The following is a 54,675-nucleotide window of genomic DNA, read 5'->3' on the forward strand; positions in this document are numbered from 1 at the left end:
AAGAATTGGTTTCTGACTTTGACGCTGTCGTGATTGAGGACTTGAACATGAAAGGAATGTCTCAAGCCTTTCACTTTGGAAAAAGCGTTCACGACAATAGTTGGGGCATGTTCACGCTCTTTTTAGCGTACAAGCTGAAAGAACAAGGAAAACAACTTGTGAAAATTGATAAGTGGTTCCCTTCCACAAAGAAATGTTCTTGTTGTGGTGCAGAAAAACCTATAAAACTATCTGAACGCACCTACCATTGTTCATGCGGTTATTCAGCAGATCGTGACTATAATTCCGCAATCAATATCAAAAATGAAGGCATTCGCCTATTGGCTTTAGCATAGAAACAAAACTCTTGGAACAAGAGGGTTAGCTCGGTCAATTTTCGTTAGCTAGTAAAAGTAACGATAAGTCGAGAAGCCCCCACTTCAATTAGACCGTAAGGTCAATAAGTGGTGGGAGTAGTTCACATTCAGATATACTGGGAATATATTGGTTGAGGTAGTGATAATCATAAAGCAGTTGAACAAATTCAGGAGGACAGCAGATGGAAATTCAAGATGTAATAGAGGAAATAAAATATATAGATAAGAAGAGAAATATGACAAAAAATCCAAACGATAATGGCAGCAATTTTTCCGAGAAGGATAAGTCATATGCCAAAGTTTAGTGTAGAACGTTTATTAATAAGGCTAGTGCGTCAGTTTCACTCCAAACAGTTTGAATATTCAAATATCATGTACTTATTTGGTTATTTATTCTGCGTTGTATCCGCCTCCACAATTGGTCGAACAGCAGCAGACACTTTGTTTCTCAGTACATATGACGCATCTATGCTCTCTTATATGTATCTTCCGCAAGCAGGAACACTACTGTTAGTAGGGATAATATACCAGCGTCTATGTGGGCGATTTCGTACAGACCAATTGGTCATAGGTGTTATTGTAATGGCGGCATTTTTAGCAATCTGCTCACGAATCATGATTGGTATGGGAACTAGTGGGATATTACCCGTTATTTATATTGGATATGATGTATTAAATTTTTTAATGATTGTGAGCTTCTGGCAATTTGCTACTATTACAATGGATCAACGAAAGGCAAAACGTACGATTGGCTTGGTGGGGAGTGGTGGAATTGTAGGAGGAATACTTAGTGGGTTCGGTCTAAAACTTATCGTGCAGCCGCTAGGTACGGAAAATTTAATTTATGTTTATGCGGGATTCCAATTGTTAAGCCTTCTATTCGTAATATTAGTTATAAAGGGTATCGAAAACCGCAACAAAGTTTTTAGTGAAAAGACTAATTCAAAGAAGCTTTCAAAGAGGATGGAACAGGGCATTGAAAAGCACCAGGGATTATTCCAGTCGGTTCCTCACTTAAGATATGTAGCAGTAGTAGTAGGAACAATTGTTATTTCACTAACTTTTATCGATTATCAGTTTAAGATTATTTTACGAGAAAGCTTACAAAATGAGGCGTTAGCAGGTTTTATGGGAAGCTTCTACGGTTTTGCTGGATTGTTGGCACTCCTTGTACAATTTTTTTTGTCAGGAAAATTAATTGCGAGATTTGGAGTGACGACGGCCATTCTTGTGTTCCCTTTTGTGTTATTAACGGGGAGCCTTATGTTGTTAATGATGCCTATTCTCGCTTTTGCCACATTGGTGAAAGGCAGTGACAAGGTGTTGGGAGACACGGTATATAGCTCTGTGACGCAGTTGATTATGTTTCCTATTCCCCCTGAATGGCGGGGACGAGCGAAAGGATTTCTTGATGGAATTGTTCGGAATGGTGCTAAGGCTGTAGCAGCTATCAGTTTGATTGTCTTATCAGGGAGAGTAGCTGTAGAACAATTTAGTTATATCATCGTCGGTTTGCTTCTCTTTTGTATTTTTGCGGCTATCAAAATCAAGAAAGCATATCTTTCGCTGTTGCTATCAACACTCCAATCAAAGCCTATTCAAGATGAGCATATAGATTTGATGGACCCCGCTAGTACTCAAGTAATGGTTGAAGCTCTACTTGGCAATGACAGGCAGCAAGCGCTGTACGCTTTTCAATTCTTGAATAGCATTCAAGGATTCGATATGGGGCCTTATTTAGAAGAACTGTTGCAACATCCCTCTGAAGAAATTCGAATCGCTGTATTGCAGTATATTCAATCGGAAATTCCCGAAAAGGCTGAGTTTATGCTTGAACCTTTTTTGGAATCACCGAACATTCGCATTCGCTCCAATGCTATATTGGCAATGGCAGCCTACGCAAAGGAAGTAAATTTCGAACGTATGATTTCTTTATTGAAGGAAGAAAATGTTGAAATTCGTTCAATCGCTATTGCGGGATTAATTAAATATTATGGTATTGATGGTATGTTCCATGCCGTTGGAGCATTAAAGGAAATGCTTAGCAGTAGTTGTGAGGAAGAAAGAATGGCGATGGCTAGTTTGTTCGGCCTAATGGGGATTCAAAGTTTTTATAAACCATTAATCCCAATGTTGACTGATTCTTCAGAGCGAGTGCGAATAGGTGCATTGAAATCGGCAGGTATGCTATGTATTCCTGAACTCATCCCTTATATTGTTCCACTTGTGAAGGCGAGCACGACTAGAAAGCAAGCAATCGAGGCAATGGCTTCTTATGAAGATAAGGTCATCCTTCCGTTGCTTAAGCCTTATTTATGCGCTGATCAAGAGCATTTTCATTTACCTCATGTATTTGAGGCTTTAGGGACACAAGCCGCATTCAATGCATTGCTAGAAAACTATGAGCAATTGACTGTTGATATGCGAGAGAAGGTTCTGGAATCCGCCGTTCGAATGAAGAGCGATTCTTGTATAATTGATTTTTCTTACGGTGAACGATTAATCATGCAGGAGCTTGAATTATATTGGATGTGGACGGAGCGCGGTGAACTTCTCCCTACTACTGAAAAATTCGCATTGATTTTAGAGGCAATAAAGGAAATGAGAATTCGTCAAGTGAGGAGAATATTTCAGTTGCTTTCTTTAATCCATGATACAAAAACAATAAATGCTGTTTATGTAAATTGGTCAACTGGCGATGCCCAGCAGCAATCGAATGCCGCTGAAGTTATTGATCAATTGTTAGGTGGAAAGCTGCGAACAGAGATTACAAAAATCATCGCACAGAATAGTTCATTTCAAGGAGGAACACAAAACCCAGCACTTTTAGAGGAAAATCTCGCCTGGCTGTATCAACAAGGAGATTCGTGGATGAGAAGATTGATAGAGCATGTAAGATTGCATGATTCAGTGCAAAGTTCAAAGGACGAATATATAGAACGTGTTCGTTTGTTGAAGAATGTTTCGTTATTTGCTGAATTATCAGGCAGGGATTTATTCAAAATTGCCCAGCATTTAAAGCTTGTACATATAAAGAAAAAAACGATTATTATTAAAGAAATGGATAGCGGCGACTCACTTTATCTGATAAAACAAGGAACAACTGGAATTTACAAAAATTCAACGAAAGTCGCTGAATTAAGCGAGAATGAATGTTTTGGTGAAATGGCTGTTCTTACAGATGGTCCGAGGTCGGCAACGATTATTGCCGAGGAGGATACCGAATTGTATCAACTAACGTCGCATGCATTCTATGATATGTTATTTGAAAGAACTGAGATTGCATTAGAATTGATGAGGCTATTATCTCGTCGTCTTCGTTCTGTGAATGCAAGAATAGCTATAGCTGACAAGGCTGTCATTACAGAACAAGAAGTTGCAATTGCGGCTGTCTTAGAAGATAACGTTATGAAAGAGCTTGAAACCCTATCTGAGCAAGGAAAAAATGAAAAAATGATCCGGCGGATTCTAATGCTCCAGAGAATTAGTTTATTTGCTCATTGTTCACAGAAGGACTTTCTACATTTGGCACATATGGTGAAGGAGAATGTATATGAAGCAGGTGAGCAAGTTTGTCGAATAGGAGAAGACGGCGATGCTATGTTTTGTATTATTGAGGGTCAGATTTTAGTCCATAAGGGGGGAGAAACACTGACGTCCCTTGGGATGGGGGAGAGCTTTGGAGAGATGGCTATTATTGATGGAGAACCAAGATCGGCCGACTGTACTGCAACTAGTCGAACGATAGTAATGGAACTTACGAGAGAACAAGTATTTACCTTTTGTTTTCAAAGAATCGAAGTTCTCAAAGGGATTATTCGAGTTCTCGCTGAACGGTTCCAAGGAACGCAAGATCGCATGTGAATGTTTATTAATTATGTATTGTTCAAAATTCTTATTATCGAGATAGACATGATAAACTAAACTATTATAATAGTAATATACAGTAATCTACATATTTTCCACGATTTTTAGTCAACGTCTACTAAACGATGGGACAAGATACGTGTCGGGCGCGTCCCAGAAAGAGAGGGAAGGATATGAGACTATTAAAAGGTTTAGGAATCGCAACAGTTTTGTTTGTTGGTGCACAGCATGTGGGTGCGGAAGAAATCCGCCTTCAAACGAATACAGTTTTAAATGAAAATGGCTTAAGTTATGTTCCTACGAAAATAGTAACAAACCAATTAAATGCGCCAGTTTCTTGGAATAATCAGGACAAAACTTTGGATATAACGAAAGATTATACGAAAATCTCTTTTAAATTAGGGGAGTCAAGTGCAAAGGTTAATGAAGAAATTGTAAACAGTGCTCCTATCGTTGTAAAAGACGGTGTTTCCTATCTTCCGCTTCGCTTTATTGCCGAAACTTTAAATATGAAGGTAGATTGGAATGCGGACGTAATTACTTTAACGAGTTACTATCAATATATCGTTAAACAAGGGGATTATCTTTATAAAATATCGCAAAAATATGGTTTATCAGTAGAAGAAATTCAAAAGATTAATAATTTGAAAGATGACAAAATTCAAGTTGGACAAGTTTTATATTTAAGACCTAGTTTGGCTACTTCAGCGTCATCTAACCAAGTGTATCCACAGAATGATGCCAATGTTATTTTTAAAGAAACGCTTGATGCCGTTTCAAGTGAAAACATAGTCTTGAATGATAGTAATAATGATTCGAACGCTAAAGTTAATCAAGATTTCATAACTAAAACAAATTTTGAATATACATCCTATATCGTCCAAAAAGGTGATTACCTCTCAAAAATAAGTTCTGAAAATAAAATCTCTTTAAAGGATTTACTGGCCATAAATAATTTAACAGAATCAACAATTATACGAATTGGGGATGAACTGCTTTTGCCAAAAAGAATAGTACCTCTTTCATCTAAAGTAAGCAATCAAAATGGAGAGTATTTAGATTGGTGGACAGAAGCGCAATATTTATTCCCGATTGGTGAGATTGCAACTGTAACAGACTTTGAAACCGGTATTTCCTTCCTAATCCGCCGTAGCTATGGCACAAATCATGCGGATTGTGAGCCGTTGACAGCAGAAGATACGGCAGCTGCGAAAGAGTTGTGGGGTGATTTTAGCTGGAACACTAGAGCTGTTCTAGTTGAAGTTGAAGGCCGAACAATAGCAGCCTCAATGAGTTTTATGCCACACGATATCCAATCGATTTTAGATAATGATTTTGAAGGTCATTTTGATCTACATTTTCGAAATAGTACGCGCCATAAAGATGGAAAAATTGATAACTACCATCAGGAGAAAATAAAAGTGGCAGCTGGGGTTCAATAGATTATCGCCAAGTGCAACATGCACTTGGCGATTAATTTTGTCTAATATTAATTCACCTGTCTTTGCCATATCAAAAACAATGCCAGCCCCTAGGACTTAATAATGATTTCCCTTCCTTCTTTGCGCATTTTCATATATTCAGCTGTTGCGGTAAAAAGTACGTCAGAGGAGGAATTCAATGCAGTTTCACAGGAATCCTGTAAAACACCGATGATAAATCCTACAGCAACGACTTGCATGGCAATATCATTTGGAATGCCGAATAAGCTACACGCTAGTGGAATGAGTAAGAGCGACCCACCGGCAACTCCTGAAGCGCCTGCAGCGGATATGGCGGATAGGACGCTAAGAATAAGCGCAGTTGCAATATCCACTTTAATACCGAGAGTGTGAACGGCTGCAAGGGTTAAGACAGAGATTGTCACAGCAGCACCAGCCATATTGATGGTCGCGCCTAATGGGATTGATACTGAATACGTATCCTTGTCCAATTTGAGTCTTTCACATAAGCTCATATTGACTGGAATGTTTGCAGCAGAGCTGCGCGTAAAGAATGCTGTAATACCACTTTCCCGTAAGCATTTTAAGACAAGTGGATATGGATTTTTACGAATATTAATAAATACGATGATTGGATTCATAACGAGTGCAACAAAAAGCATGCAGCCGATTAGTACCATCAGTAATTTTCCATAAGCAAGCAAGGCTGAAAGCCCACTAGTTACAATAGCATCAAAGACAAGTCCCATAATTCCAATCGGTGCTAAATTAATAACCCATTTCACTACTTGAGAGATTGCATCGGAAAAATTAGCAAGCATATTTTTTGTAGAATCAGATGCATTTTTCAAGGCAATACCAAGAACGACGGCCCAAGTTAATATGCCGATATAATTGGCATGTAATAATGCATCAATTGGATTGGCAACAATGTTAAATAGCAATGTTTTTAGTACTTCTATAATACCTTCAGGAGGAGTAAGGTCTTCGGCACTTGTTCCAAGCGATAAACTAACCGGAAAAAGAAAGCTTGCCACGACAGCTACAAATCCTGCTAGGAATGTACCTATACCATATAGGGTGATAATAGATTTCATATTTGTTGGATGCCCACTTTTATGTTGGGAGATAGCGGACATTACCAAGAACAACACTAATATCGGCGCAACCGCTTTCAAAGCACCTACAAATAAAGAACCGAAAATCGCAATCCACTTTCCAGCATTAGGAATTGTTAAAGCTAAAATAATACCAAGTATAATACCAATAAGTATTCGCTTTACTAAACTAATTTTGTTCCATTTTAGAATTAAATTTTTCACACATTTCCCCCCTGCACAGTTGCTGTGTATTATAGATGTAGCTATATACATATAATATATTGCAATAATTAGTCTACCATGAATTTCGTCGATTGTGAATTATTTTAAAATAGGAATTAAGAGCAGGGAAATAAAAAAAATCGACAAATGCTAAGACTTGTCGATTTAAACTACACTATTCTTAATAGCGTTACTATCACTTGCATCCGGATCAAAAACAGCTGCGGTTGGGAAAGCAATAGGGGACAGGTCTCCGTTTTGTTCTCCGAACGCCTGATTTCGTTTGTAAGTTACTAATTGGTCAATCAATTGAAAAGGGCCCATATTAGCGTTAGCACCATTATCCATTGAATTAATTTTAAACCCTAGGACATTTACGACCATCGGTGAGAGAAAAACCATGTAATCACTCCCGTTTTTATATTATGTGTTAAAAGAAACTTGACTTAATTGTTGGTTTGTCAAGCAAATCTGCATCCGATACCCAGGAGAGGGATAGTGAATAAGTGCATAAATCCCCATTCATTTCGCCAATTCCTTGGTTTCGCTTATATGAAACAAATTGATCCAAATGTTGACTTGGCCCAAGATTTGTGACTGCGCCATGGTCAATTGAGTTGATTTTAATTCCAAGAATATTGAGGGCAACCGGTGCAAACATTGATTTCACTCCTTAAAGGGGAGGTAAATTAGTTGTTTCAAAAGCAGCATTAGAATCAAGCTGATCTCTGTCATCGACAAAGCTTCTCGTCCCAAAGAAATTGCTACCGTCACCCATATTTTGCCCAAGTCCCATGTTTTTCTTATCCGAATTATGCCATTCAGCTAACAGGTTTTGGCCAACGTTAATAGCTGATGCATTTTCAAATGAATTCACTTTAATAATATTAATATTTATGTTGATGTATGGCACTGGTCCAACCAATATTGCACCCCTCCTAAGATACATTAATTGCTTTTAATTGTAATGAAATCCACAGCTTCATCATCTATTGTAAAAGAGATTGATTCAACTCTAACTGCCCCATCTGCATGCTGCTGCCCAAAACCTTGATTTTTCTTGGCATTCGCATTTCGATTCTGTTTAATCGTGGAACTAAAGGACACTGCTCCTAAGTGGTCAACGTTATTGAGTTTAATATCTTTGATGTTTATATTGGTTGGTAAAAAGAACATAGATTTTCTCCTTCCTTCCCCATTTCGTAACCCAATGTTAATAGATATGCTTCTAAAGGAAAAATTATGTGTCTACCCATCACTCATATCGTTTAAGCCCCATTTTTGGATTTTCAATGCTTTTTTTAAAAGTGAATGAATAAATATAAAATAGGATGGCAATACATCACCTTGAAATTTCGTTTGTCATGGGGTACATAGCCGGGAGGTTCAACTATGGACATGAATAAGATCTTACAGTGGCTAGAACTAGCGAAGAAGTATCAAACAAGCAATTTTTGGAGTGACATTTTCGACCAGTCCCCTTTTGACGAATTCATGAAAAATAATAACTTTGGGGAGGCTGGTGAGTCTCCGCCCAATTTTAAACAAAATGAAAAATTTCCACCTACAGATATCTACGTAACCGATGAGGAAGTTCTATTGGTAGCTGACTTGGCTGGATATTTGAAGGAAGAAATTCAAATTTCTGTATCAGGGACAAAATTATTAATAAAAGGCTGCAACAATCGGATGATTCCAGGAGAACTAGTACAGCAGGAAAGATACCACGGGGCTTTTGAACGGATTATCCAACTTCCAGAACCAACGTATCCAAATCAAATTAGGGCAAAATTTACGAATGGGTTACTTTTGGTGTCATATAAACGGCAATTTAAAAATGAAGAGCATGTACCGATTGAGTAAGAGGCCAATTGACGATTTAATGACGAGGAATAAGGGGATTTGCTATGCTTTTTAAAAATAGCTCAAAGGAAAAAACGGTAGTCAACACGGATGATTTAGAAAAACAAATTTTGCGAATAAATGCCCTTGAGGTTCATATAAAAAAATTATTGGAATTTGAAAAACAGTTTCGGCTTTCAATGTATAAAAGTGGCAGTAATGAAGGGGAAACGGTGGGAAAGGAAGAGTTACGAACAATTATAGACCGCCTTCTTTCTGAGAAATTAGCCGCTTTTGTCGAAAAAGAAGAAAAGATGTATGAAAGAATAAGAACATTGGAAAATCAAATTTCGGCCATGATGGAGTGTAGTGAGGGTAAACACGTCAAGTTTTGCACGGAGGTTAATGCGAGGATTAGTGCTTTGGAGAATCATTTCGTATTGGTTAATGAAGTACAAGCAGTGCTTGTCAAACGAGTAGATGAGCTTATGGAAAAATGTAATGAATTAATGAATGAAAAGGAAACTGATTTTAAGTGCCTATATATAGATAAGCTTTATTTGGACAAATATGAGCAGAACAATAATTTTGCTCAACTTGGCATCAAAACATTGAGTGGAGCACTTAACATTGGCGCTACATATGGAAAGGTTGACATTCCAAGGGAAGTAAGTGAGGAGGAAAAAGATGAAATGACCGAATTGAAAGCGGAAAAGGAAAAAATGAAAAACGATACAGCCAATACGAATCCGGATTCAATGGGTGAAGACGATGAGTTTCCATACACAGATATCATTATCGAGGAAGACTAGTAGTCTGGAGATTGATAGCCGTAATTGCATAAAACGTGGCACATCAAATTTCATAAAAAAGTTGGCAAGGGTTATTATTAAATAAATAGCATACTCTTTAAAAACTGGAGGATGAGTTTCTATGAAATATAACTTTGATGAAATTGTCAATCGTCGCAATACATATTCGATGAAATGGGATGGCGGCGAATTTATTAAAAAAATGGGAATCACCGAAAGATATGATGGGGAAACGCTGCCGTTATTTACAGCAGACATGGATTTACCTATTCCCCAACCTGTAATCGATGCATTGCATAAAACGGTCGACCATCGTGTTTTTGGGTATTCTGTTTTTCCAGATGAGTATTATAAAGCCATTCAATCTTGGTTTAAAAAAAGACATGATTGGGATATCAAAATAGAGGAAATCGTCTATAGTCCAGGGACTGTTCATGCTTTAAATATGGCTGTAAGGGCTTTTACCAAACCAGGTGACGGGGTAATCATCCAACGCCCAGTTTATCCACCGTTTACAAGTGTTATTAAAAGCAATGGCAGAATAGTAAGGAATAATGCCTTAATCTGTGATGAAAATGGCTATTATTCCATTGATTTTGCTGATTTTGAAGCGAAAGCGAAAGAGGAAAATACGAAATTGTTTATTTTGTGCAACCCACATAATCCGACGGGCAGGATTTTTAATCAGGAGGAGCTTCAGAAATTAGCTGATATTTGTGCGCAAAACGATGTACTAATTATTGCTGACGAAATTCATGGGGATTTAATAAGATGTAATCAAACCTTTATTCCAATTACAAAAGTTACTGAGAAGACTGACCATATCATTACTTGCACAGCTATTAATAAAACCTTTAATGTTGCAGGATTACATTGTACAAATGTGATCATTCCTAACGCAAACTTGAGAAAGTTATTTATTAAAGAAATTGGCATGCAATTACCATCGCCTTTTACTATCGCTGCGTTGATTGCTGCCTATAATGAGGGAGAAGAGTGGTTGGAGCATTTGAAAGAATATATTGATGGCACAATCGAATGGGTGATGGAATTTTTAGCAGAAAGAATGCCTAAGGTCAAAGTGAGAGTCCCTGAAGGCACTTATTTGCTGTGGATGGATTTCAGCGGCTACGGAATTTCGCCGCAAGAAGTACATGACCGAATTTATAATAGGGCGAATGTTATTTTAGAAGATGGCAGTATGTTTGGTGAAGAAGGATTGCCTTATCAAAGAATTTGCCTCCCTTCTCCAAGGCCAATCATAAAAGAGGCTTTCGAAAGAATTGCTAAAGAATTTGAGGATTTAAGGTAAGATAGCATCAAAGTTGAGATACGGCTAGTGCCTGTATGTTGAGAAAATGGAGGGTACCGGTAACTAGAACAGGTTTCTAGTGCCCGAAAAAGTAAAAAAAGCAGAGCGACGGTAACTAGAACAAGCTACTAGTGCCTATATAGGAAGAAAATCCAAGGTCACGGTCACTAGCTCCCCATAAGCTTGGTTTGAAGTGCCCGGACCTTTCATCATATCCAACTTCCTTGTACCAAAAAATTAGTATAGACAAAACGTTGCCTCAAGTGTTAAAATATTCTCAAAATTACTAAACCGTTGAGCAAGAGTAGTAGGAGTAATGATTTGTACTCAGAGAGCCGCTAATTGGTGAGAAGCGGTTGCAATAATTATTCTGAATGGACTTGCGAGGGAAGCCTGAACTCTATTTGATAGTAGGCGCTTACGGAAACCTGTCCGTTATCAGTAGGATGTATATGATTGTATACAGTTTTGAGTGGACGTTTATCGTCAATTTGGGTGGTACCGCAGAAGTTAAAAGCTTTTGTCCCTTTCTTTTTGGAAGGGATAAAGGCTTTTTTTATTCAATAAAAAAGGAGATTGAAAAAACATGTCAAAAGGAAGATTTGGAATTCATGGTGGTCAGTACATTCCAGAAACACTGATGAATGCCGTGATTGAGCTTGAGGAAGCGTATAATCATTTTAAAAATGATCCAGAATTTGTTGAGGAATTCAATAGCTTACTAAATAAATATGCAGGGAGACCGTCACTGCTTTATTTTGCAGAAAAAATGACAAGGGACCTTGGCGGCGCAAAAATTTACTTAAAGCGCGAGGATTTGAATCATACAGGCTCCCATAAAATCAATAATGTACTAGGCCAAGTGCTTTTAGCAAAACGTATGGGGAAAACGCGGGTCATTGCTGAAACCGGTGCAGGCCAGCATGGTGTGGCAACGGCTACCGCGGCTGCGCTTTTAGGATTAGAATGCGAGATTTTCATGGGGAAGGAGGATACGGACCGGCAAGCACTAAATGTCTACCGGATGAAGCTTCTTGGTGCAAAAGTGCATGCTGTAACAAGCGGCACCCAGACATTGAAAGACGCTGTAAATGATACGATGCGTGAATGGACACAGCGTGTCCATGATACCCACTATGTCCTTGGGTCTGTCATGGGTCCACATCCATTTCCAACGATTGTCCGTGATTTTCAAAGTGTAATTGGTCGTGAAATTAAGGGTCAAATCCAGGAAATGGAAGGTAGACTACCTGATGCAGTCTTAGCCTGTGTTGGTGGCGGCAGCAATGCGATTGGTACTTTTTATGAATTTATTGAAGATGAAGGTGTTCGCTTAATAGGCTGTGAAGCTGCAGGTCATGGTATTGAATCAGAAAAAACAGCAGCAACGATTGCAACTGGCTCTCTTGGTATTTTTCACGGGATGAAGTCTTATTTCTGTCAAGATGAATATGGGCAAATTGCTCCTGTTCATTCTATTTCAGCGGGACTTGATTATCCGGGAATTGGACCTGAACATGCTAATCTTCATGATATCGGCAGGGCACAATATGTCCCTGTTACTGACGATGAAGCGGTCGAGGCATTTGAATACCTTTCACGAATGGAAGGAATTATACCGGCGATTGAAAGTGCCCATGCAGTTGCCTATGCGAAAAAACTAGCCCCTACGATGGGTCAGGATGAAATCATGGTTATCTGTCTATCAGGAAGAGGAGATAAGGATGTTGCTGCAATAGCACGTTACAAAGGAGAGCAAATTTATGAGTAAAATACAAATACGACAAGCATTTGCAAATGGCAAAGCATTTATACCATTTATAACTGCGGGGGATCCATCGCTGGAAATAACTGAGCAATTAGTACTGCAAATGGCGGAAGCGGGCGCTGATTTAATTGAACTTGGCATTCCATTTTCCGACCCGGTTGCTGAAGGGCCTATCATTCAAGATGCTGATGTTCGTGCTCTTGAAGCGGGTACAACAACGGACAAAATTTTTGCGATGGTGAGGCGCATCCGCGAAACATGTACGGTGCCAATCGCGTTTATGACGTATATTAATCCAATTTTCACTTATGGTACAGAGCGTTTTATGAAAAACTGCCAAGATGCTGGCGTGTGTGCTGTGATTGTGCCTGACCTCCCATTTGAGGAAAAGGAAGAAATCGAACCTTCTTGCTTGAAATATGATGTGACATTAATTTCGATGATTGCACCAACATCAAATGACCGCATTCGCATGATTGCGAAAGAAGCAGAAGGCTTCGTATATTTTGTTTCATCAATGGGCGTTACTGGTGTACGCCAAGAGATTAGCAATGATGTTGAGAAAATGATTCAACTTGTAAAAGAGATCAAAGACATTCCATGTGCAATTGGTTTTGGTATTTCGACACCAGAACAGGCTAAAAAAATGGCTGCCTTTTCTGACGGGGTTATTGTCGGAAGTGCAATCGTTAGGATTATTGCCGAATACGGTTTTGGCTGTGTACCGCATGTTGTTGAATATGTAAAGGAAATGAAGAAGGCGATTAGTTGAGATTAGAAAGCCAATAATGAGAGGAGCAGAGATTGAGATGATTAAAAACATTTTGCAAAAATTAACGGAAAGAAAAGATCTTACTGCAGAGGAAGCGTATAGCTTAATTGTCGCGATAAAAAATGATGAACTGAGCGAGGTACAAATTGCTGGTTTTCAGGTAGCCCTATTAATGAAAGGGCCAACGTTAACAGAAATTGCAGCGATTGCGAGGGCCATGCGCGATAATTGTATTCAAATTAATCCAAAAGTAAATGACGAAATGATGGATACATGTGGAACGGGCGGTGGACTTAGCACGTTTAATATTTCTACATCGGTTGCGTTTGTGGCGGCAGCTGCAGGGATTCCAGTAGCAAAGCACGGCAGTCGCTCTATTTCTAGCCTTTCAGGAAGTGCTGACGTTTTAGAAGCGTTGAATGTTGAAATTAATTTAAGTACAAGGGCAGTTGAGAAACTAATTGAAGATGTCGGAATTTCTTTCCTTTATGCACCCCTATATCATCCGGTCATGGGGAAAGTATTGCCACCTGAAAAAGATCTCGGCATTAAGACCATTTTTTATACGATTATTGGACCGCTTATCAACCCAGCCAAAGCTACAAAGCATGTGTTAGGTGTTTATCGTCCTGAACTGTTAGATACAGTATCGCAGGTTGCACTTTCATTAGGCTACAAGCGTGCCTTATTTGTTCATGGTTTGGACGGTTTAGATGAAATTTCACTACTAGGTAAAACAAGAATTAATGAACTTAATAACGGCAAGATTACGACTTACGAAATTGCTCCTGAAGACTTTGGCATGTCGCGTTGTACACTAGATGAAATTGTCACTGGTACTCCTGAAGAAAATGCAAATATGATTAGAAATGTATTCTCTGGAAAAGATAAAGGTCCACGTCGCCAAGCGGTTGTTTTAAATGCTGCGGGCGCTTTAATGATTGGTGAAAAGGTGGATTCTTTTGCAGAGGGAATTAAACTTGCTAATGAAATTATTGATAGCGGAGCTGCACAACGGAAACTAAATGACCTTATTACTGCTTCAAATGATTATAAAGTGGTGAATTGAAATGAAAATGGATAAAACAGGGGATTTAAACGATCGAAGGACTATATGTACGACCCCCCTTTGGGAAAAATACCGAACAGGCATTACACCTGTCATCCCTGATATTAAGTGTAAATCGCCTGGTGAAGGTGACTTGATGCTTGGGAGAGACCCTGTTGAATTGGCAGTACGCTTGGCAGAAGCAGGAGCACCTGTTATTTCAGTTGTAACGGAATCAGAGCATTATGGAGGCTCGTTGGATTTGTTGCGACAGATTGCCGTGGCTGTCCCTGTTCCTATTTTACGAAAGGATTTCATTAAAACACGGGAACAATTGCAGGAGAGTGCAGACTATGGAGCAAGCGGAGTTTTGCTAATTTCCTCTATTATAGAAAAAGACCAGCTTTATCGACTTATTGATGATGCGTATTTTTTAGGCTTAGAGCCTTTAGTAGAAACTCATAACGAAGAAGAAATAAAAGCGATTAAAGATGTCCCGCAGCTTACATTTTTAGGGATAAATAATCGCAATATTCTTGAGTGGGAAATGGACGATGGAACTGTGAATACAACTGAAAAGTTGGCGCAAATTATGCCACCCAACACTTTCGTTTTAAGTGAAAGTTCTATTTCTTCTTCAATGGACGTGATGCGAGCTACGTCGGCAGGGGCACATGGGGTGCTAGTTGGAACAGCAATATTGCGAGCAAAGGACCCTGTGGAAATGTACCAGCAGTTAAGCGTTCCAAGGGGGTAAAGCGTTTTTATGAAGACACGCGTGAAAATTTGCGGCCTAATGAATAATAAGGATGTCCAGTTGTGTATAAAAGCAGGCGTGGATATGCTTGGCTTTGTAGTTGATTATCCGACACCTGTTCCATGGGATTTATCAATAGATGAAGCTAGAGAACTTATTCAACATGTGCCACCATTTGTTAGCACTTGTGTTGTTACAGGGGGAACAGTCGAAAAAGTCATTGATATTGCACTTGAAACAAGACCAAATGTCGTTCAACTTCACTATAAGGAAACATTGTCTGAGGTAAAAGAAATTGCTAGTGAGCTACGCATATATGGAATAAAAACAATGAAGGCTTTACGTATTGACAGCAAAGGAAACTGTAATTTTGAAATTAATGACCCAGCTATGGCTGTGTATGAACTTTCTAAAACAGGTCTTTCCGCTATATTAGTAGATTCTTATACTGAGTCTATGCCGGGTGGGACGGGTGTAATGGTAAATCTATCGGCCTTTCGTACGATACAAAAAGAAAGTACATTACCGGTTATTTTGGCAGGTGGTCTAAATCCAACAAACATTCAATCACTCATAAATGAAGTGCACCCATTTGCTGTTGATGTTATGACAGGTGTTGAAGAAAAGCCAGGTAAGAAAGATGCTGAGAGGATTTTAGAGTTTATGAAAAGCTGCTAATTAGTTTAATAGCTAGTTAAGCTTTCGTAAAAAACGGGAATCATGCGGAGTGCATGATTCCCAAAATTTGAAGAACATATTGTTAGGTTAAACCTTAATATTAAATAATACCCCAAATCATACATAATAGCGTACCGAAAACAGTTGCAAGGGCTAGTAAGATGGATAAGCCCCAGAACAAACCAAACGTAACATGTGCCCCGTGTGTTCCTAATGTAGTTAATTTTAAAGTATATTAATATACTATCTTGTGTGTTGGAAATATCCCATCTATCATATAAAGGTCGAATATTTTACATTTATATATAAATTTTTGTATAATTTGAAGTAGTTTGTAAATAAATCTTGGAGGAGGAATTACATGATGAGTGATTTAATAAAAAAGCAATTCGAATTAACGAGAACAAGTATATTTAAGACAATTGAGCAAACAGCATCGGAAAAATTCAATGTCAAGCCGCAAGGATATAATAATACAATCCATTGGCAGCTCGGACATATTTTAGTAGCTGCAGAGCAGTTTTTATTTGGCGGCCTAAACAAACTTCCTGAAGAGTATGGCGCTCTATTTAGCTATGGCTCAAGTCCGTCTGATTGGCAAGGTGATGTTCCAACTGTGGCAAATTTAGTTGAACAATTAAAGGGCCAGCTCCAGCGGATAAAAGAAATTCCTAATGAACGTTTTCAAGAAAAGCTGCCAAAGCGAATTTTAGGAAATCATACATTTGACGAGTTAGCGAGTTTCGCTGCTTATCATGAAAGCAACCATACTGGGCAAATCCATGCAATGAGCAGATTTCTAGCTTAGAGTTCGTTCAATTCGATGACTACAATTTTAGTTGATGCAGATGCTTGTCCTGTAATAGACTTGACAATCAAAGTGGCAAAGCAATTTGAGATGCAAGTTATTCTTATATGTGATACATCACATTACATGGAGAGAGAAGGGGCAGAAACAATTACAGTTTCGAAAGGTTCGGACGCTGTTGATTTTGTTTTAGTTAATCGTGTCCAAGAAGGGGACATCGTTGTCACGCAAGATTATGGTTTAGCGGCGATGGTTTTAGCTAAGCAAGGTTTTCCTATTGATCAAAATGGGCGCTTATATACTGCGGAAAATATTGACCAGTTGTTATTTTCACGCCATCTTGCAAAAAAAATCCGCCAAGCTGGCGGTCGTACAAAAGGGCCAAAAAAGCGTTCAAAGGAAGCGGATCTTTACTTTGAAGAAAACCTAAAGCAATTATGTGAAAAAGTAAAAGGAGTCTGACTCCCTAACAATAATAAAAGTTATTTAAATAAATGTAAGTAGGTCTATATCTCTATTAGATATAGGCTTTTTTTATTTAATATAAATTCATATAATTTCGACTAAAAAAACACAGATACTTTCTATATATTTCATAATTGTTATTTAGTATTGTTTGTGGGAGCTCCTCAATAAGCAAATATATATTTCTATTAATTTTGTTTTGGTCTTAAAACTGAATGGAGGGAATAGAATGAATTTTCCAGTCGTTGAATTTCCGTGGCTTGGAAATGGGATGGTTATTGCAATAATTGCAACTATTCATGTTCTTATTAGTCATGGTGTGGCTGTCGGTGCAACTGCTTTAACTGTATCGCTTGAGCATAAAGCGTACAAAACCAATAATAAAAAGCTTGATGATGTTGCAAGAATGTTAACAAAATGGATTTTAATTGTAACGACAACGGCAGGAGCGATGACAGGTGTTGGTATTTGGTTTACAACAACTGTTATTGAACCAGCTTCGATTGGGTCAATGCTACGGATTTTTTTCTGGGCATGGTTTGTTGAGTGGATTGTCTTTTGTACGGAGGTTATTTTAATCATTATTTATTATTATACTTGGGATAAATGGAAGGATGCGAAAAAGCAGCTTCATTTACGAATCGGTTATGCTCTAGCGGTTGCTTCATGGCTTACAATGGCCATTATTGTCGGTATTTTAGCTGCCAAGCTAACGCCTGGTTTATGGGTTGAAACGTTGTCATTCTGGAATGCGTTTTTTAATCCAACGTATTTACCGTCATTACTCTTTAGAACATTTGTGGCAATTGTGTTAGCGACATCGTTTATTACGTTGATTGTTAAATTTAAGATTAAAAATCAAGAACTGCAAGGCGATATTTTTTCTGTATTTAGTAAAATAATGCTCATTTCTTTACCTGCGTTATTAATATTTGGGTCGTGGTATTTAAGTCGAATTCCAAAACAAGCCTATGATCAAATTGTTTGGTCAACAGGTATGTCAAATAATATGTTTACAACGATTAATATAGTAGGTCTTGCTATTTTAATCATTTATACGATTTGGGCTTTTATGAAGCCAAAGAAGGTTTCAACTATTTTGGGAATCGCAGTTTGGATAGCTTGTATTGGGTATATTGGCGAGTTTGAGATGGTTCGTGAATCCGTACGGAAGCCCTTTATCATTTATGACTATATGTATGCGAATGGTGTTTTAGCTAAAAATGTTGAAATGTATAAAACAGAAGGTTATTTACCACAAATGAGCTTTCTAGGTGTGGATGAAGTAACAGAAGAAAATAAATACGAAGCTGGCGAGGCGCTTTATAAAGGGCAATGTATGGCATGTCATACAATTGATGGTTGGAGAACGAAACGGGCGTTTAGTCAAAGGGTTGCCGGTTGGCCTGAGGATACGCTAGCCTCTTATATATCGACATTACATGAAACAAGACCATTTATGCCGCCGTTCGTTGGAACGGATAAGGAGCTAGAGGCGTTAGCTCATTATATTGCAACATCAGCAAATAACAAAGAAGTACAGCGAGTGGCGAAAGGAGAATAGGGATGGAACATTTATTATTGCTTCAAGTCCAATCGTTGATTCCGAATGATTTCGAACTTCCGATTCCTGGTAATGTTAGTTTTTTTCAATTTTTAATCGTATTTAGCTTTGCCTGTCATATCATTTTTGTAAATATTACTATTGCAGGTGCAGTGTTTTCGGTAATAAATGAAATAAAGGGAATACGGTTGCAAAATAAAGTGTATGATAAGCTAGCGCTTCAATTGGCAACACAAACATCGATTTACAAAAGTATTGCCGTTGTCTTAGGTGTCGCACCGATGCTGTTAATTAGTGTTATTTATTCTCAATTTTTCTATCCTTCCACGATTTTAATAGGGAAGGCATGGTTGAGTCTCATTATTATCATTATCGTTGCTTTTCTCTTATTGTACGTTTACAAATTTTCATGGAATCGTTATCAGGAAAAGAAGGGGCTTCATTTAGTTTATGGAGTATCTGGAACACTATTACTTTTATTCGTACCGTTAATTTTTATCGTGAATGTAGTGTCAATGCTTTATCCTGAAATGTGGGCAGGATCAAAAGGATTCTTCCACGGCTTATTTTATTACCCGCAAGTGTGGCAACGCTATGCACACTTTGTATTATCAAGCTTTGCTGTCATGGGTATTTTTATGTATATGTATAACAACAGACAGTTCAAGAAAATGCAACAAAATAATGGATGCAATAATAGTGCACACGCTGAAGTAGCGGTTGCCGAAGAAAACTCGAACATCGAAGCAGATGTATATAAAGAAGGAAAGCGGTTTGGTGTAAAAACGGCTTTTTGGACAACGATTCTGCAAATTTTGGTCGGTAGCCTTGTGTTAATCAGTCTAGAAAAAGACAAGATGATGCTTTATATGGGCGAGAATATGCTTTTAACGAGCTTTTTAATTGTTTCAATAATTGGAACGGTAGCATTGATATTTTTCTTGTATATGGTGATGAAGACAGATGCAAAGCGTTGGCTTAATTTAGCGGCAACAGCTTTTATCGTTGTGATTGCCATTATGGGTTGGATGAGATATGAAGTAAGAGAATCTTATGTACAACCACATCAACAATTAAATCCACCAACGGTTCAAGCGGAAACTTTAACTATTCAAGCCTTTGTAGAAAAATAAATTTATCGACTAAGGTGTCTAGCATAGTGATTAAGGTTTTAGCCTACAGCTAAGTAGGCTTCCTTAAGTCGTGCCAGACACCTTTTTATACTGCATTAACAACAACGATTAACCTTCCCGCTTTCATAGCGCTCTTTCAAAGCGAAGACATAGTATTCTTTTTCTGACATTAATGGTTCGTTATGGTGCTTACGGTTATGATATTCAACGTATTTTTCATAATTTGGTAGCCCGAAAATGGTTTTGACATTGCATTTTACTTGTTTTAGCCAATCATTCATAGTGTACAATTCCACCTTCACCCCCTGTAAAATCACCTTTCTATTTTTTAATCGGAATATATTTCGATTGGATAAATGGTGTTTCATGCAATCTCATTTTTTTCTTGTTAATAATAATGTTATACCAAATTCTGAACGATTCAATTGCGATTAAGATTACGATGGCGGCAAAGATAAATGTTAACACTGCATCCAAGCGGTCATTAAAGACAATTTGCTTCATGACATCCATGCTTGTTGCAGGTGCTAATACTTCTCCTTTATCAAGGCCTGCTTGGTATACTTTCGCATGCGCTAAAAATCCAATCGACGGAACTTTGGAAAATAGCTTCATAACAGCAGCTGTCAGAGTCGTAATCGTTAAAAATAAAAATGGAATGATTGTCACCCATGCATACCGTGCTTTTCCCATTTTAATAATAATCGTTGTACCAACGGCCAAAGCCATTGCCGCTAACATTTGATTAGAAATTCCAAATAGAGCCCATAACGAGTTGATGCCGCCAAACGGATCAATCGCACCTTGATAAGTGATATAGCACCATGCTAACGTGATTAATGCAGAAGCGAGGACATTTGCCCCAAAATGATTTGTCCGTCCAAACGGTTTATAAAAATTTCCTAATAAATCTTGCAGCATAAAGCGTCCAATTCTAGTGCCCGCATCAATTGTAGTTAAAATAAACACGGCCTCAAAGAGAATCGCAAAATGATACCAAAAAGCTTTCGCTCCACTTAGAAAACTTGTAAATATTTCTGCCATACCAACGGCTAAGGTAGGAGCCCCGCCTGTTCGTGACATAATCGTTGTTTCGCCAATATCCTTTGCAGCATTTGTAATTTCCGTTGCGGTTACTTCGAACCCCCATGACGAAATTGTTGCGGCTGCTACTTGTGCTTCTGTGCCAATCACTGCTGCCGATGAGTTCATGGCAAAATAAAGACCTGGGTTTAGAGATGCTGCAGCAATTAGGGCCATGATAGCAACGCCTGACTCCATCAGCATCGCTCCATAACCAATCGAACGAGCATGTGTTTCCCTTTCAATCATTTTTGGCGTTGTCCCTGAGGCAACAAGGGAATGGAAGCCTGAGACAGCCCCACAAGCAATTGTAATGAATAGAAACGGGAAGAGGGGGCCGGAAAAAACAGGACCAGTGCCGTCTATGAATCTAGATATTTTCGGCATTTGTAAGTCAGGCAGCACAACTAAAATTCCGATAGCTAATAAGAAAATAACGCCGATTTTTAAAAAGGAACTTAAATAATCGCGCGGAGCTAACAAGAGCCAAACAGGTAAAATGGATGCGATAAACCCGTAAATCCCAATCATGATGGCTATTTCCGCACCTGAATACGTAAACCACTTTGCTAAAGTAGGGTCTGCTGCAACGTATTGCCCACACCAAAGGGCAATCATTAATAATACAAACCCAAGTAAAGAGCCTTCAAGTACACGCCCAGGGCGAATATAACGCATATAAATTCCCATTATGATGGCAATTGGAATTGTTGCGGCTATTGTAAATAATCCCCAAGGCGAATTTGCGAGCGCTTTCACAACAACAAGCGCAAGTACAGCAATGAGGATAATCATAATTCCCAATATTCCAATTGAGGCAATAATCCCTCCAAATGGGCCGACCTCTTCTTTCGCAATTTGACCAAGTGATTTTCCATTTCTCCGCATCGAAGCAATTAGAATTACCAAATCCTGAACAGCCCCCGCTAACACAACACCGATGATAATCCAAAGCGTTCCTGGCAAATACCCCATTTGCGCGGCTAAAACTGGACCGACTAAAGGACCTGCCCCTGCAATGGCTGCAAAGTGATGTCCGAATAATACCCAGCGATTCGTTGGAACAAAATCTTTTCCATCATCATTAACTTCCGCTGGTGTCGCACGGTTATCATCCAATTTAAAAAGTTTATAAGCAATGAATCTACTATAAAAACGATAAGCAACAGCATACGTACAAACAGCAGCAATCAAAAGCCAAGCAGCGGAAATTGTTTCGCCGTTTGCAAGCGCCAATAAAGCAAAGGCTCCAGCACCTAAAATGGCAATAACAGCCCAAATAATGATAGACAATAATTTTTTGCCCATGCTACATAGCTCCTTTCCCATCTTACATAAAATTTCTTCCTTAATAAAATTCTATAAATATTTTTAATAAAAATGATGGAATTTTGCAAATTATTGAAAATTAAAAGAGTTCTACGCATAAATAACATGGAACTTTTAGGGCATAATTATTTCAGTGAGGAAATTCCAATTTTCTGGATTGTTAAGATTTTGTAAATTTCAAATTAAAAATGTTTTCATAAATGATTTATTCATATACAATAGTTAACGGTTTTAGGAAAATTAAATTGTGTATATTAAATAGTGGAGGGTAATATGGTTTTTAAAAAGAATGATAAATTTATGGATTTATTAATGAAAATCTCTACAAATATAAAAGAAAGTGCTAATTATTTCGCTGACTATAAGCTAAAAAATACAAGTGATTTGAAAATTTTCTTTGATACGATGAAAAAATATGAAAATAAAGGTGATGATTTTGTTCACGAAGTAATCGTTGAACTTAATAAAGCGTTTATTACCCCGATCGAGCGTGAAGATATTCTTGCTTTAGCAATAACTTTAGATGATGTGTTAGATGGATTTGAGCACTGTGCTGCATTATTTGAGATGTACACAATTATAAATGCAGATGAGTACATGTTGAAATTCGTTGATAATTTACGGAATGCGGCAATTGAAATTGAAAAGGCTGTGGCTTTGCTTTCGAGCAAAAAGTTACTTGATATAAGACAGCATGCAATCAAGATTAAAGATTATGAATCAAAATGTGATGGAATTTTACGTCAATCCATTAAAAATCTTTTTACAGTAGAGAAGGATCCAATTCGCATTATTCAATATAAAGAAATCTATGAATCGCTTGAAAATATCGCTGATGACTGTCAAGGAGTTGCCAATACGTTAGAGACGATCATTATGAAAAATGCGTAAGGAGCCATAAATCATGGATGGAGTTTTGATATTAACAATATTAATTGTGATTGGTGCCTTAACATTTGACTTTATTAATGGATTTCATGATACGGCTAATGCGATTGCAACAGCTGTATCAACAAAAGCATTAAAACCAAGGCACGCGATTATTTTAGCAGCGACAATGAATTTTGTTGGTGCACTGACATTTACAGGAGTTGCGAAAACAATTACGAAGGATATTGTGGACCCATTTACATTACAAAATGGGACCGTCGTTATTCTTTCTGCTCTTATAGCAGCAATCTCTTGGAACTTAATTACATGGTATTATGGAATTCCATCAAGTTCTTCCCATGCGATTATAGGATCGATTGCGGGTGCTGCGATTGCAGCGTCGGGATTTGGTGCCTTGAATTATGAGGGATTTCTTAAAATTGTACAGGCATTAATATTTTCACCAATTATTGCCTTTGCCGTTGGATTTATTATTTTTACTATTTTTAAAATTATATTCAAAAACAATAGTTTAACAAAAACAAATCGTAACTTTCGCTTTATTCAAATTTTAACGGCTGCTTTGCAATCTTATACACATGGTACGAACGATGCCCAAAAGGCGATGGGGATCATTACAATGGCCCTAATTGCCAATAATTATGTATCTACAAACGATATTCCTTTTTGGGTGCAATTTTCTTGTGCGCTAGCAATGGGTCTTGGTACGTCTGTAGGCGGCTGGAGGATTATTAAAACAGTCGGCGGTAAAATTATGAAAATTCGCCCTGTTAACGGTGTCGCAGCAGACCTAACAGGTGCAGCTGTTATTTTTGGAGCAACATTTCTTCATATGCCAGTCAGTACAACCCATGTTATTTCATCATCTATTTTAGGTGTTGGTTCTGCTCATCGTATAAGAGGAGTAAAATGGGGAACTGCCCAGCGGATGATACTAACTTGGGTTATTACTTTGCCGATATCTGCTTTAATTGCGGGAATAAGCTATTTAATTTTAAACATATTTTTTTAAGGAAAAGAAACACCCTTCACTTTAAAGGGTGTTTCTTTATTTCCTCATATTCTTCATCTGTAAAAACGCGAGAACGTGTAATGAAGTGTTTGTCTTCTACACTATCAAGCGAGAATGTTGCGCCTCGTCCATCTATAGCATCAATAATCAACTGGGTATGTTTCCAATAACTATATTGGCTTTTATGCATATAAAATGGGGTGTTGCCAATTGAGCCAAGGTAGATGTCTGAATCCCCTAAATAAAAGTCATCCTTCCTATAGCACATCGGTACAGAGCCATCACAGCATCCACCAGATTGATAAAACATGATCTGTCCACGCTTCTTTCTAATTGATTCTATTAATTTAAGCGCTTCGTCCGTTGCCACAACAAGTTCAACCATAATAGCCTCATCCATCCTCTCAAATTAAAAGAATCCGAGTGCGTTTTTATTGTAATTTACTAATAGACATTTTGTTTGTTGATAATGTCCTAACATCATAGCATGTGTTTCACGGCCAATACCTGACATTTTATAGCCACCGAATGCAGCACCTGCTGGGTATTGGTGATAAGTATTTGTCCAAACACGGCCAGCTTGAATAGCACGACCTGCGCGGTAAGCTAGATCACCATTACGTGACCATACACCAGCTCCTAAGCCATACAATGTATCATTGGCAATTTCTATTGCTTCATCAAAGTCTTTAAATGTAGTAACACTAAGTACTGGCCCGAAGATTTCTTCTTGGAAGATGCGCATTTTATTATTACCTTTGAATACAGTCGGTTTGATATAGTATCCATTTTCAAGGCTGTCACCTAATTGGTTCTCTTCACCACCTATTAAAAGTTCGGCACCTTCTTCTTTCCCTAGTTTGATGTAAGACAGGATTTTTTCTCTTTGTTCAGTGGAAGCTTGAGCACCCATCATCACTTCTGTATCAAGTGGATTGCCAACTTTAATAGCTTTTACGCGCTCTAACGCACGTTCAATAAATTGATCGTAAATAGATTCTTGAATTAATGCACGTGAAGGACAAGTACAAACCTCACCTTGATTTAGCGCAAATAGTACTAAACCTTCGATTGCTTTATCTAAGTATTCATCATCTTGGTCCATTACATCTTCAAAGAATATGTTAGGTGATTTTCCACCAAGTTCGAGTGTTACAGGAATGATATTTTCGCTTGCATACTGCATAATTTGACGACCAACTGCCGTTGAGCCAGTAAATGCCACCTTTGCAATACGCGGGTTTGTAGCAAGCGGTTTACCAACTTCAATCCCATAACCATTGACAACATTAAGAACACCTGGAGGAAGTAAGTTCTGGATTAATTCTACGACAACCATAATCGAAACTGGTGTTTGTTCGGCTGGTTTTAAAACGATACAGTTGCCAGCAGCTAATGCTGGAGCCAATTTCCATGCAGCCATTAGAATTGGGAAATTCCATGGAATGATTTGTGCAACAACACCAAGTGGTTCTTGGAAGTGGTATGCTACAGTATCATTATCAAATTGACTAGTTCGGCCTTCTTGTGAACGAATGGCACTAGCGAAATACCGGAAATGATCAATTGCTAAAGGAATGTCAGCGTTTAATGTTTCACGCACTGCTTTACCATTTTCCCAAGTTTCGGCTACAGCTAACATTTCCAAGTTTTCTTCAAGCCGGTCCGCTATTTTATTTAAAATAAGAGCGCGTTCCGCTGTTGAAGTTTTGCCCCAAGCATCTTTTGCTGCATGTGCGGCATCTAAAGCTAATTCAATATCTTCGATTGAGGAACGAGCAGCCAGCGTAAATACTTCACCAGTTACTGGCGTTTTATTTTCAAAATATTGATCTTTTACAGGTTGGACCCATTTGCCACCGATAAAGTTATCATATTTTTCTTTGAAATGAACAAGAGCCCCCTCTGTATTTGGATTCGCATAAATCATAGATTAATCTCCCCTTCGCATGGTAATGAAATTCTAAAACAAACTTTATTAAGTTATATTACATTGCTACGCGAATCATTCCTTGTACATCATCTAAAGTTGCTTTCCAAGGTTTGTAAACGAATATGCACTTGTCTTTTTAATAAAAATTCCGAAATATTCACAAAATATATGATTTTTAAGGTAAGATTAAATAGACGGTTTAAAAATACATTTCGTAAGGGAGGGATTTTTAATGAAAGCAGCCTATGTAACAAGGCTTGATCAAATTGAACAGCTTTCTTTAAAGGAAAAGGAAATACGTAAACCCATAACTGAAAATTTTGTATTTCGCGCAAATGAGTACTATTTAAACTTAATTGACTGGAACGACCCAAATGACCCAATTCGCAAAATCATTATTCCAAATGAAGGGGAATTAGTAGAGTATGGTCGTTGGGATGCAAGTGATGAGGAAACGAATTATGTTGTCCCAGGTTGCCAGCATAAGTACACAACAACAGCACTACTTGTAGTTTCTGAAGTATGTGGCGGCTATTGTAGGTTCTGCTTTAGGAAAAGGCTATTTGTAAATGATGAAAAAGAGGCTCAAATCAACCCCGAGCCTGGTTTAGAGTACATTCGCAAATCTCCAGAAATTAATAATGTACTGTTAACTGGTGGGGATTCGCTAATGCTTTCGACAAAAAAACTAAAATCTATTATTGAGCAGCTTCGTGAAATTGAGCATGTAAAAATTATCCGTTTAGGATCAAAGCTCCCCGTATATAATCCAATGAGAATTTATGAGGATGAAGAGCTGTTAGAACTCATTAGAACTCATTCCACGCCTGATAAACGTATATATGTTATGGCCCATGTCAATCATCCAAAAGAAATTACGGTTGAAGCGAAAAAAGGCTTTGATGCTTTAAACAAAGCTGGAGCCATTGTTGTCAACCAAACGCCAATTTTAAAAGGGGTTAATGACAATCCCGATGTATTGGCGGAATTGCTGAATAAACTATCATGGACAGGTGTAAATCCTTATTACTTTTTCATTAATAGACCTGTGGCTGGTAACTATGATTTTGTCCTCCCGTTGGAAGAGGTATATAAAATCGTTGAAGAAGCAAAAGCTAAAACATCAGGTCTTGGAAAAAGAGTTCGCTTAGTTATGAGTCATAGCTCAGGGAAAATTGAAATTTTGGTGATAGAGAATGGAAAGGCGATTCTAAAATACCATCAAGCAAGAAACGGAAATTATGGACAAGTTATCGTGCTTGACTGCCCTAAAGAAGCGGCGTGGTTTGATGATTTACCAGGGAACGAAAAGTATTGGAAGGAAGAACAATACGTTTAATATATAGACTATAAAGTAATAGTTTATTTTGAAAGATCATCTCTTCCGCCTTTGTGGCGGAAGGTCGTGTCTTTCCAACAAAATCCACAACTTTACCCACAAAGAAGATCTCGGTATTAACATAATCCACATAGTTATCCACAAAACCCACAAGTTTCACTTTGGTTATCCACAGAAAGTTATTAACTTTATATATGTATATAAATCAGGTAATCAATAGGTTTATACACATTATACACAGAACGCTTTTTAAACTGTGAAATTCCTGTGGAGAAGATGTGAATAGAAGGTGAATAAAAAATGTCAGGTATGTGAAGTAGATTGTTTCTATCTTTGAATTGATATATATTTAAGCCATAGAAAGATAGTAAATAAGTGAATTCACAAGTAAACTTTCTACAGAAAGGGGTTAGTCCAATGGACCATTCAGTTCAGAAAGTTGAGAGGTATTCTAAAAAAATTTTTAAAGATTTTGTGAAAAGATGAGCAATCATATTTTTAAATCATATGCTAAAGTAAAGCATTTCAAAAAAATTTTTCCAAAGGAGATGGAAAATCATGAAATGGATGCAAGGACCGAAGATAGCGGTTGTTTGGACAATTATTAGGATTTGGTTGGGAATACAATGGATTCAAGCTGGTTGGCATAAAGTAGCAGATGGTTTTGATGCAAGTGGTTTTATTAAAGGAGCAATTGCAGGTGCTAGTGGTGACCACCCTGCAGTACAAGCATGGTATGCATCTTTTCTAGAACATGTAGCATTACCAAATTCAGGATTATTTAGTTTCTTAGTAGCGTGGGGCGAAGTATTAGTAGGGGTTGGCCTTATCGTTGGTGTAGCAACAATTCCAGCTTTATTAGCAGGGGCATTCATGAACTTAAACTTCTTATTAGCTGGTACAACAAGCACAAATCCAATGCTTTATACAATAGCTATAATCCTATTAGCAACAGGTAGTGCAAGTTACTATTACGGTGGTGACCGTTTCTTAGTACCTTATATCAAGGAGAAAATTGCCAAGAGGGGTGCGAAAGAAGCAGCCGATGGCAGTGCAACAGTTTAGCAAATGTGGGACATGGGACAAGCTCCGTGTCCCACATTATTTTTTCTATTTTGCTCTTTTGTCAGCAGCATTAGAACGAGCTTGGGCTTGTATGTCATCTGCATCAGCTAGTTCTTGGGAAAATTCTATGTCACGTCCATCTGCAGTCGTTTTTGCGTATTTCGGCGTTTGTGGCATACTTCCTGAATTATTATCACTTTGACGGCTTTGACCTTTTGTCATGGCTGTACCCCTTTCATTAACTAAAATAGTGTAGGTTAGGAAAATTATGTATTGTTCATTAAGAATTTGGATTTGGCGGTACAAATCCTCCTGCCCTGTCAGCCATTTTAAACTCCCTCGAATATAAAACTTCTTGTGTAGATGTTAGTGTTCGCCTATTTTCCTTGTCACGCCTTGCTTTGCTTTTTGCCACTTTTTCTACCTCCACTTCATGTTCTATTTTACCTTTATAGCATGTCCCTCAAAATGAAAAGTTATTCAAATAAAGATGCTGGCTAGGTTGCTTTATTCCCACCCAATCGTGTTGGTATAATAAACTTGAACGGGGGAATTTCTTATGATAAAAATTGTTAAAATTACTACCCAAACTAATAATAAAGAACGCTTTAATATTTATGTAGATAAAGGAGATGGAGAGGAATACGGGTTTAGCGTTGACCAGGATATCCTCATTGAGTTTCAAATTCGGAAAGGAAATACATATGAGGAAGGCGAACTAAAAGAAATTTTATATAAAGATGAAATAAAAAAGGCATATAATCTTGCCCTAAAATATATGTCTTATCGGATGAAATCTGAAAAGGAAATCCATGATTATTTACAACAGAAAACCTACACAGAGGATATTGTTGGCATTGTCCTTGAAAGGCTAAGAAAAAATCAATATGTGAATGATTTGGAATTTGCCAAATCTTTTGTTCGTTCAAGAATCACAAACGCAATAAAAGGCCCTCTATTGATACGGCAAGAACTACAGAAAAAAGGGGTTTCTGAAAGCAATATTGAAGAAAGTTTAAAGGAATTTTCCACAGAAAAACAGTTAGAAATTGCCGTTCAATTTGCTGAAAAAAATGTAAAACAAAAGAAGGCTTTATCTGAATATCAAATGAAGCAAAAAATTGGTCAAGCATTATTAGCTAAAGGCTTTTCGCAAAATATTGTCAAAACAGCCTTGAATCAATTAGTAATTGAAAAAGGTGAGGAAGACAAATTTTTAGCCGTAAAAAAACAAGGGGAGAAAGCCTACAAAAAATATTGTAATAAATTCGACGGCTGGGAGTTAGAGCAAAAAGTGAAGCAATATTTGTATCAGCGAGGGTTTACAGTTGATGAGATTGATGAGTTTATTTTGTCACAGAAATAAAAATACATTATACTAAAAGTATAACGAACAAGCTGGAGTGGGGAAATATGGAGAAACGATACAGTGAAATGTCAGAATATGAATTAAAGCTAGAGATTGGCAAGCTGCAAGAAAAAGCAAGAAAAGCCGAACAAATGGGCATGGTAAACGAATATGCAGTATATGAAAGAAAAATTGCGATGGCTAAAGCCTATTTACTAAGTCCGAGCAATTTTCATCCTGGTGATGTTTACGAAATTGATGGGGACCCTGGGATATTGTTTACAATCGATTATATGAAAGGTGTTTTCGCATGGGGAACACGCCAAGGAAAAACTGAGCAAGAGGCGATTCCAATCTCATTATTAATAAAACCAGAGAAGTAGCTTCTTCTCTGGTTTTATAATGTGGACTAAAAAAATGTCTTATTAGTAGGTTACGATTGTTTTCTTGTTTCGCGATGCAAAATAATTGTATTTTGCGCTTCCATTGTCTCACCATTAACTTGACTCCAGGCATGCTTTGGGTTTGCATGTCCTTTTTGAAAAGGATTCTGATATAAGTTGTCATAAAACTTTTTTCGCTTACTCATGAAAAATCATCCTCCCTTTACTCTTGTGGACGGTTTTCGTTAGACATGCGCATGCGCTCTTTTGGGTGTGTGTTAATTTGTCCGTTTGCTCTTAGTGAAGAATATTTTGCTTTGGCACGTGGCTCGCCGTCAATATTTCTTCGTGGAGGAAAATTTTCGTCTTTATTCCGGACCATTTTATGCCCTCCTTACATCTGTATGAATGTCCTTTACGACATCCATTACATAGTATAGGTAAAAAAATGACGGTTAATTCTCCGAAGCGATTTCTAATTTTTTCATCAGTTTTTCTTCACTAAAAATCCAACCAGTATAAGAACTGACGATATTTAATGATTGGTCAAGCTGTACGACTGCGACAAAAGGGTAATAGCCCTTTGATCTGTAGCGTAAGTCAATAAACCTTACTTCATAATGGTCGTTATATTCATCAACTTCCCAGCGATAAACAGGGGAGAATGACAAAAATGCGGAAAGATTTTCATCTTTCATTGCCGCTTTCATGACAGATGTATCTGGAACTGGAATTTTTTCATACTCATCTAAGAAAGTAAGTTCATTATCAATGGCACGGGCAACATAAAATCTTGTCTCGCTAGATATAGCCAAATGCCATTGGTTATATCTGTAAGTTGGCGAGATAATGATTTGCGTCGCATTCGGAATATGTTCTTTCACTTTTTTGATGATTAACCTTTTTGTAAAATAACGAACGAAGTAATAGCCAAGTAGTACGATATAGACGCCTAAAAACGTAAACCCTGGGTCATATCCGTAGCGCCAAATTGCAATTCCAATAATATGGACAAAAAAGATAAATGGATCAAAAGTGTTGATAATCCCTAAGGCAACCCACTTTTTAGATAATGGCCGCAATGCTTGTGTTCCATAGGCATTAAAAATATCAACAAAAACATGCAGGAAAACAGCGATAAATGTCCAAATCCATAAGTGAAGTAAATCTGCGCTAGGTGTAAAGGCATAGATTGTACTTGTAATTAATATTGGCCATAAAAGCACAGCAGGAATTGAATGGGTGATGCCACGATGATTGCGAATATATTTCGCATTATTTTTCAGTTTCAGAACAGTATCCAAGTCAGGTGCTTGCGAGCCAATAATCGTTCCAAACATAACCGCTTGTGCTGTAATTTCGCTGTTTGCAACAATGGGATCGAGGGTTGCTAACCCTCCAAGAGCAATACCCATGACAACGTGGGTGCCTGTATCCATGTAGTAAGCCTCCTATATTTGTAAAAATTAAATATTATAAGTTCATCTGTATTATACTTCAAAAAGCATAAATTAATTTGAACTACTCGTTACAAATTTGTTTACTTTATTATACATTCTTATTTTAACACCGTGGAGGGACATCTGTGGAAACTAAAATAGAAAAATTATTAAACAATTTTGATAAATTGCAATTTCAATCAGATTTAATTGGCTGGTTTATGAAAGAACAAAGGATGTTGCCGTGGAGAAAAAATAAAGATCCATATAAGATATGGGTCTCAGAAGTCATGCTGCAGCAAACAAGAGTGGAAACTGTTATTCCGTATTTTAACAATTTTATTGAGCAATTCCCAACCGTTGAGGCATTGGCGACTGCCGAAGAAGAAAAGGTATTAAAGGCATGGGAAGGTTTAGGCTATTACTCAAGAGCACGCAATCTTCAAAGTGCTGTAAAAGAAGTAGTGGCTGAATATGGTGGTCAGGTTCCTAATAACCCAAAGACTCTTTCCAAGCTTAAAGGTGTAGGACCGTATACCCAAGGTGCGATTTTAAGTATTGCTTATGATATTCCGGAGCCTGCTGTTGATGGCAATGTCATGCGTGTATTAGCACGAATTCTATTTATTGAAGATGATATTTCTAAAGTAAAAACAAGAAAATTATTCGAAAATGTTGTTCGTGAGCTTATTTCTTCCAAACAGCCATCTGAATTTAATCAAGGCCTCATGGAATTAGGCGCTTTAATATGTACACCGAAATCGCCGTCCTGTTTATTATGCCCTGTTCAAGAGCATTGCCGCGCCTTTCATGAGGGATTACAGGATGAGCTGCCTTTTAAAACAACGAAAAAGGCGCCAAAAGAGGTGCTGATGACCGCTTTAGTTTTAAAAAACAAAGCTGGACAAATTTTAGTTCAAAAAAGACCTAGTGAAGGGCTATTAGCAAATTTGTGGGAGCTTCCAAATCAGGAAATGGCACAAGAAAGCATCATTGGACAAGTGAAGCAAATGAAACAATTTATGAAGTCGGAATATCGCTTAGATGTAGAAATTGGCAATCCTTTTATGCATCTAAAACATGAATTTTCTCATTTAATATGGAAGATTGCTGTATACCATGCGTTTACAGATGGAAAGCTGCCAAACAGTAATAGTCTTCGCTTTGTTTCATCTGAAGAAATTGCTGAACTTCCGTTTCCAGTTCCATATAAAAAAATTATTTCTGAAATTCTATGGTGAAAATTTATTGGTTTACTTCAGTTTAAAGTAATGAAAAGAGTTGAAGCCACATAGAATGCCCTTAGAGTGTCTAGGAGAGGGGAATGTAAAAAAAGTGGTTAAAAAAGGTCTTATTTTTTTATTTATAGCATGCTTAGCAATAGTGTTTTTTTTACCATTAAATGGGGTCTATGCTGCAGAAACAGAATCAAAATCCTATCTTATTATAAATAAGGCTGTAAACGAGCTTGCTTATTTTAATGGCGGGGAACTAATTAAAGTTTTTGATGTTGGTACAGGAAAAAGCAGAAAGCTTACACCTGAAGGTACTTTTAAGATTGTAAATAAAGTAAAAAACCGTCCTTATTATAAAGAAAAGATTCCAGGAGGGTCGCCAAAAAATCCTTTAGGAGATCGTTGGATGGGGTTGGATGTACCTGGAACATGGGGAAATACGTATGGAATTCATGGAAACAATAATGAAAAATCAATTGGGAAATATGTAAGTGCTGGATGTATTCGCATGCATAATGATGATGTACGCTGGCTGTTTGACCAAATTGCGACAGGAACGACAGTATTCATTACACACGAGAAAAAAGACTTTTTAACAATAGCTGCAGATAATGGCTTTGCCGTAAAACTGCCGAAGGTTGAAAAAGTTGATAAGAAAATAACAACATTAGTAGAAAAAAATCTTTATCAAAAACCAATAAACTTTGCTGGCTATAAGAGTGGGACTATTAGTCCGCAAGTTGTAACTGCCTTCGAAGAAACTGATAACGGCTGGTACCGTATCCATACATGGTTTGGTGATGCTTGGATTTCAAATGCCAATACGATAGAAGGAAAGCTTGAAAAGAAAGATTCTGAAATAGTATTAACGAAAACAACTAATTTATATGCTTCACCAAATGCAACTGCTGCTTCCATAGGAACAGTAAGCCCGCAAACTGTAAAAGCTTTCGAACAAATCGGTGATTGGTATCATATTAAAACATGGTTTGGTGACGCGTGGATTTATGTAAAAAAATAATGTAAATTGAAGAACATAAAAATTTTTTGTATATAAAAAAGATAAGAGTACAAAATAAACACGTGCAAGCCAAGTCTTTACTTAGATTTAGTTTCGTGTAATTGGCTTGTAAAAATTTTCTGGAGGTGCCTACGATGGCAAAAAGAAGTAGTCAATCAGGAGCTAATATTCAACAAGTAAGACAGCAAAATGCCCAATCTGCTGGCGCGGGTCAATTTGGAACTGAATTTGCTAGTGAAACAAATGCGCAGCAAGTAAGACAACAAAATGCGCAATCAGCAAAATCTGAGTCAAATGCAGGTCAATTCGGAACAGAATTTGGCAGTGAAACAAATGTGCAGAACGTCAGACAGCAAAACGCTCAAGCTGAGCAAAATAAAAGCCAAAACTCATAACTGAGTTTTACAACTACTTAAAAGCTCAAAAAGCATTCCCTTCATCTGAGATGAGGGGAATGCTTTTTTTTGACTTTTAAATAAGAATTGTTTTAAATTATGAAGGGAACCGTTATAATAGTAAAAGTGGGTTAGTTTGCTTATTTGTAGAGAAAGGAAAGATAGTATGTTTGTCCCAAAGGCAGGAAGTAAAATACAAATTCAAAGCTATAAGCATAGTGGGACTATACACCGTGTTTGGGAAGAAACAACGCTGTTAAAAGGGAACCAGTCTATAGCAATTGGCGCCAACGATCGCACTATCGTAACAGAATCGGATGGAAGAACATGGATAACACGAGAGCCTGCCATCTGTTATTTCCATGCAAACCATTGGTTTAATATTATTGGTATGCTTCGTGAAGATGGTGTTTACTATTATTGTAATTTAAGTTCGCCATTTGCCTGGGATGGGAGTACACTTAAATATATTGATTATGATTTAGATATAAAAGTGTTTCCAGACATGACGTTTACTATTTTAGATGAAGACGAATATGAATTGCATCGTAAGCAAATGAATTACCCCATTGAAATTGATTATATTCTTAAAAATAATATAAACAATTTAATCTTATGGATTCGTGGTAGGAAAGGTCCGTTTGCCCCGGATTTTGTCGATAATTGGTATGAAAGATATTTAACGTATCGTTCGTAAAAAGTATATATGGTATGATTGAAGGGGCTGTTATACAGCCCCTACTGTTTTTTACAAGGTGGTGTTTCATTCTGGATAGTATAAAAAGATATATGAAGTTTGTCAGCCCATATAAATCGAAAATCGCCATAACGATTGTTATCGGTTTATTGAAATTTGGCATTCCCTTACTAATGCCGTTAATTTTGAAATATGTATTAGATAACATTATTTATGATGAATTCATGTCAGTTAATGAAAAAGTTCATGAGCTTTTTATAATGATGGGCATTGCTTTTGCGATTTTTATCGTTTTACGCCCGCCGATAGAATATTATCGGCAATATTACGCCCAGTGGATTGGCAGTAAAGTTTTATATGATATTCGTGACCAATTATTTACTCATATTCAAAAGCTTAGCTTAAGATATTATGCGAATACAAAAGCAGGAGAAGTGATTTCAAGAGTAATAAATGATGTTGAGCAAACGAAGTCGTTTGTTATTACTGGTTTAATGAATATTTGGATTGATATGATGACGATTTTTATTGCTTTAGCGATTATGTTTGTGATGGATGTGAAACTCACGATTATTGCTATTATCCTTTTTCCTCTTTATGGATTTTCTGTAAAGTATTTTTATGGTAGGCTTCGTCATCTAACAAGAGTTCGTTCCCAAGCGTTGGCAGAGGTGCAAGGTCACCTACACGAGCGGGTTCAAGGTGTTCCAGTTATCCGTAGCTTTGCCTTAGAGGATTATGAACAAAAGGAATTTGATAAAAAAAACCAAAAATTCTTAGATAGAGCACTTGAGCATACGAGCTGGAATGCAAAAACATTTGCAGTTGTAAACACAATTACGGATATGGCCCCATTAATTGTCATTGCTTTTGCGGGCTATGCGGTCATCACCGAAGCAATATCAGTAGGCACAATGGTTGCTTTTGTTACTTATATGGATAAATTATACAACCCTCTACGACGAATGATCAATTCATCGACAACAATAACGCAATCAATAGCGTCAATGGATCGTGTCTTTGAATTTATTGATGAAAAATATGATATTACTGATAAACAAGAAGCGATTGAATTAAAAAAAGTAGCTGGCAACGTAACCTTTGAAAATATCAGCTTTAAATATAATGAAAACGAGCCGCTAGTTCTAAAAGATATTTCGTTAAATGTAGCACCTGGTGAAACCATTGCGCTCGTCGGTATGAGCGGCGGCGGTAAATCTTCACTTGTCAGTCTAATTCCCCGTTTCTATGATGTCAGTTCTGGAAGGATTTTATTAGACGGCATCGACATTCGTGATTTTAAAGCGCGTACGTTGCGGGATAAAATCGGCATGGTGCTGCAAGACAATATATTATTTAGCGAATCAGTCAAAATGAATATACTCATGGGTAATCCTTCCGCAACCGATGAAGAAGTGATCCAAGCGGCAAAAGCAGCAAATGCCCATGATTTTATTATGGAGCTTCCGAACGGCTATGATACAAAGGTTGGTGAAAGAGGCGTGAAGCTTTCCGGCGGTCAAAAACAGCGGGTGGCAATTGCTCGGGTATTTTTGAAAAACCCACCGATTTTGATTTTGGATGAAGCAACATCTGCGCTTGATTTAGAAAGTGAGCATTTAATCCAAGAGGCTTTAGAAAAGCTTGCGAAAAATCGCACAACATTCATTGTTGCTCACCGCTTGGCAACGATTACCCATGCAGACCGAATCGTTTTAATTGAGTATGGAGAAATAACAGAAATAGGCACCCATGAAGAATTAATGGCCAAACAAGGCGGCTATTATAACCTCTTTAAAGTGCAGCAATTGGACGATGTAAAAGAAGATTCAGTTGCAGCTATAAAACAATGATAAATTTCGCGTTGAAACAATTCCGCTGTTTCAACGTTTTTTTTATTTCTTAAGCAAGAAATTTGTGTAGTCTCAAACATTTGGATAGACTATTTTTATACTAGGGGACTGCTTCGCGCATTTGGAGGTAATAGTAATGGACTACATAATTGATGTAGAAAATCTTCGCAAGGAGTTTAAATCATATTCAAGCCGCGGCGGTTTAAAAGGAGCTTTTCGTGATCTATTTAATCGGCAGTACAAAATTATGGCGGCTGTAGAAAATATATCGCTAAAAGTAAAACCAGGAGAAATGGTCGGTTATATTGGTGAAAATGGTGCTGGTAAATCAACGACGATAAAAATGCTTACGGGTATTTTGGAGCCTACTTCTGGGAAAGTACGGGTCAACGGCATGAATCCACATAAAGAACGGGAGCTGTTTACGCAAACGATTGGCGTTGTTTTTGGACAACGCTCACAGCTTTGGTGGGATATAGCTGTGCAAGAATCGTTTCGGCTTTTAAAAAAAGTGTATAAGGTATCTGACCAAGATTATAAGGACCATATGGAGCATGTTATAGAAACGCTTGATATTGGACCGTTATTAGATAAACCAGTTCGAAAGCTATCGCTTGGACAAAGGATGCGCTGTGAATTAGCCGCGGCCTTAATTCATAACCCACCTTTATTGTTTTTAGATGAGCCGACAATTGGCTTAGATGTACTAGTGAAACTTAAAATTAGAGAGTTTTTAAAAGAAATCAATCAAAAATATAAGACAACAATATTACTTACCACCCATGATTTATCTGATATTGAAGCGTTGTGTGAGCGGGTTGTCATGCTTGATGAAGGTAAAATCATTTATGATGGGAGTTTAGAAAGTCTCCGCTCTACATGGGGTGACCGTAAGCAAATTCAATTTCAATTTGTCTACCCAATGGACATCAGTCAGTTAGAAAGAATAACAGCTGATTTTGCGGTCGATTGGCAAAGAGGGGAACATGAAAATAGCTGGCTTGCAAATGTGAGCAATGAAGATGATATTGTTTCCACAATTATTACAAGGGTCGTTGCTAACAACCAAATTAGTGATATGAAAATCAATGAAATTTCCACAGAGGAAATTGTCCGCAATATTTATGAACAGGGATTAATGCGGTAATGCGGTGGGGGTCAGACCCCTTGACAGAGGAGTTTTGAAATGGCCAAATATATAGAAATGATTCGTATTCGTTTTTTAATGATGCTCGCTTACCGAACGAATTATTACAGCGGCATACTAGTATATAGCATCAATATTGGTGCTTATTATTTTTTGTGGACAGCCATTTATGGTGAAAAGCAATCAATTGAAGGTTTATCTGTTACGCAAATGGTTACGTATATTGCTGTTGCTTGGATGGCTCGTGCTTTTTATTTTAATAATATTGACCGGGAAATTGCTAGCGAAATTATCGAAGGGAAAGTAGCAGTAGAGCTAATCAGACCTTATAATTATTTAACAATGAAGACGATGGCTGGCTTTGGTGAAGGTATCTTTAGACTGCTGTTTTTCTCATTACCGGGAATGGTCATTGTCGGCTTTATCTTTCCGCTTGAATTTTCAAATAACTACTCGACTTGGGGCTATTTCGGCCTTTCAACTTTGTTAAGCTTTATCGTCAATACCGAAATCAATTTATTAACTGGAATGATGACTTTTTTCATTTTTAACATTTCAGGATTACTCAGAGCAAAACGGGTGATTATTGATTTGTTTTCAGGTTTGTTGTTGCCGATTAGTTTTTATCCAAGTTGGGCACAAGACATTATGGGCTTTTTGCCCTTTCAAGCGATTAGCTACATTCCGAGCATGATTTTTACAGAAGGCTTACAGGGGAGTGCTATTTTCCAAGCGCTTCTGCTTCAATTCATATGGGCAATGATTCTACTTGTGCCAATTCAAGCTTTATGGGTTATTGCTCGGAAAAAACTAGTTGTGCAAGGAGGGTAGCACAGATGTTTTACGTATCAATGTTTTTTCAATATATGGGGCAATATATGAAAACGAGATTGGAATATCGTACGGATGCGGTAGTTGAAATTGTTTCTGATCTATTGTTTCAAGCTGTCAATTTAATTTTTATTATTGTCGTGTTTGGTCATACTAGTGTTTTAGGTGGCTGGAGCCGAGATGAAATTATTTTTATTTATGGCTTTTTTCTCGTTCCATATGCCCTTTTTTCTGCTTTTTTTAATATTTGGGATTTTAACGACCGCTATATTGTCAAAGGGGAAATGGACCGCATTTTAACAAGGCCGATTCATAGTTTATTTCAGGTCGTATTGGAACGAATGGAGCTTGAATCATTATTTGGTATTATTACAGGCTTAATTATTATGATTTATGCAGGCGGAAATTTAGATTTACAGTTCCATTGGTATGATCCGTTCATTTTTATTGTGATGGTCATCGGTGGCATGTTTATTTTTGCCGGAATTTTTGTGTCGTTGGCAAGCGTCGGCTTTTGGTCAGATGCTCGTACCGATATTATGCCGATGGTTTATAATATCGGCAATTATGGGCGCTATCCAGTAAATATTTATAACAATGTCATTAGATTTATTTTAACTTGGATTTTACCGTTTGCTTTTGTCGGCGTGTATCCAGCCGCTTATTTTTTAGGTCGAACAGAATGGCTCGTTTATGCGTTTTTGACCCCATTGATGGGAATTATCTTTTTCATGTTAGCGATTTGGATTTGGAATCAGGGGGTTAAGAAATATCGCGGGGCGGGCAACTAGATTTATTATTTCTATTTTCCACTGCTTTTTCATACGATAATATGGAAAAGGTGGTGTCAAATCAAGATGTTATTAATCGGTATCGGGTTACTATTGGCCATTATTTATAAAAGTCTTGAGTGGATTTGGCTTAGAGAGAATTTTCAAAGAAATCGCAGACATTTTCTATCTATTGAAAACTTTTTGCTGCTTATTTTTACATATATAATTTTATTAGTAGGGTTTGGGTTTATTTATACATTAATTGAAGCATCTGGAACGTCGATTATTATCGAATCCGGGAATAAGGTTGAACCGCCTTTCTTTCATATAATGGGTACAGGCATGTATTTTAGCGGAGTTACGTTATTTTCATTAGGCTATGGTGATGTTGTACCGATTGGGATTGGCAGGGGTTTTGCAATGGTGGAAGCACTAATTGGTTATTTATTGCCAGCTGCCTTCGTGATGCGGTCTGTTATCGATTTCGAGGGCTCTTTTTTTAAAGAACGAGGATAATTATTTGTAATTCAACTTTCTCACCAATGAAATACGTGCCATGTTATTTTTACTTTCATTTAATAAATTGTGCCTTCTGAGGGTATGCAATAAGAAAAAATGACCACTATTGCTAGTGGTCAAAATCATTCCATTCTGTAATTATTTACTATTCTTCGATGCTACCTCAATATCCTTAAAAGCCCAATGTGTGACAGGTACATCACTAAACGTTTGTTTTGAGCTTTCTGTAAGAGGACGTTTTAACACTCGGTTAAAGATGGTTACTGCCTCAGCACGGGTTAACGCTTTGTTTGGTTGGAATGTTCCGTCTGGCATTCCTTTCACGAAACCAGCTTCGTTTACTAGTGCAATATCTTTAGCAGCCCAATGTGTTTGGCTATCTTGGAATACTAGCTGTGAATCTCCATTCAAATCTAGCCAACGACTGATAATTGCCGCAACTTCGGCTCTAGTGATTGCTTGATTAGGTCCAAATGTTCCATTGCTTAATCCTTTCATCAATCCGCTAGCGTTAGCTTCTTCAATCACATCTTTCGCCCAATGACTTGACGGAACATCAGGGAATACCGTAGCTGTACTGGTAGTTTTTTTACTTGCTTCGACTCTAGATAGGATGGCTGCCATTTCAGCACGACTAATCGTATGTTCCGGTTTAAACGTGCCGTCAGGAAATCCGATAATGTAAGATTTAGATTCAGTCGGAATGATTATTTCCTCTTTTTTCTGCTTTTCTGCCAATCCATCAATGCTTAAAATTGTAAATATGCTGAATTTCGTTACACTAAATTTCAGACCGATTTGGCCATTTTTATATTCGACAACTTCTGGAATTTTTAGCTCTTTTTCACCGTCACTGTGTTCAATAAAGATGGCTAACTTTTCTAAAAATGCCTGACGTTCTGCTTCATCCGTTGGCAAATTTACATTACGTAAAGGCAATACTAAATCAACTGGTTGACTTTGTAGATTCGTTTCAATCGTCATAGGACGACCGATAACAGATACTTTTTCGCCACCTGACACTTCTTGTACTACTACTTCAAATTTAGCTCGATTCTCAATTCCTTTTTGCTTCTGCTCTTCTTTAATCGGAATTATATTGAAATAAACTTCTTGTTTAATCCCCTGTAAAGAAGTAGCTGGAATATTCAATCCCACATTTTCTGTATAAATCTCTAAATTTAGTTTACCTGATGCCAATTCTTTTATGGCATCAAGTGGAAGTCTAACATCGACTTGTGCGACCTCATCTTTCACATCAGGTATCACAATACGCGCCATTGTTTGACCTAATTCTTTTGCTTTTTGTACAGTTTCTTTTGCTTGTTTTGCTTCAAATATTACTTTATCTAGTTTTGCTCCATTCGCATTTGTTGTTCTAGTAATTGTAACCTCTGTAATAGCTTGACCCTGTCTTATATTGCCTGTCTCTACGTTTACTTTAATTTGTTCTGTTTGACTGGATGGAGCAGAACTACCTCCAGAACTGCTGCTCGATATTCCTTGAATCGGTCCAACAAATGGGCTTTTCACAGCAATACCAATCGTATCGCCTGTTGTAGCAATAGGTGTGACTTCAAAACCAATATATTTTCCTTGATCTTCATTAAGCAATGTGTATGTTTTAGCTGTTGCACCTAGTATAGCATTCGCATTCGTTCCAGATGCATCATCGGAACGATACCATTTGAACGTTGATGCTCCTTCTGCATCACTTTCTAAATCTTGATAAGCATAGCTTCCTGTTAATTGATTTCCAACTGTAGTTGCACCAGCAATGGATACATTTGCAGCAGTTGGCTTTTGATTTGCTATCAATTGTGTCAGTCTAGTAATCGTCAGTGTATACGTTTTTGTTGTCGTTCCATCTTCTGCTGTTACTTCAATTGGAATCGTGTTGATTCCGACATTTAAAGCAATCGTATCCGATACTGTTGTGCTATTGCCGATTTTAACGGTTGCTTTTGAATCAGCTGGTGTTGCTGTGACATCTACAGTTGACACGTCATATGCGACTTGAATCGAGTCCGATGTTGTTTGATTCCAAGTAAAAGGGATGTTTAATGTTACACTCCTTAAGTCTGCATTAGTAGTTGCAACTGGAATAGGCCCTACATAACTGCTTACTACTGGTTGGCCTTGTGTTGCCCCAGCAGTTGCGAAAGGTGTAACTTCAAAACTAATATATTTCCCTTTATCTTCATTTTGGATTACATATGTGTTAGTAGTCGCACCTGTAATCGCAGTTTTATTTGCACCATTATTATCATCCGCTCGATACCATGTAAATGTTGTTGCTCCTTCTTGGTCCCCTTCATGATCACTATAGTTGTATGAACCAGTTAATGTTGAGCCGACCTTTGTATTTCCTGTAATCGTTACATTGCTTGCTACTGGCGGTGCATTTCCTATGGATGATACACTGCTAGGCAGCATCCCTAGTGGGGAATTAAGTGCTGGACCTGATCCAACTGTAGCAGACGAAACGACTGTGCGATTCCCGCTTGCAGACTCTATCAGAGTTATTTTGTCATCGAAATCAGCCACATATATATTACCGTTTTCCGCAACCGTTAGACCATACCTAATTCCTATAGAATTTCCAGTTCCTTTATTTTGTCCACTTATTGTTGTTCGATTACCAGTTGTTGGCTCTACCTGAAACGCATATACATCCTGAACCTGTTCCTCTAAAACTATATAGGTTCCATCAGGTGCTTTCGCAATACCAGAAGGACTTACTAGTGACGTTCCAGTCCCAACTGCATTTGAAGATATTGCCGTTCGTTCCTTCGTCGTTGGATTTAATTTAAAAACACCTTCTGTTGTAGATCTTGAGGTATAAATAATACTGCCATCTGTTTCTCCAATACAAAAAAACGGTTCAGTAAAAGCTGCTCCCGACCCCACGCTATTGCTAGCTAAAACAGTACGATTCCCTGTAGTAGGATCAATTTTAAAAATCCCTGTTTCTTCAGTACAGGCGATGATGTCACCGTTTTCTTGTTCGACAAGACCACCTATACGCCCCATATTAGGACCCGTACCAACAACATCAGGGGAACCACCAGAAAGAACAACTCTATCACCTGTAGTTGGATCAATGCGGAATATCCTTGCATCATTGGTCCACTCCCCTGCTAAGATTGATCCTGACTTAGTCAACGTCATGCCAACGGGCCCCAAAATAGCGGGACCAGTTCCCTTGCCATTACCAGAAAGAAGCTCCCGATCACCTGAAACTAAGTCCACAATATAGAGTGTGCCATCCCCATAGTTTGCGACTACTGTTTTTCGGCTAGTCGTTTGTGATGCCTCCACATTTTCTGTAACCCCGTACGCAGCCAATTGTATTGCCATTAGAACTAAACATAAAAACACTTTAATATACTTTTTTGCACTTCTCTTTTTTCTACTATAGAAATAACAATTCATTTGTTCTTCTCCTTTCGTAAACTAGTAAACTATTTATAGTTTGTTGTATTATAAATTAAATAACCTTAAAGAAACCTTAAAAACCCTTAAATTTCCTCAACAAAAAAGCGGATTATATCATTATTTATGATAAAAACCCGCTTTTTTTAAAAAAAATCCATAGATTTAATGATTACGATGGGATTCGTAATGTGATTTTTGTTCCCTTTCCAAATTCGCTTTGCACTTCTAACTTCGAGTTGTACTCATATTTTAGTCGTCTGTTAATATTTTCAAGCCCTACCCCATTGTTCGAATTGGCATCTCTATTGAACAATGTTTGTAGCTGCTCTTTCTTCATTCCAACCCCATCATCTTCAACCTCAATAAAATAGGCACTCTCTTCTATAAAAACTTTTATGATTACCGTTCCGCCTTCCAGCTTCTCACCAATCCCATGCCTAATCGCATTTTCCACGAGCGGTTGAATTAACAGAGGCGGCATCGTTAGAGCAAATGTTTCGTCCGCTATATCATATTTTACGAGGAGCCTTTCTCCAAATCTTGTTTTTTCAATTTCTACATAGGATTCGATAAGTTGCAGCTCTTTTTCAAATGGTATTCGTTTTTCTAGATTGCTGAATTGAAAGCTGCCTCGTAAATAATCTGCAAAATCTACTATAAGCTTTCTCGATTTCTTAACATCTGTATAGCTTAAAGCTGTAATTGTATGTAAGACATTATATAAGAAATGTGGCTTAATCTGTGATTGGAGAAAAGCCATTTCAGTGTCAATTATTTTTTCCAACGATTTCTTCATGATTAGGAGACTGCTAATTCTTGCCTTCAACTCACCCAATTCAAATGGTTTTAACAAAATGTCATTCGCTCCCGCATTGAAAGCAACAATTTTATCTTGTGGCTGTCCACCAGCAGTAACGATTAATACGGGCAATTCCAGTAAAGTATATTCTCTCCGAATACTTTGACAAACATCAAAACCAGTTAATCCTGGCATCATTAAATCAAGAATAGCTAAATCAATTTTGTTAGATTTGACGATAACATCGATGGCCTCATAACCGTTTTTGACGGCAATTACCGTACAATTCATTGGCTCAAGCAATTCTATTAATATTTTTAAATTGTAAAAGTTATCATCCGCTACTAAAACTGTGTAAATACCCTTTTTCGTTGAAGTATAAGGAGTAGGCAAGACAAATTCCTTCGGCTGTTCATACACTTCATTATTTCTTTGTTTTTCATTCGGGCTTTCCATAGCCTTCGCTGCTGGTAGACGAATTGTAACCGTTGTACCAACCCCTTTTTCTGAAGATACGAGGATTTTCCCTTTTTGAAGTTCGACTAACTGCTTAACGATTGATAATCCTAAACCAACCCCTTGATTTTCCACCTTATCAAAAGATTTAAATGGCTCAAAAATAGTTGCTAATTGCTCTTCATCCATCCCAACACCAGTATCTTTAATAGAAATCTCGATTTTACCGTTCCATTCCTTCGCCTCAACTACTATACTTCCATTATGGGTATGTTTGATGGCATTATCTAGTAAATTACTAATAATTTGGCTAAAACGATTTTCATCTGCAAACACTGGGGGTAATTGGGCAGGAACTTTATTAAGCAACTCTATCTTATTTTCCAACGTTAAAAAAGAATACATTTTTAAATTCACTTCCACTGTTGAATACACATGAACAGGCATTGGTTGTATCTTTAATTCTCCTTGCTTCAACATTGAAAGATCTAAAATATCAAAAACAAGCTTTGTTAATCTTCTAGAAATATTGTTTATAAGCTCTATTTTCGCTTTTTGGTCTTTTGTTAACGGATGACCTGAATCATCCAATAAAGACTTAGAAATATTCATCACCCCATGAAGTGGTGTCTTAAACTCATGAGATGTTCTTGTTAGAAAATCATCTTTTAATTGATCCAGCTTCAAAAGCTGTAGAGAAAGCTCTTCAACTTTGTTAAAAGCACTTGAAATTTGTGTAATCATCAAAAACGCAATCATTAGTACGAATAGTAGAGCCGAAATGCCAACCGCATAAAATGGAATCGAAAAGTAGAAAATTAAATTTTGCAAGCAGGCATAAATATTAAGCGCCAAAACAGCAACAGCTAAAAAAAAGCTTCCCTCTACTCTATACAGTGTAGCCAGCACAAATATATACAACGTATAAATAAAAGAAGCATTTGCAAAAATTGATAATGATAATCGAAGAAGTTCAATATAGTGTTGAGGCGGAACAATGCTACTTACTACTAGTAGACATACTTCAGCTATAACGAACCAGTTAACAATTTTCCTAGAACAAAAATCCCCAAATGCCCAATACAAATAAAGCAACAAGCTTGTACTAATACCAATAATGGATAGATACTGAATATTTAAGTAGAGCCGGAATGGCAATGAGTTAAATAAGTCAAATAAAATCCTTTCACCACGCACTGATGTGAATGCTGCTGCGAAAATACATACTAATGCAAAAGCAATAAAAGCATAATTATTTTTTCTTCGAACATATAAACCTGTAAAAAGCAGTCCAATAATGATAAAGGAAACGACTGCAACCCAATCATGCACAAGCGCCCTATCTTGAAAAGCTGAAATATAAGACTGGTAACCGAAATAAATAGGTTCATTAATTCCGCTGCTAATTGAAAAGTCATAATTTGCTACTTGAACGATGATTTCGTTGAATCCTGGGTGAAGTGTAAAATAACCGACATACGGTTTGTTCTTAGCCTTGTAAGATGTTTCTTTTATATCGGGATTTCCGCTAGAGCCTATTCGCTTTCCGTTCACATATATTCGATTAGCTACTTGAATGGATGAGGTTTTTATCCCATATAGTTGTTCAGTATCATCAATCTTGACATGTAAACGGTAGGTGGCGGAGCCAAGTAGCTCCATTTCCTTTTTCCAAGATTTTGGCACACTAATCCAGGATGCTTCATTTGCATTCATACTCGAACGGTTATGTGAAAGAAAGTCATTGGGGCTTACTAATTCATTAGGATAAAATTCCCATTCTCCGTTTAGAGGTATTGTTCTGTTTTCTTGAAAGTCCCACTTTTCCAAATTTAATATACCTTTACTTGCTACAGGGTACTTCTCCGAATTCACTTTAAATATAGCCAAAATAATACTATAGGTCCCCATTATGAGAAGCAGGGTTACAATCAATGCTACAATTTTTTTTGTCATCACATCGCCCTTCATATTTCTAAAATTAAATTCTTATAAATACGTAGCGTTTCATCTCGGAGTGGCAGACCTAGATTCATATTCATTTCATGTTCTATTTGCTGATAAACCTTAACAGCCTCTGTTTTCATTCCTATGCTACAATATAACTTTATAAGTTGCTGAGCATCATTTTCAGAGTTCGGCAAAATATTGATCACTTGATGCAAGCTGTCAGCTGCAAGTGAAAGATTACCAGAATCTTTAAAACATTGATAAGCAGAACGTAAAACACGAATGTACCTTGCTTGCAATTCTTCCTTTTTAGAAATCGCCCAATCAAAATCGCATCTTTCTAAATACTCACCTTTATATAAGTTACACATTTCTTGGAACAACTGCTCTGTCAGTTGTTCTTCCGATAATAATCGGTCAGTGATTTCGATGAATTTTGTTGTATCAATCGTTACATTATTTATTGATAATAAATAGCCCTTTCCAACCCTGCTTATATGGGCATTTATGTTATTTTTCTCTAATGTTTTTCTTAAATAAGAAAGGCATGTATACAAATACGTTTTTGCCTTTTCTATATTAGATTCTGGCCAAAGGGCATCTATAATGACATCCGTTTCTATTGGTGTAGATGCATGGTGAATCAAAAAAGCGCATAATTCTTTTTCTTTGTTTGTTTTCCATGGTAGCAATCTATTATTTTCATGGGGTAGACGAATGAAAAAGCCACCAAGGCATTGGATAATAGGCTGATTATTTTGAATATGTTGAGTTTGTTTGTTCACAAGGTTCTCTCTTACCCTCTTAATCGACTGTTCAAGTCTTTCTATTGTAAAAGGTTTTAATAAATAATCAACAGAGTTCACTTCAAAAGCTTCTATAGCGTAATCTGTATAGGCGGTAATAAAAATAATAAAGACATGGGGTGCCTTTATTTTTATTTTTCTAGCAACATCCAATCCCATCAAGCTTGGCATTTGAATATCTAAGAATACAACATCTACCTGTTCAGTTTCAATCGCATTGATTGCCTTTAACGGATTCGTATATTGACCAACAATCGTTACTTCACCAATCTCACATAAACATATTTCTAGTACATCTAATGAACTTTGTTCATCATCAACAAGAATTGCTCGCATCGTCTATCCCACTTTCATTTTGATAAACTTACCAAAGGCCTCTGCTTCTTTAACTCTATAATTCTATTTTTTATTAACTCAAATTTTGAAGTTTAATTTGAACACTAAAGTCTCATGACTACTAGGGTTGGATCAAAATTACTATCAAGTTGTTTTTCTTAGGTTTTTGTGGTAGAAAAAAGAAAGACACCTGTTTCTTTGGTAAAATAAAGGTGGTTAAACCAAATTACGAAAGAAATATGTCAATTATGTTAACGAAAAAATCGCTATTTGTCTATTTAACACAAGCTGTGAAAAATATTTTTTCTGAAATTAAATATGGATAGACATTTACGAAATGTTTATATTGAAAAAAACTTGGATTTTTCTATGTCCGAAGGTTGAATTGTAAAATTACGGAGGGATTGAAGATGCCAGTAGAAATTGGAGCAAAAGCACCAGATTTTGCATTACCAGCAAGCAACGGAGAAACAGTCAAGTTGTCCGATTTTCAAGGAAAGCATGTTGTCTTATATTTTTATCCAAAAGATATGACGCCAGGTTGTACGACTGAGGCTTGTGATTTTCGGGACAAGCATGAAAGTTTTGCTGAATTAAATGCGGTAATTCTCGGGGTAAGTCCTGACCCGATGAACCGCCATGATAAATTTATCGAAAAGTATGATTTGCCGTTTTTGCTTTTGGCTGATGAAGATCATAAAGCAGCGGAAGCCTATGGCGTATGGAAAATGAAGAAAAACTTTGGCAAGGAATATATGGGGATTGAGCGCTCGACTTTTATAATCGATAAAGATGGCATGCTTGTTAAGGAATGGCGTAAAGTGAAAGTAAAGGGTCATGTTGAAGAAGCTCTTACTTTTATAAAAGAAAACTTATCGTAATGGAGTATGCTGGACATATTAGGTGATGATATTTCTGGTAGTGCCTATTTTAATTGAAACAGGCGATTACCTATACAAGCGCTGTGGTTTGAACGTATAGTAAAGTGTAGGGCATACCTCCTCAGATGATAGCATTGATGCGGGATATTATATCCCGCATTTTTTTTCAATAAAAAATTTAGAGGTGATTAGCTTGAAAGTATTGACATCATTTAAAGCGATTCCGCAAATCAAAAAAGAGCTTTTAGAGAAGTTTCCAAATGTAGATTTTTCTTTTCAGCCAACAATGAAAGAAGCTGAAGCGGAGCTTGATAGTGCTGAAATTTTAGTTACATATGGTGAGGATTTAAACGAGGAATTAATTGATAAAGCGAAAAAATTAAAGTGGATTATGGTTTTTTCGGCTGGGATTGAGAAAATGCCTTTTGCGGCCATCAAAGAAAAGGGGATTTTAGTTACGAATGCCAGGGGGATATCGAAGACCCCGATGGCCGAGTATACTATCGGTATGATGCTCCAGGTTGCTAGGAAAACAAAACTATTAATTGAAAATGAAAAGCAGGAAATCTGGGATCGAAGGATAAAAATGGTTGAGATATCAGGCAGTACAATTACAATCATTGGTACGGGTGCAATTGGCTGTGAAATTGCGAGACTTGCAAAAGCTTTTCATATGAAAACGATTGGTATTAATCGTAGTGGTCGGAAAGCGGAATATTTCGATGAAGTTTATACAGTTTCTGAAATGGACCAGGCGATTGAGCAAGGGGACTATATCGTATCGGTATTACCTAGTACACCTGAAACATATCATTTATTAAAAGACCATCATTTTGAAAAAATGAAAGATGATTGTGTATTTATAAATATTGGGAGAGGCAGTATAGTTGATGAAAAAGTTTTATTAAAAGCGCTAGAAAACAATCAAATTTCCCATGCCATTTTAGATGTTTTTGAAACAGAGCCGTTAGAAAAAGGCCATCCTTTTTGGAAAATGGACAATGTGACAGTTACAGCTCATCTATCAGGGATTTCGCCATTATATCAGCCACGAAGCTTAGAAATATTTGAATACAATCTCAAAGAGTATATTTCAGGTGAAAATAATTTTATAAACGTTATTGATTTAGACAGGGGGTATTAATGGTGAAAATTTATACAAAAACAGGTGATAAAGGAACGACATCGCTTGTTTATGGTGAAAGAGTATCGAAGACAGATCCGCGCGTTGAAGCTTACGGCACTTGTGATGAAGCAAATTCACTAGTAGGCTTGGCATTAAGTTATGTTAAAAAGGAAGAGTTTGCAGCAAAGAAAGAGATAATTGCTGTTTTTCATCGTGTTCAAACTTGTCTTTTTCATGTTGGGGCTGAAATATCAACCCCTGCAGGCAAAGAAGTGAAATGGAAAATAACTTTAGAGGATATTACAGAGCTAGAGAAGGTCATGGATCAATGGAGCGAAAAAATACCACCATTACAGAGTTTTATACTGCCTGGTGGACATCAAGCAGGCGCCAGCTTACATGTTGCCAGGACAGTCGTTAGGAGAGCAGAAAGAAACGCAGTCGCCATTGGTGAGTCTGTCAATCCGCTTGTGTTATCCTATTTAAATCGCCTCTCAGATTTCTTATTTGTTGCTGCGCGCTATATTAATTATTGCTTAAATGAGGAAGAAATGGGGCTTCATCAATAGCCGTTGCAATGCTGGAGAAGGAAAACATTGGTGTTGACAATCCAACTAGTGCAAATGTACAATAGTAATAATCAGATTATAACTATTATAAAGTAATAATTTATATACTGAAGAGAGGTGCATGACGATGTCAGAATTACGTATTCAAGAGGCAATGGAGACATTAAAGGGGTCGGGAGTTCGAATCACACCGCAGCGTCATGCGATATTGGAGTATTTACTCGAATCGATGTCACACCCAACAGCAGACGAGATTTATAAGGCGCTAGAAGGGAAATTCCCTAATATGAGCGTTGCTACCGTTTATAATAATTTGCGCGTGTTTAAGGATGTTGGGCTAGTGCGTGAATTAACTTACGGTGATTCCTCAAGCCGTTTTGATTGTAATATTACAGACCATTATCACGTTATTTGCGAAGAATGTGGTAAGATTGTGGACTTCCATTATCCGGGTTTTTATGAAGTAGAAACGCTCGCAGAACATGTTACAGGATTTGAAGTAAGTCATCATAGAATGGAAGTATATGGAGTTTGCCAAGAGTGCAAGAACAATCAAAAACATTAATCAATGAAAAAGACAGGGACTACGCTATTTGCGTATGAACCTGTCTTTTCTTTTTTGTTAGTTATTTCTTTTTTGAATTGTATTTTTCATCAAATTCCTTGCCTTCAAGATTCGGGTCTAATGTTAACGGCTCATTACAGTACATACATAAATCTACACGACCAAGCATTTTTGTCGGTTTGTTACAGGATGGACAAACAACTTGTATCGTTTTCGTTGAGAGCATACCAATCCAAAAGTAAACAAGCGTACTTGCGATTATAAATAAAAAGCCAAGAAAAATAAAACTTACCATAACCCAGGCAGTAGTTTTAAAGAATATGCCGACGTACATAATTGCAATACCAACAAAAATGAGTAGAAGTGCAAATGTACGAATTTTATTGATTTTACTAGAATATTTTAAACCCATTCAAATTCCCTCCTAAAAATCGATTATATCACATCAATAAAATGAAAGGTTAGCGTGGATTGTGAATTTTTTGTCGAAAAAAGGTATTTTCAAATTTTTGTAGAAAATATATAGCAACCAAATTATGAAGAGTTTGTATGGAGGAATAAAAATGGATGAATTACTCCGACCTTTATATGAAGTAAAAGCTAATGATATAGAAACATTAGGAGTACTAATTTTAGATAAAACAAAAACAAGTAGCCTGTTGACTGAGCAATTTGATGCAATAATGCTTATTATAAAGAAATGTTCTGAAACAGAAGAATTGACATATGATGTCGACCATTACAATATTGAAGATAAGAAGATTGCAGTATTTATCGTACAGGAAAGTACGCTTTTACAATGGTTATCTGAAGTCAATCATCGCAAGTATCTCTTGTGGATTTTAAATGGAGGAATCTTGTTTGATAGGAATGAATATATAGTAAAACTTAGAAAAGGACTACTTGAATTTCCGACAGAGAAAAGAAAAAAGAAAATTGCGATTGAATTTGCTAAATTAATAAGACGCTATTTCAATGGAAAAGAATTATATGATGGAAAGCAATATTTAGACGCCTATAATCAAATGGCAAAAGCCCTACATCATTTAGCGAGATTATCTGTTATTGAGCATGGCTTTTATCCTGAATTAACTGTATGGAATCAGGTGAAAAGAATTGAGCCTGAAGTTTACGCTTTATATTTAGAGTTAGTTGAAAGCAATGAATTAATAGAAGAAAGGGTACAGCTGCTACTCTTGGCAATTGAATTTGCGATCAGTTCCCGTTCAAGAATAGGAAGCAGTTATTTAATAGAAATAATGAAATCTAAAAAAGATTCGTGGACGATTTCGGAATTAGTCAATGAAAAAGAACTGAAAGAGTTATCTGCCGACTTAGGATTACTTATGCAATATTTGGCGGCGAAACATATTGTTCAGATTGACAGTCAAGAAGTGGATGGACAAAGTATATTTCAAATGAAATATGAAGCTAGATAAAATGGTGGTTCTTACGAATATTTGGTGAAAACAACAACACCCATATAATTGTATCTAAACTTATTTTGTCAATATAATAATTACAACCTATACAGAACTCTCTTTTCTAATAATTTTAATCCAGCACGACCGTAAGTCATTCTTTTAATTGTTTTTAATCGATTGATTTGTCCTTCAGACAATCCGTTACTATATGGTAACAAAAATGAATTTTTCACTGCTTGTAAATCACTTCTTAAACGAAGAGCATAGTGATAAAAGGGGTTTTCTCGATTTGATAATTGCTCTGTAAGCCATTTTAAAAACAAATTATAATCTCGTGTTTGCAGGGATTTCCGATAAGTTTGGATGATATCGTATAGTGGTTTCAATCGGCCATATTTATTAAGGCATTTTTCCAAAGAACTTGTTTCATTCAGATTCAAATTTTCTGCTAGCTTCCATATTATTGCACTTAATTTTCTTCGAGAAAGTTGGAAAATATCATTCTTAGATATTTGATGTTTTCGTTCTTTACGAACCTTCTCGACCACCTTGCGGATACTGGAAAATGTGTCATCATAGCCATTTTGTTTTAGTATTTCATAAATGGTTTTTACTGTTTTCCCTTCAAGTTCAAGCTCAATAATTTGATTATAATATTGGTTTGCGGGTCTCTTTCGTCTGCGCTGAGAAATGGGTGGTAAAGTCATTTGTATATATTTTTTGATTGTTCGTCTGTCTAGTTGATATTCTCTAGCTAGCCTTGAAAGGCTTCTACCGTTTCGATGCTCCATTTGTATTCCTTGAATTAACTTCCATTTCTGGGTTTGACGTTCTTTTGTAATCTGTTCTGCGCGAGTTAGTTGAATTTTTTGCGGATTCTTCGGTGCTTCGTACCAGGTTATTAATGGCGGGATTAGGGTACAAAGAATGGTATCAAGATGTTTTTTGGCATTTTGAATAAAGTGCCAACGGTCATAAACCTGAAGAATAGAGTGGTTGGCATTAGAAATACCTTGGCGATACCCGGTAAAACCATCACGACTAACAACTTTAATGAACGGATGATTCTGAAGCCATGCAGTGACTGTTTCGGGAAGTCGATTAGGTAAAATAGCTAAAGGACAATGGGTTTCAAGATCACAAATAAGAGTACCATAGGTGTGTCCTTTACAAAATGCAAAATCATCGATTCCCACGAAAGGGAGACACCGTTGGTGTAATATCTGTTTTACGAATTAGATTAAGTAAAGTATCATGGCTAACGGGAATATGGACCGCGTGAGCAACTCTCTCGGCGGCCAAACAACTAGTTGAGAAAGCTATTTTTCGTAGAACATTTTCAGCTCTAATTGTTCTCCGCCCATTGGATGATAATCCTTCAAATCGTTCAGTAAAAATCTTAACATGGCAATCTGGATTATCACAGAACCACTTTCTTGTCAGAATAAGCAATTGAACAGGATGTTCGCTAATAGGAAGGTCTTGTACCTTTCGTGTATATTGGCTGTGAGGACGAAAGCTAGTAGTAGAGCAGACAGAGCAAGAAGAGAAAGACCTTATGCTCTTTACTATTAAATGTAGAGTATCATCAACGGTTGAAACATAGACTAACTCCATAAAAGGATCAGGAGGTGACCAAGAAAGAGTCATCATTTTAATCGCCCCCTTTTCTTTTATTATATCACTCTAGCATAGTATTAGTCTTCTCACCAAAATTTCGTAAGAACCAAAATGGTATTGACCTTATAGGAGCTGCATGATATATTAAAGAACGTCGCTGCAAATAAAAAGCAGCGACGAGTTGAATAAAAAATATTGACATCTTATTTTTGAGATGATATATTGAAAAAGTCGCTGTGAAAAATAGAATAAAAACTTTTAGCAAAAAAAGTTGTTGACTTCTATGAAGCGATTTAGTAAAATAAAATATGTCGCTACAATGAAAGCGACAAACAGAAAATGTTCTTTGAAAACTAAACAAAATGTCAAGCGTGCAAAAAAAAGGTTGGATAGTAGAATCCAACAAGCAAGTCAGTAAAATTTTTGAGCAATCAAACCCTTTTTGGAGAGTTTGATCCTGGCTCAG

The 54,675-nt window shown here is 37.1% G+C and carries 55 protein-coding genes and 1 other annotated feature; of the genes, 35 read left to right on the forward strand and 20 right to left on the reverse strand.

From position 1 onward, the window contains the following. The 3 genes from GX497_01865 to GX497_01875 form a co-directional block, all read left to right on the forward strand. On the forward strand, positions 1-335 hold a 335-nt coding region (locus GX497_01865), incomplete at its 5' end, for a transposase (protein HHY71974.1). Between the two features lie 312 nt (positions 336-647). Then, entirely contained in the window at positions 648-4,220 is a 3,573-nt protein-coding gene (locus GX497_01870; GenBank protein HHY71975.1) for a cyclic nucleotide-binding domain-containing protein, read from the forward strand. Positions 4,221-4,396: 176 nt separating this feature from the next. Beyond that, complete coding sequence (locus GX497_01875; GenBank protein HHY71976.1) at positions 4,397-5,665, forward strand: LysM peptidoglycan-binding domain-containing protein; 1,269 nt, start codon at positions 4,397-4,399, stop codon at positions 5,663-5,665. Positions 5,666-5,754: 89 nt separating this feature from the next. Here the strand turns inward: GX497_01875 and sstT are convergent, their stop codons facing one another. The 5 genes from sstT to GX497_01900 form a co-directional block, all read right to left on the reverse strand. Next, positions 5,755-6,987: a serine/threonine transporter SstT gene (gene sstT / locus GX497_01880; protein ID HHY71977.1), complete on the reverse strand. Its 1,233-nt coding sequence runs from the start codon at positions 6,985-6,987 to the stop codon at positions 5,755-5,757. 165 nt (positions 6,988-7,152) lie between these two features. Next, positions 7,153-7,389 (reverse strand): hypothetical protein, encoded by a 237-nt coding sequence (locus tag GX497_01885; protein ID HHY71978.1) that lies wholly within the window; start codon positions 7,387-7,389, stop codon positions 7,153-7,155. A gap of 28 nt (positions 7,390-7,417) precedes the next feature. After that, positions 7,418-7,648 (reverse strand): hypothetical protein, encoded by a 231-nt coding sequence (locus GX497_01890; protein HHY71979.1) that lies wholly within the window; start codon positions 7,646-7,648, stop codon positions 7,418-7,420. Positions 7,649-7,660: 12 nt separating this feature from the next. After that, positions 7,661-7,912 carry a hypothetical protein gene (locus GX497_01895; protein HHY71980.1) on the reverse strand — a complete coding sequence of 84 codons (252 nt, stop codon included), beginning with the start codon at positions 7,910-7,912 and terminating at the stop codon, positions 7,661-7,663. A gap of 23 nt (positions 7,913-7,935) precedes the next feature. Further along, a complete protein-coding gene (locus GX497_01900) occupies positions 7,936-8,163 on the reverse strand; it encodes a hypothetical protein (GenBank protein HHY71981.1) in 228 nt (75 codons plus the stop codon). Between the two features lie 216 nt (positions 8,164-8,379). On the opposite strand from GX497_01900, the gene GX497_01905 reads away from it, so the two are divergent. The 12 genes from GX497_01905 (at position 8,380) to GX497_01960 (ending at position 19,946) form a co-directional block, all read left to right on the forward strand. Then, positions 8,380-8,850 carry an Hsp20/alpha crystallin family protein gene (locus GX497_01905; protein HHY71982.1) on the forward strand — a complete coding sequence of 157 codons (471 nt, stop codon included), beginning with the start codon at positions 8,380-8,382 and terminating at the stop codon, positions 8,848-8,850. Between the two features lie 44 nt (positions 8,851-8,894). Further along, positions 8,895-9,641 carry a hypothetical protein gene (locus GX497_01910; protein HHY71983.1) on the forward strand — a complete coding sequence of 249 codons (747 nt, stop codon included), beginning with the start codon at positions 8,895-8,897 and terminating at the stop codon, positions 9,639-9,641. Positions 9,642-9,762: 121 nt separating this feature from the next. After that, positions 9,763-10,953: a pyridoxal phosphate-dependent aminotransferase gene (locus GX497_01915; protein ID HHY71984.1), complete on the forward strand. Its 1,191-nt coding sequence runs from the start codon at positions 9,763-9,765 to the stop codon at positions 10,951-10,953. Between the two features lie 285 nt (positions 10,954-11,238). Continuing rightward, positions 11,239-11,484, forward strand: a binding site (T-box leader). Between the two features lie 55 nt (positions 11,485-11,539). Next, positions 11,540-12,724, forward strand: coding sequence for a tryptophan synthase subunit beta (gene trpB, locus GX497_01920; protein HHY71985.1), 1,185 nt, complete (start codon positions 11,540-11,542; stop codon positions 12,722-12,724). After that, on the forward strand, positions 12,717-13,493 hold the full coding sequence (locus tag GX497_01925) for a tryptophan synthase subunit alpha (GenBank protein HHY71986.1): 777 nt from the start codon (positions 12,717-12,719) through the stop codon (positions 13,491-13,493). The genes trpB and GX497_01925 overlap by 8 nt, the downstream gene beginning before the upstream one ends. A gap of 37 nt (positions 13,494-13,530) precedes the next feature. Then, positions 13,531-14,562 (forward strand): anthranilate phosphoribosyltransferase, encoded by a 1,032-nt coding sequence (gene trpD / locus GX497_01930; GenBank protein ID HHY71987.1) that lies wholly within the window; start codon positions 13,531-13,533, stop codon positions 14,560-14,562. A 1-nt stretch (position 14,563) separates the two neighbouring features. After that, entirely contained in the window at positions 14,564-15,298 is a 735-nt protein-coding gene (locus GX497_01935; GenBank protein HHY71988.1) for an indole-3-glycerol-phosphate synthase, read from the forward strand. A 9-nt stretch (positions 15,299-15,307) separates the two neighbouring features. Then, on the forward strand, positions 15,308-15,976 hold the full coding sequence (locus GX497_01940) for a phosphoribosylanthranilate isomerase (GenBank protein ID HHY71989.1): 669 nt from the start codon (positions 15,308-15,310) through the stop codon (positions 15,974-15,976). Positions 15,977-16,340: 364 nt separating this feature from the next. Beyond that, a complete protein-coding gene (locus GX497_01945) occupies positions 16,341-16,784 on the forward strand; it encodes a DinB family protein (protein HHY71990.1) in 444 nt (147 codons plus the stop codon). Positions 16,785-16,799: 15 nt separating this feature from the next. Further along, on the forward strand, positions 16,800-17,246 hold the full coding sequence (locus GX497_01950; GenBank protein ID HHY71991.1) for a YaiI/YqxD family protein: 447 nt from the start codon (positions 16,800-16,802) through the stop codon (positions 17,244-17,246). 232 nt (positions 17,247-17,478) lie between these two features. After that, a complete protein-coding gene (locus GX497_01955) occupies positions 17,479-18,813 on the forward strand; it encodes a cytochrome c (GenBank protein ID HHY71992.1) in 1,335 nt (444 codons plus the stop codon). 2 nt (positions 18,814-18,815) lie between these two features. Beyond that, a complete protein-coding gene (locus GX497_01960) occupies positions 18,816-19,946 on the forward strand; it encodes a cytochrome c class I (protein HHY71993.1) in 1,131 nt (376 codons plus the stop codon). A gap of 95 nt (positions 19,947-20,041) precedes the next feature. Here GX497_01960 and GX497_01965 read toward each other — a convergent pair whose 3' ends face one another. Further along, positions 20,042-20,227: a YbdD/YjiX family protein gene (locus GX497_01965; GenBank protein HHY71994.1), complete on the reverse strand. Its 186-nt coding sequence runs from the start codon at positions 20,225-20,227 to the stop codon at positions 20,042-20,044. 40 nt (positions 20,228-20,267) lie between these two features. Further along, positions 20,268-22,337 (reverse strand): carbon starvation protein A, encoded by a 2,070-nt coding sequence (locus tag GX497_01970; protein HHY71995.1) that lies wholly within the window; start codon positions 22,335-22,337, stop codon positions 20,268-20,270. Between the two features lie 294 nt (positions 22,338-22,631). Here GX497_01970 and GX497_01975 point away from each other — a divergent pair, with 294 nt between their 5' ends. Both GX497_01975 and GX497_01980 read left to right on the forward strand, forming a co-directional pair. Further along, the gene (locus GX497_01975; GenBank protein ID HHY71996.1) at positions 22,632-23,249 is read left to right on the forward strand and encodes a DUF47 domain-containing protein; all 618 of its coding nucleotides are present in this window, start codon (positions 22,632-22,634) and stop codon (positions 23,247-23,249) included. A gap of 13 nt (positions 23,250-23,262) precedes the next feature. After that, a complete protein-coding gene (locus GX497_01980) occupies positions 23,263-24,261 on the forward strand; it encodes an inorganic phosphate transporter (protein HHY71997.1) in 999 nt (332 codons plus the stop codon). A gap of 16 nt (positions 24,262-24,277) precedes the next feature. Here the strand turns inward: GX497_01980 and GX497_01985 are convergent, their stop codons facing one another. Both GX497_01985 and GX497_01990 read right to left on the reverse strand, forming a co-directional pair. Continuing rightward, positions 24,278-24,646 (reverse strand): DUF779 domain-containing protein, encoded by a 369-nt coding sequence (locus GX497_01985; GenBank protein HHY71998.1) that lies wholly within the window; start codon positions 24,644-24,646, stop codon positions 24,278-24,280. A 24-nt stretch (positions 24,647-24,670) separates the two neighbouring features. Beyond that, positions 24,671-26,191, reverse strand: coding sequence for an aldehyde dehydrogenase family protein (locus tag GX497_01990; protein ID HHY71999.1), 1,521 nt, complete (start codon positions 26,189-26,191; stop codon positions 24,671-24,673). A gap of 235 nt (positions 26,192-26,426) precedes the next feature. Between GX497_01990 and GX497_01995 the strand changes: the two genes are divergently transcribed. Beyond that, positions 26,427-27,533, forward strand: a complete 1,107-nt coding sequence (locus GX497_01995) for a KamA family radical SAM protein (protein ID HHY72000.1) — start codon at positions 26,427-26,429, stop codon at positions 27,531-27,533. 558 nt (positions 27,534-28,091) lie between these two features. Beyond that, positions 28,092-28,598 carry a DoxX family protein gene (locus GX497_02000; GenBank protein ID HHY72001.1) on the forward strand — a complete coding sequence of 169 codons (507 nt, stop codon included), beginning with the start codon at positions 28,092-28,094 and terminating at the stop codon, positions 28,596-28,598. A gap of 45 nt (positions 28,599-28,643) precedes the next feature. Here GX497_02000 and GX497_02005 read toward each other — a convergent pair whose 3' ends face one another. Continuing rightward, positions 28,644-28,820 (reverse strand): YfhD family protein, encoded by a 177-nt coding sequence (locus GX497_02005; GenBank protein ID HHY72002.1) that lies wholly within the window; start codon positions 28,818-28,820, stop codon positions 28,644-28,646. Positions 28,821-28,878: 58 nt separating this feature from the next. After that, positions 28,879-29,013: a YfhE family protein gene (locus GX497_02010; protein ID HHY72003.1), complete on the reverse strand. Its 135-nt coding sequence runs from the start codon at positions 29,011-29,013 to the stop codon at positions 28,879-28,881. 144 nt (positions 29,014-29,157) lie between these two features. Here GX497_02010 and recX point away from each other — a divergent pair, with 144 nt between their 5' ends. Further along, the gene (gene recX, locus GX497_02015; protein ID HHY72004.1) at positions 29,158-29,964 is read left to right on the forward strand and encodes a recombination regulator RecX; all 807 of its coding nucleotides are present in this window, start codon (positions 29,158-29,160) and stop codon (positions 29,962-29,964) included. 47 nt (positions 29,965-30,011) lie between these two features. Then, positions 30,012-30,329, forward strand: a complete 318-nt coding sequence (locus GX497_02020) for a YfhH family protein (GenBank protein HHY72005.1) — start codon at positions 30,012-30,014, stop codon at positions 30,327-30,329. Between the two features lie 50 nt (positions 30,330-30,379). Here the strand turns inward: GX497_02020 and GX497_02025 are convergent, their stop codons facing one another. From GX497_02025 to GX497_02035, 3 genes are all read right to left on the reverse strand, one after another. After that, positions 30,380-30,535 carry a YpzG family protein gene (locus GX497_02025; protein ID HHY72006.1) on the reverse strand — a complete coding sequence of 52 codons (156 nt, stop codon included), beginning with the start codon at positions 30,533-30,535 and terminating at the stop codon, positions 30,380-30,382. Between the two features lie 17 nt (positions 30,536-30,552). Then, complete coding sequence (gene sspK, locus GX497_02030; protein HHY72007.1) at positions 30,553-30,711, reverse strand: small, acid-soluble spore protein K; 159 nt, start codon at positions 30,709-30,711, stop codon at positions 30,553-30,555. Positions 30,712-30,784: 73 nt separating this feature from the next. After that, complete coding sequence (locus GX497_02035) at positions 30,785-31,768, reverse strand: metal-dependent hydrolase (GenBank protein HHY72008.1); 984 nt, start codon at positions 31,766-31,768, stop codon at positions 30,785-30,787. Between the two features lie 146 nt (positions 31,769-31,914). Between GX497_02035 and mutY the strand changes: the two genes are divergently transcribed. From mutY to GX497_02080, 9 genes are all read left to right on the forward strand, one after another. Then, a complete protein-coding gene (mutY, locus tag GX497_02040; protein HHY72009.1) occupies positions 31,915-33,009 on the forward strand; it encodes an A/G-specific adenine glycosylase in 1,095 nt (364 codons plus the stop codon). Positions 33,010-33,064: 55 nt separating this feature from the next. Beyond that, entirely contained in the window at positions 33,065-34,024 is a 960-nt protein-coding gene (locus GX497_02045) for a L,D-transpeptidase (GenBank protein ID HHY72010.1), read from the forward strand. Between the two features lie 134 nt (positions 34,025-34,158). Beyond that, positions 34,159-34,419, forward strand: coding sequence for a gamma-type small acid-soluble spore protein (locus GX497_02050; GenBank protein HHY72011.1), 261 nt, complete (start codon positions 34,159-34,161; stop codon positions 34,417-34,419). 166 nt (positions 34,420-34,585) lie between these two features. After that, entirely contained in the window at positions 34,586-35,116 is a 531-nt protein-coding gene (locus GX497_02055; protein ID HHY72012.1) for a DUF402 domain-containing protein, read from the forward strand. Positions 35,117-35,187: 71 nt separating this feature from the next. Next, a complete protein-coding gene (locus GX497_02060; protein HHY72013.1) occupies positions 35,188-36,969 on the forward strand; it encodes an ABC transporter ATP-binding protein in 1,782 nt (593 codons plus the stop codon). A 136-nt stretch (positions 36,970-37,105) separates the two neighbouring features. Continuing rightward, positions 37,106-38,116 (forward strand): ATP-binding cassette domain-containing protein, encoded by a 1,011-nt coding sequence (locus GX497_02065; GenBank protein ID HHY72014.1) that lies wholly within the window; start codon positions 37,106-37,108, stop codon positions 38,114-38,116. A 39-nt stretch (positions 38,117-38,155) separates the two neighbouring features. Then, positions 38,156-38,947, forward strand: a complete 792-nt coding sequence (locus GX497_02070) for a daunorubicin ABC transporter permease (protein ID HHY72015.1) — start codon at positions 38,156-38,158, stop codon at positions 38,945-38,947. Positions 38,948-38,952: 5 nt separating this feature from the next. Then, positions 38,953-39,738 (forward strand): ABC transporter permease, encoded by a 786-nt coding sequence (locus tag GX497_02075; protein ID HHY72016.1) that lies wholly within the window; start codon positions 38,953-38,955, stop codon positions 39,736-39,738. Between the two features lie 66 nt (positions 39,739-39,804). Then, positions 39,805-40,236 (forward strand): two pore domain potassium channel family protein, encoded by a 432-nt coding sequence (locus GX497_02080; GenBank protein ID HHY72017.1) that lies wholly within the window; start codon positions 39,805-39,807, stop codon positions 40,234-40,236. 141 nt (positions 40,237-40,377) lie between these two features. Here GX497_02080 and GX497_02085 read toward each other — a convergent pair whose 3' ends face one another. From GX497_02085 to GX497_02095, 3 genes are all read right to left on the reverse strand, one after another. After that, positions 40,378-43,674, reverse strand: a complete 3,297-nt coding sequence (locus GX497_02085) for a hypothetical protein (GenBank protein HHY72018.1) — start codon at positions 43,672-43,674, stop codon at positions 40,378-40,380. Positions 43,675-43,846: 172 nt separating this feature from the next. Continuing rightward, a complete protein-coding gene (locus tag GX497_02090) occupies positions 43,847-46,888 on the reverse strand; it encodes a response regulator (protein ID HHY72019.1) in 3,042 nt (1,013 codons plus the stop codon). Between the two features lie 11 nt (positions 46,889-46,899). After that, entirely contained in the window at positions 46,900-48,024 is a 1,125-nt protein-coding gene (locus GX497_02095) for a response regulator (protein ID HHY72020.1), read from the reverse strand. A 410-nt stretch (positions 48,025-48,434) separates the two neighbouring features. On the opposite strand from GX497_02095, the gene bcp reads away from it, so the two are divergent. The 4 genes from bcp to perR all read left to right on the forward strand — a co-directional run bounded on the left by bcp (position 48,435) and on the right by perR (position 51,165). Beyond that, positions 48,435-48,905 (forward strand): thioredoxin-dependent thiol peroxidase, encoded by a 471-nt coding sequence (gene bcp / locus GX497_02100; GenBank protein ID HHY72021.1) that lies wholly within the window; start codon positions 48,435-48,437, stop codon positions 48,903-48,905. Between the two features lie 193 nt (positions 48,906-49,098). Further along, positions 49,099-50,049, forward strand: coding sequence for a D-2-hydroxyacid dehydrogenase (locus GX497_02105; GenBank protein ID HHY72022.1), 951 nt, complete (start codon positions 49,099-49,101; stop codon positions 50,047-50,049). Positions 50,050-50,051: 2 nt separating this feature from the next. Then, entirely contained in the window at positions 50,052-50,600 is a 549-nt protein-coding gene (locus GX497_02110; GenBank protein ID HHY72023.1) for a cob(I)yrinic acid a,c-diamide adenosyltransferase, read from the forward strand. A 127-nt stretch (positions 50,601-50,727) separates the two neighbouring features. Continuing rightward, positions 50,728-51,165: a peroxide-responsive transcriptional repressor PerR gene (gene perR, locus GX497_02115; protein HHY72024.1), complete on the forward strand. Its 438-nt coding sequence runs from the start codon at positions 50,728-50,730 to the stop codon at positions 51,163-51,165. Between the two features lie 61 nt (positions 51,166-51,226). Here the strand turns inward: perR and GX497_02120 are convergent, their stop codons facing one another. Beyond that, complete coding sequence (locus tag GX497_02120) at positions 51,227-51,577, reverse strand: YgzB family protein (GenBank protein ID HHY72025.1); 351 nt, start codon at positions 51,575-51,577, stop codon at positions 51,227-51,229. Between the two features lie 151 nt (positions 51,578-51,728). On the opposite strand from GX497_02120, the gene GX497_02125 reads away from it, so the two are divergent. Further along, positions 51,729-52,604: a hypothetical protein gene (locus tag GX497_02125; GenBank protein ID HHY72026.1), complete on the forward strand. Its 876-nt coding sequence runs from the start codon at positions 51,729-51,731 to the stop codon at positions 52,602-52,604. Between the two features lie 80 nt (positions 52,605-52,684). Here the strand turns inward: GX497_02125 and GX497_02130 are convergent, their stop codons facing one another. After that, positions 52,685-53,785, reverse strand: coding sequence for an ISL3 family transposase (locus GX497_02130; GenBank protein HHY72027.1), 1,101 nt, complete (start codon positions 53,783-53,785; stop codon positions 52,685-52,687). After that, complete coding sequence (locus GX497_02135; GenBank protein HHY72028.1) at positions 53,772-54,242, reverse strand: transposase family protein; 471 nt, start codon at positions 54,240-54,242, stop codon at positions 53,772-53,774. Before GX497_02135 ends, GX497_02130 begins: the two co-directional genes overlap by 14 nt. Between the last annotated feature and the right edge of the window lie 433 nt (positions 54,243-54,675).

Origin of the sequence: Bacillus sp. (in: firmicutes) (assembly GCA_012842745.1) — a bacterium.
Taxonomy (GTDB): domain Bacteria; phylum Bacillota; class Bacilli; order Bacillales; family Bacillaceae_J; genus Schinkia.

Excerpts from the sequence above, each read along its gene's own strand:
- GX497_01995 (HHY72000.1), top strand. The coding sequence starts at position 26,427 with ATGAAAGCAGCCTATGTAACAAGGCTTGATCAAATTGAACAGCTTTCT.
- GX497_02085 (HHY72018.1), bottom strand. The coding sequence starts at position 43,674 with ATGAATTGTTATTTCTATAGTAGAAAAAAGAGAAGTGCAAAAAAGTAT.
- GX497_01955 (HHY71992.1), top strand. The coding sequence starts at position 17,479 with ATGAATTTTCCAGTCGTTGAATTTCCGTGGCTTGGAAATGGGATGGTT.
- GX497_01975 (HHY71996.1), top strand. The coding sequence starts at position 22,632 with ATGGTTTTTAAAAAGAATGATAAATTTATGGATTTATTAATGAAAATC.
- GX497_02045 (HHY72010.1), top strand. The coding sequence starts at position 33,065 with ATGCCCTTAGAGTGTCTAGGAGAGGGGAATGTAAAAAAAGTGGTTAAA.
- recX (HHY72004.1), top strand. The coding sequence starts at position 29,158 with ATGATAAAAATTGTTAAAATTACTACCCAAACTAATAATAAAGAACGC.
- GX497_02120 (HHY72025.1), bottom strand. The coding sequence starts at position 51,577 with ATGGGTTTAAAATATTCTAGTAAAATCAATAAAATTCGTACATTTGCA.
- GX497_01925 (HHY71986.1), top strand. The coding sequence starts at position 12,717 with ATGAGTAAAATACAAATACGACAAGCATTTGCAAATGGCAAAGCATTT.
- GX497_01980 (HHY71997.1), top strand. The coding sequence starts at position 23,263 with ATGGATGGAGTTTTGATATTAACAATATTAATTGTGATTGGTGCCTTA.
- GX497_01945 (HHY71990.1), top strand. The coding sequence starts at position 16,341 with ATGAGTGATTTAATAAAAAAGCAATTCGAATTAACGAGAACAAGTATA.
- GX497_02125 (HHY72026.1), top strand. The coding sequence starts at position 51,729 with ATGGATGAATTACTCCGACCTTTATATGAAGTAAAAGCTAATGATATA.
- GX497_01915 (HHY71984.1), top strand. The coding sequence starts at position 9,763 with ATGAAATATAACTTTGATGAAATTGTCAATCGTCGCAATACATATTCG.
- GX497_02000 (HHY72001.1), top strand. The coding sequence starts at position 28,092 with ATGAAATGGATGCAAGGACCGAAGATAGCGGTTGTTTGGACAATTATT.
- GX497_01900 (HHY71981.1), bottom strand. The coding sequence starts at position 8,163 with ATGTTCTTTTTACCAACCAATATAAACATCAAAGATATTAAACTCAAT.
- GX497_01990 (HHY71999.1), bottom strand. The coding sequence starts at position 26,191 with ATGATTTATGCGAATCCAAATACAGAGGGGGCTCTTGTTCATTTCAAA.
- GX497_02135 (HHY72028.1), bottom strand. The coding sequence starts at position 54,242 with ATGATGACTCTTTCTTGGTCACCTCCTGATCCTTTTATGGAGTTAGTC.
- GX497_01890 (HHY71979.1), bottom strand. The coding sequence starts at position 7,648 with ATGTTTGCACCGGTTGCCCTCAATATTCTTGGAATTAAAATCAACTCA.
- GX497_01875 (HHY71976.1), top strand. The coding sequence starts at position 4,397 with ATGAGACTATTAAAAGGTTTAGGAATCGCAACAGTTTTGTTTGTTGGT.
- GX497_01950 (HHY71991.1), top strand. The coding sequence starts at position 16,800 with ATGACTACAATTTTAGTTGATGCAGATGCTTGTCCTGTAATAGACTTG.
- bcp (HHY72021.1), top strand. The coding sequence starts at position 48,435 with ATGCCAGTAGAAATTGGAGCAAAAGCACCAGATTTTGCATTACCAGCA.
- GX497_01940 (HHY71989.1), top strand. The coding sequence starts at position 15,308 with ATGAAGACACGCGTGAAAATTTGCGGCCTAATGAATAATAAGGATGTC.
- GX497_02020 (HHY72005.1), top strand. The coding sequence starts at position 30,012 with ATGGAGAAACGATACAGTGAAATGTCAGAATATGAATTAAAGCTAGAG.
- GX497_02090 (HHY72019.1), bottom strand. The coding sequence starts at position 46,888 with ATGACAAAAAAAATTGTAGCATTGATTGTAACCCTGCTTCTCATAATG.
- GX497_01870 (HHY71975.1), top strand. The coding sequence starts at position 648 with ATGCCAAAGTTTAGTGTAGAACGTTTATTAATAAGGCTAGTGCGTCAG.
- GX497_02035 (HHY72008.1), bottom strand. The coding sequence starts at position 31,768 with ATGGATACAGGCACCCACGTTGTCATGGGTATTGCTCTTGGAGGGTTA.
- GX497_02065 (HHY72014.1), top strand. The coding sequence starts at position 37,106 with ATGGACTACATAATTGATGTAGAAAATCTTCGCAAGGAGTTTAAATCA.
- GX497_01970 (HHY71995.1), bottom strand. The coding sequence starts at position 22,337 with ATGGGCAAAAAATTATTGTCTATCATTATTTGGGCTGTTATTGCCATT.
- GX497_02005 (HHY72002.1), bottom strand. The coding sequence starts at position 28,820 with ATGACAAAAGGTCAAAGCCGTCAAAGTGATAATAATTCAGGAAGTATG.
- GX497_01905 (HHY71982.1), top strand. The coding sequence starts at position 8,380 with ATGGACATGAATAAGATCTTACAGTGGCTAGAACTAGCGAAGAAGTAT.
- GX497_01985 (HHY71998.1), bottom strand. The coding sequence starts at position 24,646 with ATGGTTGAACTTGTTGTGGCAACGGACGAAGCGCTTAAATTAATAGAA.
- GX497_01935 (HHY71988.1), top strand. The coding sequence starts at position 14,564 with ATGAAAATGGATAAAACAGGGGATTTAAACGATCGAAGGACTATATGT.
- trpB (HHY71985.1), top strand. The coding sequence starts at position 11,540 with ATGTCAAAAGGAAGATTTGGAATTCATGGTGGTCAGTACATTCCAGAA.
- GX497_02055 (HHY72012.1), top strand. The coding sequence starts at position 34,586 with ATGTTTGTCCCAAAGGCAGGAAGTAAAATACAAATTCAAAGCTATAAG.
- GX497_01885 (HHY71978.1), bottom strand. The coding sequence starts at position 7,389 with ATGGTTTTTCTCTCACCGATGGTCGTAAATGTCCTAGGGTTTAAAATT.
- trpD (HHY71987.1), top strand. The coding sequence starts at position 13,531 with ATGATTAAAAACATTTTGCAAAAATTAACGGAAAGAAAAGATCTTACT.
- GX497_02070 (HHY72015.1), top strand. The coding sequence starts at position 38,156 with ATGGCCAAATATATAGAAATGATTCGTATTCGTTTTTTAATGATGCTC.
- GX497_02080 (HHY72017.1), top strand. The coding sequence starts at position 39,805 with ATGTTATTAATCGGTATCGGGTTACTATTGGCCATTATTTATAAAAGT.
- GX497_01960 (HHY71993.1), top strand. The coding sequence starts at position 18,816 with ATGGAACATTTATTATTGCTTCAAGTCCAATCGTTGATTCCGAATGAT.
- GX497_02095 (HHY72020.1), bottom strand. The coding sequence starts at position 48,024 with ATGCGAGCAATTCTTGTTGATGATGAACAAAGTTCATTAGATGTACTA.
- GX497_01965 (HHY71994.1), bottom strand. The coding sequence starts at position 20,227 with ATGAATGATTGGCTAAAACAAGTAAAATGCAATGTCAAAACCATTTTC.
- GX497_01910 (HHY71983.1), top strand. The coding sequence starts at position 8,895 with ATGCTTTTTAAAAATAGCTCAAAGGAAAAAACGGTAGTCAACACGGAT.
- sspK (HHY72007.1), bottom strand. The coding sequence starts at position 30,711 with ATGGTCCGGAATAAAGACGAAAATTTTCCTCCACGAAGAAATATTGAC.
- GX497_02025 (HHY72006.1), bottom strand. The coding sequence starts at position 30,535 with ATGAGTAAGCGAAAAAAGTTTTATGACAACTTATATCAGAATCCTTTT.
- GX497_02075 (HHY72016.1), top strand. The coding sequence starts at position 38,953 with ATGTTTTACGTATCAATGTTTTTTCAATATATGGGGCAATATATGAAA.
- GX497_02050 (HHY72011.1), top strand. The coding sequence starts at position 34,159 with ATGGCAAAAAGAAGTAGTCAATCAGGAGCTAATATTCAACAAGTAAGA.
- perR (HHY72024.1), top strand. The coding sequence starts at position 50,728 with ATGTCAGAATTACGTATTCAAGAGGCAATGGAGACATTAAAGGGGTCG.